This is a genomic window from Flexivirga endophytica, assembly GCF_014640635.1.
Classification (GTDB): Bacteria; Actinomycetota; Actinomycetes; order Actinomycetales; family Dermatophilaceae; genus Flexivirga; species Flexivirga endophytica.
In genome coordinates this window covers 511,614-568,237 of the sequence record NZ_BMHI01000005.1, presented here as the reverse complement: position 1 = coordinate 568,237, position 56,624 = coordinate 511,614, and the positions used below count along the sequence as shown (strand labels likewise).

Annotated in this window: 52 protein-coding genes, 1 tRNA gene, 1 other RNA gene and 1 riboswitch (2 of these 55 cut by a window edge); of the genes, 20 read left to right on the top strand and 34 right to left on the bottom strand. The window is 68.6% G+C overall.

The window, feature by feature from the left end:
• The 3 genes in view from IEX71_RS18000 to ppgK are tightly spaced (at most 42 nt apart) and all read left to right on the top strand, a layout consistent with a single transcriptional unit that may run on beyond the window.
• On the top strand, positions 1-647 hold the 3' portion of the coding sequence (locus IEX71_RS18000; RefSeq protein ID WP_188838404.1) for an alpha/beta hydrolase. It extends 259 nt beyond the left edge of the window; 647 of the gene's 906 nt are visible here — the last part of the coding sequence; its start codon lies beyond the left edge, outside the window; it ends in the stop codon at positions 645-647.
• 38 nt (positions 648-685) lie between these two features.
• Positions 686-1,549, top strand: a complete 864-nt coding sequence (gene map / locus IEX71_RS17995; protein WP_188838403.1) for a type I methionyl aminopeptidase — start codon at positions 686-688, stop codon at positions 1,547-1,549.
• Positions 1,550-1,591: 42 nt separating this feature from the next.
• A complete protein-coding gene (ppgK, locus tag IEX71_RS17990) occupies positions 1,592-2,356 on the top strand; it encodes a polyphosphate--glucose phosphotransferase (protein ID WP_188838402.1) in 765 nt (254 codons plus the stop codon).
• Positions 2,357-2,371: 15 nt separating this feature from the next.
• Here the strand turns inward: ppgK and IEX71_RS17985 are convergent, their stop codons facing one another.
• The 3 genes from IEX71_RS17985 to IEX71_RS17975 are packed head-to-tail and all read right to left on the bottom strand — an operon-like array spanning position 2,372 to position 4,418.
• Entirely contained in the window at positions 2,372-3,508 is a 1,137-nt protein-coding gene (locus IEX71_RS17985; protein ID WP_229749839.1) for a lipid II:glycine glycyltransferase FemX, read from the bottom strand.
• 25 nt (positions 3,509-3,533) lie between these two features.
• Positions 3,534-3,710, bottom strand: a complete 177-nt coding sequence (locus tag IEX71_RS17980) for a hypothetical protein (protein WP_188838530.1) — start codon at positions 3,708-3,710, stop codon at positions 3,534-3,536.
• A 54-nt stretch (positions 3,711-3,764) separates the two neighbouring features.
• Complete coding sequence (locus IEX71_RS17975) at positions 3,765-4,418, bottom strand: MBL fold metallo-hydrolase (RefSeq protein WP_188838401.1); 654 nt, start codon at positions 4,416-4,418, stop codon at positions 3,765-3,767.
• Positions 4,419-4,466: 48 nt separating this feature from the next.
• On the opposite strand from IEX71_RS17975, the gene IEX71_RS17970 reads away from it, so the two are divergent.
• Positions 4,467-5,924, top strand: a complete 1,458-nt coding sequence (locus tag IEX71_RS17970) for a GuaB1 family IMP dehydrogenase-related protein (protein ID WP_188838400.1) — start codon at positions 4,467-4,469, stop codon at positions 5,922-5,924.
• Between the two features lie 73 nt (positions 5,925-5,997).
• Here IEX71_RS17970 and IEX71_RS17965 read toward each other — a convergent pair whose 3' ends face one another.
• The 7 genes from IEX71_RS17965 to IEX71_RS17935 all read right to left on the bottom strand — a co-directional run bounded on the left by IEX71_RS17965 (position 5,998) and on the right by IEX71_RS17935 (position 12,230).
• Positions 5,998-6,786 (bottom strand): PI-PLC domain-containing protein, encoded by a 789-nt coding sequence (locus IEX71_RS17965; RefSeq protein WP_188838399.1) that lies wholly within the window; start codon positions 6,784-6,786, stop codon positions 5,998-6,000.
• Between the two features lie 26 nt (positions 6,787-6,812).
• Positions 6,813-7,451, bottom strand: a complete 639-nt coding sequence (locus IEX71_RS17960; RefSeq protein ID WP_188838398.1) for an Ltp family lipoprotein — start codon at positions 7,449-7,451, stop codon at positions 6,813-6,815.
• Between the two features lie 393 nt (positions 7,452-7,844).
• Complete coding sequence (gene mmuM / locus IEX71_RS17955) at positions 7,845-8,753, bottom strand: homocysteine S-methyltransferase (RefSeq protein WP_188838397.1); 909 nt, start codon at positions 8,751-8,753, stop codon at positions 7,845-7,847.
• A gap of 35 nt (positions 8,754-8,788) precedes the next feature.
• Positions 8,789-9,162: RNase P RNA component class A (rnpB, locus tag IEX71_RS17950), an RNA gene on the bottom strand.
• A 99-nt stretch (positions 9,163-9,261) separates the two neighbouring features.
• Positions 9,262-10,209, bottom strand: a complete 948-nt coding sequence (locus IEX71_RS17945) for a type IV toxin-antitoxin system AbiEi family antitoxin domain-containing protein (protein ID WP_188838396.1) — start codon at positions 10,207-10,209, stop codon at positions 9,262-9,264.
• 129 nt (positions 10,210-10,338) lie between these two features.
• Positions 10,339-10,782, bottom strand: coding sequence for a histidine phosphatase family protein (locus tag IEX71_RS17940; RefSeq protein WP_188838395.1), 444 nt, complete (start codon positions 10,780-10,782; stop codon positions 10,339-10,341).
• A gap of 8 nt (positions 10,783-10,790) precedes the next feature.
• Positions 10,791-12,230 carry an RNB domain-containing ribonuclease gene (locus IEX71_RS17935; RefSeq protein ID WP_188838394.1) on the bottom strand — a complete coding sequence of 480 codons (1,440 nt, stop codon included), beginning with the start codon at positions 12,228-12,230 and terminating at the stop codon, positions 10,791-10,793.
• Positions 12,231-12,308: 78 nt separating this feature from the next.
• On the opposite strand from IEX71_RS17935, the gene IEX71_RS22580 reads away from it, so the two are divergent.
• Together IEX71_RS22580 and IEX71_RS17930 are read left to right on the top strand one after the other, a co-directional pair.
• Complete coding sequence (locus IEX71_RS22580) at positions 12,309-13,055, top strand: YaaA family protein (RefSeq protein ID WP_229749838.1); 747 nt, start codon at positions 12,309-12,311, stop codon at positions 13,053-13,055.
• Positions 13,052-14,128, top strand: coding sequence for an SLC13 family permease (locus tag IEX71_RS17930; protein WP_229749837.1), 1,077 nt, complete (start codon positions 13,052-13,054; stop codon positions 14,126-14,128). The genes IEX71_RS22580 and IEX71_RS17930 overlap by 4 nt, the downstream gene beginning before the upstream one ends.
• A gap of 23 nt (positions 14,129-14,151) precedes the next feature.
• Here the strand turns inward: IEX71_RS17930 and thiD are convergent, their stop codons facing one another.
• The 15 genes from thiD to IEX71_RS17855 all read right to left on the bottom strand — a co-directional run bounded on the left by thiD (position 14,152) and on the right by IEX71_RS17855 (position 25,422).
• Positions 14,152-14,997, bottom strand: coding sequence for a bifunctional hydroxymethylpyrimidine kinase/phosphomethylpyrimidine kinase (thiD, locus tag IEX71_RS17925; RefSeq protein ID WP_188838392.1), 846 nt, complete (start codon positions 14,995-14,997; stop codon positions 14,152-14,154).
• Positions 14,997-15,641 carry a thiamine phosphate synthase gene (gene thiE, locus IEX71_RS17920; RefSeq protein ID WP_188838391.1) on the bottom strand — a complete coding sequence of 215 codons (645 nt, stop codon included), beginning with the start codon at positions 15,639-15,641 and terminating at the stop codon, positions 14,997-14,999. Before thiE ends, thiD begins: the two co-directional genes overlap by 1 nt.
• Positions 15,638-16,444, bottom strand: coding sequence for a hydroxyethylthiazole kinase (gene thiM / locus IEX71_RS17915; protein WP_229749836.1), 807 nt, complete (start codon positions 16,442-16,444; stop codon positions 15,638-15,640). The genes thiE and thiM overlap by 4 nt, the downstream gene beginning before the upstream one ends.
• A complete protein-coding gene (locus tag IEX71_RS17910; RefSeq protein ID WP_188838389.1) occupies positions 16,441-17,115 on the bottom strand; it encodes a TenA family protein in 675 nt (224 codons plus the stop codon). Before IEX71_RS17910 ends, thiM begins: the two co-directional genes overlap by 4 nt.
• Positions 17,111-17,223, bottom strand: a riboswitch (TPP riboswitch). Its footprint overlaps the gene before it by 5 nt.
• 47 nt (positions 17,224-17,270) lie before the next feature.
• The gene (locus tag IEX71_RS17905; RefSeq protein ID WP_188838388.1) at positions 17,271-18,461 is read right to left on the bottom strand and encodes an O-succinylhomoserine sulfhydrylase; all 1,191 of its coding nucleotides are present in this window, start codon (positions 18,459-18,461) and stop codon (positions 17,271-17,273) included.
• A 130-nt stretch (positions 18,462-18,591) separates the two neighbouring features.
• Positions 18,592-19,728: a bifunctional RNase H/acid phosphatase gene (locus IEX71_RS17900; RefSeq protein ID WP_188838387.1), complete on the bottom strand. Its 1,137-nt coding sequence runs from the start codon at positions 19,726-19,728 to the stop codon at positions 18,592-18,594.
• 4 nt (positions 19,729-19,732) lie between these two features.
• Positions 19,733-20,473 carry a zinc ribbon domain-containing protein gene (locus IEX71_RS17895; RefSeq protein WP_188838386.1) on the bottom strand — a complete coding sequence of 247 codons (741 nt, stop codon included), beginning with the start codon at positions 20,471-20,473 and terminating at the stop codon, positions 19,733-19,735.
• On the bottom strand, positions 20,470-21,324 hold the full coding sequence (locus IEX71_RS17890; RefSeq protein WP_188838385.1) for a Nif3-like dinuclear metal center hexameric protein: 855 nt from the start codon (positions 21,322-21,324) through the stop codon (positions 20,470-20,472). Before IEX71_RS17890 ends, IEX71_RS17895 begins: the two co-directional genes overlap by 4 nt.
• Positions 21,325-21,683: 359 nt before the next feature.
• A tRNA-Val gene (locus tag IEX71_RS17885) sits at positions 21,684-21,756 on the bottom strand.
• Positions 21,757-21,874: 118 nt separating this feature from the next.
• Entirely contained in the window at positions 21,875-22,345 is a 471-nt protein-coding gene (locus tag IEX71_RS17880) for a peroxiredoxin (protein ID WP_188838384.1), read from the bottom strand.
• Positions 22,342-22,764, bottom strand: coding sequence for a DUF3052 domain-containing protein (locus IEX71_RS17875; protein WP_188838383.1), 423 nt, complete (start codon positions 22,762-22,764; stop codon positions 22,342-22,344). The genes IEX71_RS17880 and IEX71_RS17875 overlap by 4 nt, the downstream gene beginning before the upstream one ends.
• Before the next feature lie 79 nt (positions 22,765-22,843).
• A complete protein-coding gene (gene pucL / locus IEX71_RS17870) occupies positions 22,844-23,743 on the bottom strand; it encodes a factor-independent urate hydroxylase (protein WP_188838382.1) in 900 nt (299 codons plus the stop codon).
• 6 nt (positions 23,744-23,749) lie between these two features.
• Complete coding sequence (gene uraH, locus IEX71_RS17865; protein WP_188838381.1) at positions 23,750-24,088, bottom strand: hydroxyisourate hydrolase; 339 nt, start codon at positions 24,086-24,088, stop codon at positions 23,750-23,752.
• Complete coding sequence (uraD, locus tag IEX71_RS17860; protein WP_188838380.1) at positions 24,085-24,609, bottom strand: 2-oxo-4-hydroxy-4-carboxy-5-ureidoimidazoline decarboxylase; 525 nt, start codon at positions 24,607-24,609, stop codon at positions 24,085-24,087. Before uraD ends, uraH begins: the two co-directional genes overlap by 4 nt.
• Positions 24,610-24,666: 57 nt before the next feature.
• Entirely contained in the window at positions 24,667-25,422 is a 756-nt protein-coding gene (locus IEX71_RS17855) for an IclR family transcriptional regulator (protein WP_188838379.1), read from the bottom strand.
• Between the two features lie 89 nt (positions 25,423-25,511).
• Between IEX71_RS17855 and IEX71_RS17850 the strand changes: the two genes are divergently transcribed.
• From IEX71_RS17850 to aceE, 3 genes are all read left to right on the top strand, one after another.
• On the top strand, positions 25,512-26,849 hold the full coding sequence (locus tag IEX71_RS17850) for a DUF6986 family protein (protein WP_229749835.1): 1,338 nt from the start codon (positions 25,512-25,514) through the stop codon (positions 26,847-26,849).
• Positions 26,850-26,876: 27 nt separating this feature from the next.
• Positions 26,877-27,695 carry a bifunctional allantoicase/(S)-ureidoglycine aminohydrolase gene (locus IEX71_RS17845; RefSeq protein WP_188838377.1) on the top strand — a complete coding sequence of 273 codons (819 nt, stop codon included), beginning with the start codon at positions 26,877-26,879 and terminating at the stop codon, positions 27,693-27,695.
• 237 nt (positions 27,696-27,932) lie between these two features.
• On the top strand, positions 27,933-30,692 hold the full coding sequence (gene aceE / locus IEX71_RS17840) for a pyruvate dehydrogenase (acetyl-transferring), homodimeric type (RefSeq protein WP_188838376.1): 2,760 nt from the start codon (positions 27,933-27,935) through the stop codon (positions 30,690-30,692).
• Between the two features lie 70 nt (positions 30,693-30,762).
• Here aceE and IEX71_RS17835 read toward each other — a convergent pair whose 3' ends face one another.
• Positions 30,763-31,818 carry a glycerophosphodiester phosphodiesterase family protein gene (locus tag IEX71_RS17835; RefSeq protein ID WP_188838375.1) on the bottom strand — a complete coding sequence of 352 codons (1,056 nt, stop codon included), beginning with the start codon at positions 31,816-31,818 and terminating at the stop codon, positions 30,763-30,765.
• Between the two features lie 375 nt (positions 31,819-32,193).
• On the opposite strand from IEX71_RS17835, the gene IEX71_RS17830 reads away from it, so the two are divergent.
• Entirely contained in the window at positions 32,194-32,841 is a 648-nt protein-coding gene (locus tag IEX71_RS17830; protein ID WP_188838374.1) for an AfsR/SARP family transcriptional regulator, read from the top strand.
• A gap of 462 nt (positions 32,842-33,303) precedes the next feature.
• Here IEX71_RS17830 and IEX71_RS17825 read toward each other — a convergent pair whose 3' ends face one another.
• From IEX71_RS17825 to IEX71_RS17795, 7 genes are all read right to left on the bottom strand, one after another.
• Positions 33,304-33,549 carry a hypothetical protein gene (locus IEX71_RS17825; RefSeq protein WP_188838373.1) on the bottom strand — a complete coding sequence of 82 codons (246 nt, stop codon included), beginning with the start codon at positions 33,547-33,549 and terminating at the stop codon, positions 33,304-33,306.
• A gap of 63 nt (positions 33,550-33,612) precedes the next feature.
• Positions 33,613-34,728 carry a glycoside hydrolase family 71/99 protein gene (locus tag IEX71_RS17820; protein ID WP_188838372.1) on the bottom strand — a complete coding sequence of 372 codons (1,116 nt, stop codon included), beginning with the start codon at positions 34,726-34,728 and terminating at the stop codon, positions 33,613-33,615.
• Positions 34,725-36,290: a hypothetical protein gene (locus tag IEX71_RS17815; RefSeq protein WP_188838371.1), complete on the bottom strand. Its 1,566-nt coding sequence runs from the start codon at positions 36,288-36,290 to the stop codon at positions 34,725-34,727. Before IEX71_RS17815 ends, IEX71_RS17820 begins: the two co-directional genes overlap by 4 nt.
• The gene (locus IEX71_RS17810) at positions 36,287-37,645 is read right to left on the bottom strand and encodes an alkaline phosphatase family protein (protein ID WP_188838370.1); all 1,359 of its coding nucleotides are present in this window, start codon (positions 37,643-37,645) and stop codon (positions 36,287-36,289) included. The genes IEX71_RS17815 and IEX71_RS17810 overlap by 4 nt, the downstream gene beginning before the upstream one ends.
• Positions 37,642-39,222 (bottom strand): ArnT family glycosyltransferase, encoded by a 1,581-nt coding sequence (locus IEX71_RS17805; RefSeq protein WP_188838369.1) that lies wholly within the window; start codon positions 39,220-39,222, stop codon positions 37,642-37,644. Before IEX71_RS17805 ends, IEX71_RS17810 begins: the two co-directional genes overlap by 4 nt.
• Positions 39,219-41,327 (bottom strand): metallophosphoesterase family protein, encoded by a 2,109-nt coding sequence (locus IEX71_RS17800; protein ID WP_188838368.1) that lies wholly within the window; start codon positions 41,325-41,327, stop codon positions 39,219-39,221. The genes IEX71_RS17805 and IEX71_RS17800 overlap by 4 nt, the downstream gene beginning before the upstream one ends.
• 21 nt (positions 41,328-41,348) lie before the next feature.
• Positions 41,349-43,856 (bottom strand): glycosyltransferase, encoded by a 2,508-nt coding sequence (locus tag IEX71_RS17795; RefSeq protein WP_188838367.1) that lies wholly within the window; start codon positions 43,854-43,856, stop codon positions 41,349-41,351.
• Between the two features lie 394 nt (positions 43,857-44,250).
• On the opposite strand from IEX71_RS17795, the gene manA reads away from it, so the two are divergent.
• The 7 genes from manA to fabF all read left to right on the top strand — a co-directional run bounded on the left by manA (position 44,251) and on the right by fabF (position 52,301).
• The gene (gene manA, locus IEX71_RS17790; protein ID WP_188838366.1) at positions 44,251-45,465 is read left to right on the top strand and encodes a mannose-6-phosphate isomerase, class I; all 1,215 of its coding nucleotides are present in this window, start codon (positions 44,251-44,253) and stop codon (positions 45,463-45,465) included.
• A complete protein-coding gene (locus IEX71_RS17785) occupies positions 45,462-46,901 on the top strand; it encodes a phosphomannomutase/phosphoglucomutase (protein WP_188838365.1) in 1,440 nt (479 codons plus the stop codon). Before manA ends, IEX71_RS17785 begins: the two co-directional genes overlap by 4 nt.
• A gap of 107 nt (positions 46,902-47,008) precedes the next feature.
• Positions 47,009-48,136, top strand: coding sequence for a PucR family transcriptional regulator (locus IEX71_RS17780; protein ID WP_188838364.1), 1,128 nt, complete (start codon positions 47,009-47,011; stop codon positions 48,134-48,136).
• Between the two features lie 112 nt (positions 48,137-48,248).
• Positions 48,249-49,175: an ACP S-malonyltransferase gene (locus IEX71_RS17775; RefSeq protein ID WP_188838363.1), complete on the top strand. Its 927-nt coding sequence runs from the start codon at positions 48,249-48,251 to the stop codon at positions 49,173-49,175.
• Positions 49,176-49,229: 54 nt separating this feature from the next.
• The gene (locus IEX71_RS17770) at positions 49,230-50,309 is read left to right on the top strand and encodes a beta-ketoacyl-ACP synthase III (RefSeq protein WP_188838362.1); all 1,080 of its coding nucleotides are present in this window, start codon (positions 49,230-49,232) and stop codon (positions 50,307-50,309) included.
• Between the two features lie 113 nt (positions 50,310-50,422).
• Positions 50,423-50,671, top strand: coding sequence for an acyl carrier protein (locus IEX71_RS17765; RefSeq protein ID WP_188838361.1), 249 nt, complete (start codon positions 50,423-50,425; stop codon positions 50,669-50,671).
• Between the two features lie 385 nt (positions 50,672-51,056).
• Positions 51,057-52,301, top strand: a complete 1,245-nt coding sequence (gene fabF / locus IEX71_RS17760) for a beta-ketoacyl-ACP synthase II (RefSeq protein WP_188838360.1) — start codon at positions 51,057-51,059, stop codon at positions 52,299-52,301.
• Positions 52,302-52,407: 106 nt separating this feature from the next.
• Here fabF and IEX71_RS17755 read toward each other — a convergent pair whose 3' ends face one another.
• On the bottom strand, positions 52,408-52,923 hold the full coding sequence (locus IEX71_RS17755) for a DUF3145 domain-containing protein (RefSeq protein ID WP_188838359.1): 516 nt from the start codon (positions 52,921-52,923) through the stop codon (positions 52,408-52,410).
• A 324-nt stretch (positions 52,924-53,247) separates the two neighbouring features.
• Between IEX71_RS17755 and IEX71_RS17750 the strand changes: the two genes are divergently transcribed.
• From IEX71_RS17750 to IEX71_RS17740, 3 genes are all read left to right on the top strand, one after another.
• On the top strand, positions 53,248-54,417 hold the full coding sequence (locus IEX71_RS17750) for a sugar ABC transporter substrate-binding protein (protein ID WP_188838358.1): 1,170 nt from the start codon (positions 53,248-53,250) through the stop codon (positions 54,415-54,417).
• A 172-nt stretch (positions 54,418-54,589) separates the two neighbouring features.
• Positions 54,590-55,375 (top strand): ATP-binding cassette domain-containing protein, encoded by a 786-nt coding sequence (locus tag IEX71_RS17745; protein WP_188838357.1) that lies wholly within the window; start codon positions 54,590-54,592, stop codon positions 55,373-55,375.
• Positions 55,372-56,624, top strand: partial view of a sugar ABC transporter permease gene (locus IEX71_RS17740; protein ID WP_188838356.1) — the 5' portion only. It continues 115 nt past the right edge of the window; only the first 1,253 of its 1,368 coding nucleotides appear in the window; its start codon is at positions 55,372-55,374; its stop codon lies off the right edge, out of view. The genes IEX71_RS17745 and IEX71_RS17740 overlap by 4 nt, the downstream gene beginning before the upstream one ends.

The window sequence follows — 56,624 nt, the reverse complement described above, 5'->3', positions numbered from 1 at the left end:
ACTGGGAGGCGGCAATCGGATTCGCCGCGGACCTGCCGGAGGTGGACCCGGCAAGGATCGCGGCGTGGGGCTTCTCGACTTCGGCCGGCCATGTCGTCCGTCTTGCCGGCCGACGCCGCGGGCTCGCCGCGGTCATTGCACAGTCACCGAACGTCGACGGGCCTACTGCCACCCGCAACGCCGCGCGTTACCAGCGACCCGTCGCGATGTTGCGAATGACCGGCCGTGGTTTGGTCGACGTGATCGCCGGCCTTGTCGGACGGCCGGCCCGCCTCATCCCGCTGGGCGGGGCTCCCGGCGAGGTGGCGGTGCTGACCACACCGGACGGTGTGCTCGCCGACACCGCACTCAATCCGGGAGGCTCGCACCCGGACTGGCTGCAGGCCGTCGCGGCGCGGTCGACCTTCGGTGTGATGGCTTTCCGCCCGGGCCGCGAGGCCGCACGCATCACGTGCCCTGCGCTCTTCGTGGTGTGCGACGACGACCGCTCGGTCCTACCGGGACCCGGTCTGCGCGCCGCGGCGGACGCGCCATCCGGCGAGCTCGTCCGGCTGCGAGGCGGGCACTACGCACCGTTCCTCGACGAGCACGACGTCGCCGTGCGGACCGAGGTCGAGTTCCTGCAGCGCCACCTGTGCACGGAGTGACGGCTCCTCGCGATCGGTCTCGTCCTTAGACTGCACGCATGTCGATCAGCAGCGCCCAGGTGCAACCCGGCAAGGTGGGTCCGAGCAGGCCGGTCCCGGCGACCATCGCGCGCCCGGAGTATGTCGGGAAACCGGCCCCGGCACCGTTCACCGGATCCGAGGTGCACGACCAGGAGCTCATCGAGCGCATCCGGGCCGCAGCCCGCATCGCCGCGCAGGCGCTGCAGGCGACGGGCGCCGCCGTCCGACCAGGTGTCACGACCGACGAGATCGACCGGGTGGGGCACGAATTCATGCTCGATCACGGTGCCTACCCGTCCACCCTCGGCTACCGCGGCTTCCCCAAGTCGTTGTGCACGAGCGTCAACGAGATCGTCTGTCACGGCATACCCGACGACCGGCCGCTGCAGGACGGCGACATCGTCAAGGTCGACATCACGGCATACAAGGACGGTGCCCACGGCGACAACTGCGCGACGTTCCTGGTCGGCGACGTTGACGAGGAGTCGCGCCTACTGGTGGAACGCACCGAGCAGGCGATGCTGCGCGGGATCAAGGCCGCGATGCCCGGACGTGCGGTCAATGTGATCGGCCGGGTGATCGAGAAGTACGCCAAGCGATTCGGGTACGGCGTGGTGCGTGACTACACCGGCCACGGAGTCGGGCCCGTCTTCCACTCCGGGCTGGTCATCCCGCACTACGACGCGGCACCGGCATACAACGACGTGATCGAGCCGGGTATGACGTTCACCGTCGAACCGATGCTCAACCTGGGCACCGCGGAGTGGACGATGTGGGACGACGAGTGGACGGTCGCGACGAAGGACCTGCGGCGATCCGCGCAGTTCGAGCACACGATCCTGATCACGGACAGCGGTCCCGAGATCCTGACGCTGCCTTAAGGTCTTGGTAATCACAGCATTCGCGAAGGAGTCTGCACGATCATGAGCAAGAGCTACCCACTTGGCATCGACGTCGGGGGCACCGGCATCAAGGGCGCGCCCGTCGATCTCGACAAGGGGGCCTTCGCCAAGGACCGGGAGCGCATCGACACCCCCAAGGAGTCGACTCCCGACGCCGTCGCCGATGTCATCGAGCAGATCGCGGACAAGTTCGCCGACGAGACCGACGGCCAACCCATCGGCATCACGCTGCCCTGCGTCGTGACCCATGGCGTCGTGAGAACCGCTGCGAACATTGACAGTTCATGGATCGGCACCAATGTCGAAGAGCTGCTGAGCAAGCGACTCGGCCGTCCGGTGACGGTCGTCAACGATGCCGACGCTGCCGGCGTCGGCGAGTTGCACTTCGGCGCGGCACGCAACACCGACGGCACGGTCCTGGTGTCGACGCTCGGCACCGGCATCGGCTCCGCACTGCTCATCGACGGCGAGCTGCTGCCCAACTCCGAGCTCGGTCACCTGGAGATCGACGGACACGACGCCGAGACCAAGGCCGCCGAGAGCGCACACGTCCTGGAGGACCTGTCCTGGGAGAAGTGGGCCGAGCGGCTGCAGCGCTACTACAGCCACATCGAGGATCTGCTGTGGCCGGATCTCATCGTGGTCGGCGGCGGCATCTCCAAGAAGGCCGACAAGTTCCTGCCGTTGCTGCACCTGCGGGCACCGATCGTCGCCGCACAACTGCGTAACGCCGCCGGCATCGTCGGTGTGGCGTGGCTGGCCGACCGCGCCGCCCGGACCAAGTAGCCGGCCGACGGTTGATCAGCTGTCGCTCGACTGGCCCGCTCGGAGGCCGGCGAGCGCGTTCTTCGGGTCGCGCAGCGTCGCCTTCGCAGCGGGTAACCCGCGCTTGAGCGCGTGGCGCACCTTCGGCAGCGCGGTCGCGAACGCCGGATAGAGCGGCGACAGCTGCTTGTCCCACGTGCCGATCAGCAGGTCCTCGTGCTTGCTGAACTGCCGCTTGAAATCGGAGATGCCGTCGTTGAGCAAACCGTTGAAGTCGTAGCGTGAAACACCTTGTGCCTTCACGTGTTTCATCGCATGGAACTTCAGGCCGTAGTTGAGACGCAGCTTCATTCCACGTGGAGAGACTCCGCCATACAGTTCGAACGCGGTGGTGTCGGAGACGACGAGCCAGACGAACGCGGCGACCTCGTCGCCCTCCCATGAGGCGATCAATTGTGAGCGCTCGCCCATCAGGTCGCGGATGGCGTGGTGGTAACTGTCGTCGTGGACCGCAAAGCCGGCGCGCCTGCCGGTCTCCTTGTTGATCGCGAGCACCTGCTCGAGGTCGGCCTCGCTGGTCACCTCGCCGAACCGCACGCCGTCGGCACGGAACGACTTGCGGACGTTCTGCCGAGTGCTGGAGTTGAATGCCTTGAGAATGTCGTCCTCGTCGGGCGTCACGTCGACGACGAGGGTGCGCGGGATGAGGCCGGTGTTGGCGCTACGGCGGAAGCCCACCCGCGCGACCGCGGCGAGCCATCCCGACGGTGCCGACTGCTCGATCGCGGCGATCTCCTCGTCGGTGACGCCCTTGGGCAGTGGCGACTGCGGGTCGGCCCAGTCCGGCTCGATGCTCAGCGCGACCGGCTTGCGGGTCTGCTTGACGTGGTCCGCGATCGCCGCCAGGACGTCCGCCCGGGCGGCTTCCTCGGCGACCGGTCCGCGCGGCACGTAGGCCAGGGACCGAAAGGGCGGTGGCAACCTGCGGTAGAGCACCTGTGCGGCGCCCACCTGCTCGCCGTGCGCGTCCTGCACCAGGAGCCGGTCAGCGGTCCACGCGTAGCGCGACTTGACCTCTCCCCAGCCCCACAGTTGCAGCGGGTGTCCCCCGCCGGACAGAACGGCGCGGTCCCAGGTGTCACGGTCATGGCAGGTGGTCACTCGCAGGTTCACGGGCACCAAGCTACCGGCGGGCGGCTCAACGACGGCGGGCGGCTTTGCGGATCTTGCCCGGAACGTCGGCGTCCACGTCATACCCGCGCTTGGACATCCGCTGCGCGTGCCCGGCTTTGCGGAGTCGCTCGAGGGTCACCGGGCATTTCTTGCAGCGCAGTGAGTCCTTGCAGCACTTCTTCTTCGCAGTCACGACGGGCACGAGATCGATAGTAGGTGAGCCTTACCTATTTCGAAGAATCGGTCCGCGCTTCGGTCAGAGCGTCAGCGTTCCGGCGCCGTGCAGATCGTGCACGGGCACGCCATCCTCCTTGCCGTAGCCGCCGATGTGCCGCAGGTAGATGTCACGGCCGGGCTCGGTCAACAGCGCGTCATGGATCGGCAGCACCGCCACGGGTGCGATACGCCGGACGAACTCGACCGTCTCCTTGACCGCGCACCACGGGGCGTTGACCGGCACGCCGAGCAGGTCGACGTCTCCGGGGACCTCGGCGTCCAGAGCGTCGCCAGGATGGAAGAAGGCGGGCTCGCCGGGTGCGGTCAGGTAGAGCCCGACGTTGCTGATCCGCGGGATGTATTCGGTGATGACGGCGTGCTGCGATCCGGCCGGCGTGATCGTCAGGCCACCGATGGTGAAGACCTCGCCCGGCTGTGTGCGGGTGACCGGAATCTCTTCGCGCGCAAGGATTTCGGCGGTGTCGGGGTCGGTGTGCAGGCTGGCACCGGGGTTACGTTGCAGCAGGGCCGGCAGTTGCTCCGGGTCCAGGTGGTCGGCGTGCTGGTGGGTCACCAGGATCGCGTCGAGGTCGGTGATGTCGCTGAAGGCCGAGAAGTTGCCCGGGTCGATCATGACGCGGCTGCCGGCGGCCTCGATCAGCACGCAGGAATGTCCGAGAAGAGTGAGCTCCATGTAGCCACGGTATGACGCAGCCGGCCGACCCACGTAGCATGGCCGAACGTGAAGTTCCTCGGAGATCGCCCGCCATACGACCTGACCTACAACGACGTCTTCATGGCGCCCTCACGTTCTTCGGTGAGCAGCCGCCTCGACGTCGACCTCACGACACCGGACGGGGTCGGCACGACCATCCCGCTCGTCGTGGCCAACATGACCGCGATCTCGGGTCGTCGGATGGCTGAGACGGTCGCCCGCCGCGGCGCGATCGCTGTGCTTCCGCAGGACATCCCGGAACGCGCGATGCGCGAGACCGTGGCCTACGTCAAATCCCGCCACACCGTCTACGAGACCGCGGTGACCGTGCACGCGGACGAGCCGGTGAGCAACGTCCTCGCCCTGATCGGCAAGCGCGCGCACCGCACCGCCGTGGTCATCGACGACCAGCGCGCTCCGATCGGCCTGGTGACCGAGCGGCAGTCGCGACAGGTCGACCGCTTCGCGACGGTCGGCGAGGTGATGACGCGCGAGTTGTTCACCGTCAAGGACGGCGATGATCTCAGCTCGGTCTTCGACGCGCTCACCGATCACCACTTCGAGCTCGCGCCCGTCGTCCAGGACGACGCTCTCGCCGGCGTGCTGACCCGGCAGGGCATCCTGCGCTCGACGATCTACCAGCCCGCTCTCGATGGCAAGGGGCAGTTGCGCATCGGCGTCGCGATCGGGATCAACGGCGATGTGCGCTCCAAGGCCGCGGCGGCGTTGTACGCCGGGGCCGACGTGCTCGTGGTCGACACGGCGCACGGCCATCAGGACAAGATGATCGACGCGCTCGGTGTCGTGCGCGCGGTCCGCGACGAGATCGAGGGCGAGCTCGGCACGCGCGTGCCGATCGCAGCAGGCAACGTCGTGACGCCGGACGGCGCGCGGGACCTGGCGACCGCCGGTGCGGACATCATCAAGGTGGGCGTCGGTCCCGGCGCCATGTGCACGACGCGGATGATGACCGGTGTGGGCCGTCCGCAGTTCACTGCAGTGCTCGAATGCGCCTCTGCTGCAACCGATCTCGGTGCTTCGGTGTGGGCAGACGGAGGTGTCAAGTACCCGCGCGACGTCGCGCTGGCGCTGGCCGCCGGTGCCGGCTCGGTGATGATCGGCTCGTGGTTCGCCGGCACCTGGGAGAGCCCCGGCGACCTCAACACCGACGCCGACGGTCGCCTCTTCAAGGAGTCGTTCGGTATGGCGAGCGCCCGCGCCGTCAGCGGCCGGACGCAGGCACGCGGTGCCTTCGACCGGGCGCGCTCGGCGCTCTTCGAGGAGGGCATCTCCTCGTCCCGGATGTTCCTGGATCCGGCACGTCCCGGGGTCGAGGATCTGATCGACTCGATCATCGCGGGTGTGCGGTCCAGCTTCACCTACGCCGGCGCGCGCAACATCGAGGAGTTCCGTGAGCGGGCACTCGTCGGTGTCCAGAGCGCCAGTGGGTATGACGAAGGGCGTCCGCGCGAGACCTCCTGGTGAGCCTGTCCCTGCCGAACGACGGCTTCTTCGCCGACTGACGGTGCGATCGCGCCGTCGCTCGGCGAGAGAGCCGTCATTCGGCGGCTGATTGCCGCGCGCGGCCCAGCAGGAACGCCCGCAGACCGCGCAGGTCGTCGGTGTCGATCAGGTCCACACCGGCGTCCAGCAGGGTCGACCAGACGGTGTCGCGTGCCCGGCCGCGGCGGTCCGGCGTGTCCCAGAACCTGACGCGCTGACCGCGGGAATGCGCATCCGCGACGAAGTTCTCGAGCAGGTCGCCTTCACCGGTCGGCATCGGTCCTCTCCCCCGCCAGGAGAAGAGCTCCGGCCAGCAGTCACTGCGCAGTGGCATCACCTCGGCCGGTATGTCGCCACCCGTGGCCCGCACCCGTCCGTCCGCACCCGTCCAACGTCGCGGGGCGTCATACGGGATGCTCGAGAGGTTGCCGCTGACGACGACCGTCACCGGACCGGGCACGAACTCTGCGTCCCGCCAGTGACTGACGACCCCTTCGTATGGCGCGAGCGCTTCCTCGATCACCGGTCGTGATCGCTGAGCGTCGCTCTTGACGTCCAGCATCAAGACGATGGGTTGATCGAAATCCTCGTAGACACAACCCTTTTCGTGGACCAGCGTCGTGATGGGATCGAGGTAGAGCCGTTGCAGGGTCCGCCACGGCCGCGGGATCGTGTGTCCGACCAGGACCTTGCCGCGCACCGCCCAGACGTCGACCTCGATGCTGGTGAACCCCGCCGCGAGCGCGTCCCACAACGGTCGACGGTGCCGCGAGTCGGCGTGGGCGTGTGCGTTCGGTAGTGCCGTCGCGGCCGGTTGCCGTAGGTCGGCGGCACGGGTCGTCATACCTCCATCATGACCGAGTCACGGTGTCAGCAGGCGCCCGCGTGCTGGGCGCCATACGTGGCTTGCGCGCGGGTGTACTTGGAGCCGTAGGCAGAGCTCAGTTGGTCGATCAGTCCGCTACAGGAGAAGCCCCCCGACTGCAGATATTCCTTGGCCGACTTCACCGCTTGCGCGTTCCAGTCCTCGTGCAGGCTGTCGACGGCGACCGTCGCGTCGTGGACGGAGTACTTGTCGGCATACGACGAGGAGAGTTGATCGATGAGACCCTGCCGGGAGAACCCCATGACGCTCAAGTAGTTCTGCGCCGACGAGACGGCGTTCTGTTGCTGGTTGGTCAGTCCCGATGTCGCGGGCTGCGCGGCCTTCGTGCTGGTCGCCTTCGGCGCCGCAGCCTTCGGCGGGGCGGCCGCCTTCGGTGCGGCCGCCGCCTGGGTGACCTTGTGGGTGACCACCTTGGTGACCGTGGTGGCCTTGCCCGGCACGCGGGCGGTGACCGTCCTCGTGGCGGTGACGGTGTCCGTCGCTGTCGAGGTGGCGGTGGAGGTCGTCGTCTTCGTCGTAGTGACGGTGGACTTCGCCCCCGCTGCGTCTCCCGACGACGAACAGCCTGCGAGCGTGAGTGTGGCGGCGGCGAGCGCGACGACCGCGGCATTGGACCTGAGCATGGTGGACTCCCCTGGTGGTGACGGACGCCCGCGAGTCCGCTGACGAACGCGAGCGCTCCCAGGCATACTCGCGCCGGGCGCGGACCGCAGCATCGAGCCGGGTAAATGCACGAGCCCTGGTCGGCACGCAATAAAGGCGACACGTCAGTGACGGTGCCCGCGGCGTCGCTGTCGCGTGTCCGGCGGGCCGTCGGGGTCGATATGGCGCGTGACCTGACCCGGACTGCGCGGGCACCGGCACAGCCGACAGCCGAGCGCCGTGTTCACATGCATGCCCGCGATGTGCCCGCACCGGTCACAGACGTCCGGCGCTTGCGCGTGATTGCGGAAGAGCCCCATGACCGGAGACTACGGAGGCCTCCTGGGTCCCACCTCGGAGATTTCCGCGTGCTGTCAGGGACCGGACACGCGCTGGGCGACCGCTGCGATCTGCGCGGGTCCGACGCCACAGCAACCGCCGATGTATGTCGCACCGGCGGCCACCCACTCGTCGACCAGAGCGGGGTCGAGCTGCTCACCGGCCGACCAGGTCTTGGTGGCGCTGTCCCAGTCGCCGCCCCGGTTGGGGTAGGCGACCGCCGGCAGGCCCGTCGCCGCGACCGCTGTGCGCAACGCCGGCAACACGTCCCGTGCAGCGCAGCAGTTCGCACCCGCCGCGACCAGCGGTGTGCAGTCGGCGAGCACGGCATACGCGTCGGTGAGCGGTTGCCCGGCGCACGTGCTGTCACCTCGCACCGAGTAGCTGAACCAGGCCGGCATACCGAGCTCGCCGAGGAGGTCCACCAGCACGACAGCCTCGTCCACGTCCGGGATGGTCTCGACCGCGAACAGATCGGGTCCCGCCGCGGCCAGCAGCTCCAGTCGTGGACCGTGGAAGTCGCGCAGCTCGGCGGCCGACACGCCGTAGCGGCCGCGGTACTCCGAACCGTCCGCCAGCACCGCGCCATACGGCCCGATGGACGCGGCCACCAGCAATCCGGGCCGGCTGTCGGCGAATTCGTCGCGCACTTCGGCGGCCAGCCGGACGCCTTGCGCGATCAGCCGCTCCGCCCGCTCGCGTTCGATGCCTGCCGCGACGAACCCGGCGACGCTCGCCTGGTAGGTCGCGGCGGTCGCCACCTGGGCTCCGGCCCGGAAGTAGTCGCGGTGCGCCTGCCGGATGAGCTCCGGCTGCTCGGCGAGCAGTCGCGCCGTCCACAGCCCGCCGGTCAGGTCGGCGCCGCGCAACTCCAGCGCGGTCGACAGGCCACCGTCGAGCACGACGGGATCAGCGGGCGCTGCGGGAAGACCTTGGGAGGACATGCGGATCCTTTCGCACGGTCGCACGAAGTGTGCAGCGGATGAGCCGGCCTGTAAGCCGGATTTTGTATGGCGCCCGCCGCAAGCGGCGGACACGTGGCGATCATCCATCTAGGACCACCGTTGCCGGTGGCCTCCAGCGATCTACCCGCGTGCTCGGGCGGGCCGCCCTCGGACACACGCTGTCTGATCTTGCTCCAGGTGGGGTTTACCGAGCCACGCCAGTCACCTGGCGTGCTGGTGGTCTCTTACACCACCGTTTCACCCTTACCGCCGGCGAACCGGCGGCGGTCTGCTTTCTGTGGCACTGTCCCGCGGGTCACCCCGGGTGGCTGTTGGCCACCACCTTGCCCTTCGGAGTCCGGACTTTCCTCGCCCCGATCGCTCGGGCCGCGACCGCCCGGCCGACTCATCCGCCGCACATCCTATCCGTGCCACGCTGCCGCCGATGCCAGGTGGGAGCTATAGCTCCCGTTCGGCATCGGCCGAAATAGATCAGGGCCGAAATGGATCACGGCCGGGCCACGGCGTCATACGTCCGGCGAACCTGCTGCATGAATCGCTCCTGCGCGATGCGAAAGCCGATGACGGGTATCCGCAGCACTCGCTCCCCCTCCGCTACTCGCTCGTTCTGACGTAGCGCGTCCTCGACCGGGTTGAGTGCCAGCGCGTGCTGCCCGCCGTCGATCTCGACCACGAGGCCGACCTCATCCCACGAAATGTCGAGGTAGACGCGCCCACCAGGCCCCGATCGCACCGCCTGGTGGGTCGGCCTCGGAAGCCCGTAACGCCGTGTTCCCCGTGTGAAGTCCAACTCTCCGAGTGAGTGCGCTCCATCGGTGACATCGGCGATCACATCGTTCAGGAACCGTCTCCGTGGTGAGCGTCGTATGCCGCGCCAGGTGAGCTGCAACCGCGCCGGAAGGATCAGCCGTTGCTGGACCGGCAAGCAGACGAGCAGAGCCGCCTGGCGGTCGCTCACTGCCCACTGTGCGGCGCGAATCGTCGCTGGTTCCAGGGCGATCCGTGGAATGCCGGCACCCCATATCGGTGGCGGCTCGTCCACCCGATGCTGACGCACTCCTTCAAGCGGATGATGCCTGTTGCGTGCCGGCAACGTGACCTCGATCGTCCGAGCAGTGAACCCGGTCATGCCGGCCGACTCCAGCGCACTCGCACCGTCGAGGCGGGCACCGGCGCCACTCTCCCAGACGGCCCACCAGTGCCACGCCTCCCGGCTCAGGACTGCGTCGATCGCGACGGTATGTCGCCCGGCCCGAATCCACCTGCCGGCGGCGATCTCGTCTCGTATGGCGTTCCGCCCGACGCCATACCGAGCCAGCTCCCGACGGTGCACGACCCCACCGTGGTCAGCAGCCAATCGTGTCGCGAGTGCCCGCCGGCCGGCACCGACCGGGCACGACGGGGTGACCGCGCGTGCTGCGTCCTTGCCTGCCATCACCGGATCTTGGCCGATTCCGCGCTTGCGTCGCTGGGCGCCTGTGGACAACCGAATGCCGAGCCGTTCGCCAATGCCAAGTGGGAGCTATAGCTCCCCTCTGGCATGGGCGGCGCGCTCAACCACTGCTCACCGCAGGTCGACCTGCACCAGCCACGCCGTCAGCACCATGCCGTGCGTCGCCACCACCAGGACGTCGCCGGCCAGCGAATCGAGGCCGGCGGCGAAGCGGGCAGCCGCTTCCGGCGGAGTCTCCCAATCTTTGTGACTAGCGTCGAGTGCACCCCTGACCCACGCCCGTCGCACCACCCGAAAGTCATCCGAGATCGGTTCGACGGATCGACGAACTTCTCCGAACCGCGCATCCACGATGAACTCCACGTCGGTCGCCGCGCGCAACGTCGAGATCGCCTTGCGTTCGTCGCTCGCAGCGAACGTCGCCTGGCGGGGCAACTGCTTTCGCAACTGCGCCGCAGCCACGACACCGTCGTTGGTCAAACCCCAATCTGCAGGCGCACGAGTCGGATCCACCTGCGGAGCTGCGTGCCGGACCAGGACCACCCTCCTCGGCATACGAGTGCCTAAACCAACTCGAACCGCACCCGGTGCTCCTCGATGTTGGCCTCACTGAGCTTGACCCGCACCTCGGCGCCCGGCTCCGCACTGCCCTCGGCCTTCGCCGTGACAGCGAGGTCCACGAGCTGCACGGTGATGCCCTTCTCGTCGGTGTCCACGACGTATGCCGCGAACGTCTCGCCCACCCGGGGCGCCAGGACAGCCGCCTCGACCGCGTCGGTGCAGCCGTGCTCGGCCTGACTGGCCTTCTGATCGGTACGGCTCATGATGTCCGGCAATGTGGGCAGTGCCTCGCGCACCCAGTCGGGCACCTGCCCGCCCTGGCTGACGGCCTCACAGACCACGAGGCCGAAGCGGTCGACCAGCCGTCGCAGCGGCGCCGTCACATGTGCGTATGGCGCCGCGACCGCCGCCTGGATCCTGTCCTCCGGCTCCTGACCGTCGAACGGCGTGTAGCCGGCGCCGCGGAAGAGGCTGGTGGCGTCGTGGATCAGCGCGAGGTGTTTGGGGTTCGACCGGTCGAGCCCGCGGATGAAGTCGCCGTACTGCTGGTCGGCCGGCCACTCCACACCCAGCGCGGTGGCCTGCCGCCGGAACCGGTCGATCGCCTTCTGCTCGGGCGCCGGCATGGTGCGCAGGATCCCGACCTTCGCCTGCAGCATCAGGTCGGCGGCAGCCATACCGGTGAGCAGGGAGATCTGCGCGTTCCACTCCTCCGACGGCAGCTGCGGCCGGAACGTGAGCTGGTAGGTGCCGTCGTCGCCCTTGCTGACCTCCTGCTCGGGCATCGGCAGGTTGGCCCCACCGCGCTTGGCCTCCAACGCGATCCGCAGCTCGCCGATCTCCTTGAGCAGCGCAAGCCCCTCGGGCGCGGAGCCGCCGTCGATCTGCTGTTGCACGTGCTCGTAGTCCAGCCGGGCCGTGCTCCTGACCTTCGCCCGGTAGACCTCACTCGACGTCGCCTCCGCCAGCGACGAGAGCTTGATGTCCCAGACGAACGCCGAGCGCACCTCGTCCGCGAGCAGGCTGACCGCGTCCTCGCTGAGCACCTTCGGGTGCAGCGGCACGCGCGCGTCGGGCAGGTAGATCGTCTGCCCGCGTTGCCGTGTCTCGTCGTCGAGTGCGCCGCCGGGCCGCACGTATGCCGGAACGTCCGCGATGGCGTAGCGCACGCGGTAACCGTCGCCGTCCCGCTCCAGGCACATCGCCTGGTCCAGGTCCATCGAGCCGGGCGGGTCGATGGTGAAGTACGGCACCGCGGTCTCGTCCCGATCGGGCAACGCCACCGATGTGGCCGCCTGCTCCGCTTCGGCCTTCGCCTCCTGCGGATAGTCCAGCGTCAGGTCCAGTTGTTCGCGCAGGGCGGCGAACGCCCGCTCCAGCGGACCGGCGTCTGCTCCTGCCTTCGGGTCGGCCTTCGGGGCGATCAGGTGCGGTAGGTTCATGCCGCCCACCATAGGGAACGCCGACCACGGATACGGTCCGATCGACGCGCCGCTTCCGGCAGGCCGTAGCCTTTTCGCGTGCTGATCCTGCTGCCGCCGTCCGAGACCAAGACCCCGCGAAAGCGCGGGAAGGCGCTCGATCTCAGCCGCGTGGACCTACCCGAGCTGACCGCTGCCCGCGACAAGTTGCTGGATGTCCTCGCCGACGTGAGCGCTCGCCCGGATGCACTGGACGTCCTCGGCGTCGGCCAGAGTCTCGCCGCCGACGTGGCCCGCAACCTGACCCTGCGGACCGCGCCCGCGCAGCAGGTCTCCGCCCTCTACACCGGTGTCCTGTATGACGCGCTCGACCTGCCCAGCCTGGAGTCTGCCGCGCTGCGTCGCGCGCGCCGCTGGATCGTGGTGCAGTCGGCGCTCTTCGGCGCGCTGCGGCTGGCCGACAAGGTCCCGGCATACCGGCTTTCGATGGGCACCAACCTGCCCGGTGTCGGACCGCTCGCGGCCTACTGGCGGGGCGAGCTGACCGCGCCGATGACGGAACTCGCGGGCAACGGTGTCGTGGTCGACTGTCGCTCGAGCACCTACGCCGCGGCATGGACTCCGACCGGCGCGACGGCGAAGCGCTGGGTGCGCATCCACGTGCCGGGCGCCACACACAACGCCAAGCACACCCGCGGACTGGTGACCCGGCACCTGGCCGAGGCCGGTGTCTCACCCCGCACTCCGGCCGCGCTGCGCGATGTCGTCGCGGGCGCGTTCACGGCCGAGTTGCACGAGCCGCGCCGGCCCGGCACACCCTGGGAGCTGTCCGTGAGCACCGCGTGACCGAGTTGGTCGATCGCGTCGGGCCGGTCCTGGCGTTCCTTGTCTGCATCACCGTGGTCGCCGAAATCGCAGATCACGCAGGCGTTTTCGACGTCGCCGGCCACTGGGCCGCGCGTATGGCGAGAGGCCGCACCGTCGTCCTGTGGCTCGTCGTCGTGGTCCTTTCATGTGCCGCGACGACCGTCCTCAGCCTCGACACCACTGCGGTTCTGCTCACGCCCGTCGTCATCACGACGGCCCGACAGGCGCAGCTGCCACCACTGCCCTTCGCGTTCACCACGGTCTGGCTGGCCAACACGGCGTCGCTGCTGCTGCCGGTCTCCAACCTGAGCAATCTGCTGGCGTTGCACCAGTTCGAGCAGTGGGGCGGCCTCTCGGCATACCTGCGAGTGGCCTGGGCGCCCGCGCTCGTCGCCATGGCCGCCACCGTCGTCGTCATCGCGGTCCTGCACCATCGCCAGCTCGGCGGGCACTACCGGGTGCCGCCGATGCCGCGGCCGCACGACGGGGTGCTGCTGCGTGTTGCAGCCGCGGTCTGCCTGCTACTCGGGCCGCTCTTCGTCACCGGTGTCACTCCCGCCATACCTGCTGCCGGTGGTGCGCTCATCCTGTTGCTGACGTTGGCTGTTCGCGAGCGGGACGCCCTGCGCAAGATCGCCGTTCCGTGGCAGATGGTCCTCGGTGTCGCAGCGCTCTTCGCCGTCGTGGGCTTCCTGCGGGCGCACGGCCTGGAGGAGTGGATCGCCCGGGTGATGGGTTCCGGCGAGTCGACCTTCGCCCTGCTGCGGGTGTCCGGACTCGGCTGCGTCGGCGGCAACCTGATCAACAACCTGCCCGCCTACCTCGCGGCCGAGTCCGCCGCGGACGGCTCCGCACATCGGCTGATGGCGTTGCTGATCGGGGTCAACGCCGGACCGATCGTCACGGTGTGGGGCTCACTCGCAACGTTGCTGTGGATGGCTCGGTGCCGACGCGCAGGGCTGCGGATCCCGCTGCGGCGCTTCACGATCGAAAGCTTCGCGGTCGCGGTCGTGACCGTGGTGGCCGCGACCCTCGTCCTCGGTCAGGTGTGACGATTCTTCGGGGTCCCCGTGAATTATTCGTGGGAGCGCAGCGGCGGAGAAACTTCGTGGAGTTTCCCCCAGGCGTTCCAGAAGTGGTGGACGGGGCCGTTGCCGTGTCCGATCGACAGGTCGTCGGCCGCTCGCAGTGCACCGGTCAGGTAGGTCTTGGCCTCGCGGACCGCGTCGACCCACGAGTCGCGCTGTGGGCGCAACGCAGCGATCGCCGAGGACAGGGTGCAGCCGGTCCCGTGGGTGTTCCGGGTGGCCACCCGCGGCGCGTCCAGCTCGGTGATCCGCCCGTCGACGAGCAACAGGTCAGTGCTGTCCGGCCCGTCGAGGTGCCCACCCTTGAGCAGCACCCCGTGCGTCAGCTCGGCGAGCGCTCGGACTTGTCGGTCCATGTCGCAGACACTTGTCGCCTCCGGCACTCCCAGCAGGTCGGCCGCTTCGGGCATGTTCGGAGTGATGAGGTCGGCCAGCGGGACCAGTTCGTCGCGCAGGGCGGCGACGGCCTCTGCGGGCAGCAGCCGGTGTCCGCTGGTGGCGACCATGACCGGGTCGAGAACGACCGGACCCAGCTGCCGCTCGCGCAGCACCTCGGCCACGGCCCGCGTGACCTCGGCGGTGCCGAGCATGCCGATCTTGACGGCATCGACGTGCACGTCGTCCAACAGGTTGCGGAGTTGCCCCGCGACGGTCGCACCGTCCAGTTGGTGGATCGCGGCGACACCCCGGGTGTTCTGGGTGACGACCGCGGTCACCACCACCGTGCCGAACGCACCGAGGGCGGAGAACGTCTTCAGGTCCGCGCTGATGCCGGCTCCCCCGCTGGGGTCCGTGCCTGCGATGGTCAGCACGGTCGGGACGTACGGCGCCATCACAACTCCTCCGCTGCCAGTAGGGCTCGTGCCGCGGCCGCCGGATCCGGGGCGGCACACACGGCCGACACCACGGCGACACCGGCAGCTCCCGCGGCGCGCAGCGGTGCGACGTGGATGTCCTTGATCCCGCCGATGGCGACCGCGGGCAGCTCACAACCGTCCAGCACCTCGCGAACACCGTCGATGCCGAGCGGTGCGGCGGCCTTCGGCTTCGTGGGGGTCGCGAACACCGGCCCGATCCCGAGGTAGTCCACGGTGCCGTCCGGCCACTCCGCCACGGCCTCGATCTCGTCGATGCAGGAGACCGAGTGGCCGATGATCAGTTGCGTCCCGGCGACCCGGCGGGCATCGACCGGGTGCAGATCGGACTGCCCGAGATGCACCCCGTCGGCACCGACCGCGAGTGCGACGTCGAGCCGGTCGTCCACGACGAACGGCACGCCTGCAGCCGTCGTGATGTCCCTGAGTTCCCTTGCGATGTCGAGTAGTTCACGAGTCGTCGCCTCGTGGTCCCGCAGCTGCACGATCGTCACACCGCCTGCCAGTGCCGGACGGACCGTCTCCGCGACACCGCGCTCACCGCACAGCGCGCGGTCGGTGACCAGATAGAGCCGCAGCGATTCCGCGTCCAGCCGGATCATCGGGTCAGCCGCGCCAACTGCTCGGAGCCGAGTGCATGGAGCGCATCCAGGATCTCGACGGCGAACGTCCCCGGGCCGGACGCGCGCTCGATCGCGACCTCGGCCGCGATCGTCCACACAGCAGTAGCGGCGAACGCGGCATCCGCGGGAGACGCGCAGGCGGTGAACGCGGCAGTGATGGCGCCCAGTGCGCAACCCACCCCGGTCACCTTGGTCATCATCGGTGTGCCGTTGGAGACGGTGCGAACGTCGTCGGCAGTGATGATGTGATCGACCGGTCCACTGACGGCGACCGCGCCACCGGTGCGCGCGCACAGGGAGCGCGCCGGCTCCAGGGCCGCCTCCACACCTGCCGTGCTGTCCACGCCGCGTCCGCCTCCGTCGAGTCCGGCCAGGCTGATCACCTCGGACGCATTGCCGCGTATGACGGTCGGACGCAGCGGGACCAGTTCGGTGGCGACACGGTCACGCAGCGGCAGCCCGCCAACCGCGACCGGGTCGAGCACCCACGGGGTTCCGGCAGCGCCGGCCGCCTGGGCAGTGGCCACCATGGTCTCCCCCACCGCCGGGTTGATGGTGCCGACGTTGATGAGCACGGCGTCCGCGATGCCCGCGAAAACCGTTGCCTCCTCGAGGTTGTCGACCATCGCCGGGGCCGCGCCCAGGGCAAGCAGGGCGTTCGCGGTGAACCCGGTCACCACCGAGTTGGTGATGCACTGGACCAGCGGCCCGCGCCGGCGCAGCTCCGCGAGCAGCTCGCTGACATCGCTGCCGTCCAGCACGTCCGTCACGGTGTCGCTCACCACGGCCACCTCTCTCCGCGCACCGCGGCGTCCCAGAACATCCACTCATAACGGGTCGCGATCTCGAGGTGCTCGACCATGTCCGCCACCTGTCGCTCGGACAGTCCACCGACGGTTTCGTCGACGACCTGCAGCATCTCGGCGACGCTCCGCGCGAAATCGGGAGCGGCATACGACTCGATCCAGCGCGCATAGACCGGATCGCTCGAGCCGGACTCCGCAAGCGCGACACCGACCTGCTGATAGATCCAGTAACACGGGAGCACCGCGGCCAGACCCTCGTGGAACGGTCGCTGGGCGCACACCGACAGCAGGTAGCTCGTATAGGCAGTGGTGGCAGGTGATTTCGGAGTGCTGTGCAGCAACTGCGGGTCGAGTCCGGCCTGCTCCAGGAGGGCCGGGTGCAGACCGAGCTCGGTCGCGATCGCGGATCCGGCATGCGCGGCCAGCGTGCCCGCCGCACCGGACGGAGCCTTGGCCGCGAGCAGTGCCAGCGCTCGCGCATATTCACCCAGGTAGAGCGTGTCCTGTATGACGAAGTAGCCGAACGCCTCCCGCCGCAAGCTGCCGGCTGAAAGGCCCCGCAGGAAGTCGTGCGCCAGGACGCGCTTGAGACCTTCCTCCATCGGTGCTCCGAGCACGGGCCACCAGGTGTATGACGTCGTCGACATCGAAGATGCCCCTTCCTCCGCCGGCATTGTCCGGCTCAGGTTGTGGCGGTCGGCGACGGTTCGGTCGCCCTCTCAGCCCGGTCCTTCCGAGCTCCCGCGGGTTGTCGAGACCAACCGTAACGCTTCGTGAGCCACCTCACCACGAAGGGGTGAGGTCAGCTCAGCGCCTGCGTGATGTCTCGCACCAGGTCATCGGCGTCCTCGAGCCCGACGGAGACCCGCAGCACACCGTCGGTGATGCCGACAGCCGCACGTGCCTCGGCGCCCATCCGCCGGTGCGTCGTCGTCGCGGGGTGAGTGATCAGGGACTTGGAATCACCGAGGTTGTTCGAGATGTCAACGATCTCAAGGGCGTTCATGAACGTGAAGGCGTCCTGCTTGCCGCCGTCCAGCTCGAACGTCACGACCGTGCCACCGCCGCTCATCTGACGCTGCGCCAGGTCGAACTGCTCGTGTGACTCCAGGAACGGATACCAGACGCGGCGGATCGCCGGGTGGTCCTGCAGGGTGCGCGCGACCTGCAGCGCGGACCGGGCCTGGGCCTCGACCCGCAGGCGCATGGTCTCCAGTCCCTTCAGCAACACCCAGGCGTTGAACGCCGACATCGAAGGACCGGTGTGCCGCAGGAGGTTCTCGACCGGGCCGTGGATGTAGTCGTCCGGCCCGAGGATCGCGCCGCCGAGCACCCTGCCCTGGCCGTCGATGTGCTTGGTCGCCGAGTAGACCACGATGTCCGCGCCGTGCTCGAGGGGCTGGGAGAAGATCGGGGTCCCGAAGACGTTGTCGACCACGACCTTCGCCCCGGCGGCGTGCGCGTGCTCGGTGACGAAGTCGATGTCGACGAGTTCCTGCATCGGGTTGCTCGGCGTCTCGAAGAAGACCGCGGTGGTCGGCTCCGCCAGCGCGGCCTTCCACTGCTCGTTGTCGGGCCCGTCGACGAAGACCGTCTCCACGCCCCAGCGCGGCAGGATCTCGTCGAGGATCACGAAACACGAGCCGAACAGCCCGCGCGCGGCGACGACCCGATCCCCTGACCCGAGGAGTGCGGCCAGTGCCGTGAACACGGCACCCATGCCGGACCCGGTGGCGTAGCAGGCCTCGGCGCCTTCCAGTTGGCGCAGCCGCTCCTCGAACATCGCAACGGTCGGGTTCCCGTAGCGGCTGTAGACGAATCGGTCGACGTCGCCGGTGAACGCCGCCTCGGCGTCCTCCGCCGTCTGATAGACGAAACCGGAGGTCAGGAAGAGCGCCTCGGACGTCTCCTCGAAGCCGCTGCGCTGCAGGCCGCCCCGCACCGCGACGGTGTCGGGTGACCAGTTGTCGTCATCACGCGCAGCACCACTCACGCCCGGTAGCTTCCCACAGCCGACCGAGCCTGCTGCCGCCCCGTCCAGCAGTCCGACGCCGCGTGACGACGCTGGTCTTGGGAGGAGTCGCGCGAAACGGCCAGTGGAGACGACGACCAAGACAAACGGCTCACCGCAGGTGGTGGGTGTCGTTGGTGTAGGCGACACTGGCGCTGCCATCGGCATAGACATCGATCTCGGTGAGCGATGCAGGATCCGCGGCCAGCAGCCACGCGTGCCCGAAGCTCAACCCGAGCAACGACCGCAACACGACCAGGATCGGCATCCGGTGGGTGGCGATGACGACGGTGCCGCCCCGCGCGATCGCGCGCTCCCGTGCGGCATCCACCCGCTCGACGAGCTCCGCGTGGGTCTCGCCGCCTTCGACCCGGAAATCGTCCTCGACCCGCATTCTGGCCGGGTCACCCGGATAACGCTCGCCGATCTCGACGAAGCTCAGGCCGTCCCAGACACCGAAACACTGCTCGTCCCAGTCTGCGTCGATCTCCGGCTGCACGCCCAATACGCGGGCCGCCGCGGCGCCGGTCTGGCGGGCTCGAGCCAGCGAGGACGTCACGACGGACACCGGCCCGGTGACGAGTTCGGCGAGGGCCGCACCCGCCTTCTCCGCCTGGTCCAGCCCCTCGGCATTCAGCTGCGGGTCGGCACCGCCACGGCCGTCCAGCCGGCCACCGACGGTGAAATCCGTGACGCCGTGCCGCAACAGGATCAGCCGGGTCTGGACGGTGCGCTTCGGCAACGACGGTCGCGACTCCTGGGTCGTCGGCTCGGTCTGCCCCGAGTCCGCGCCGGCCGCCTCGTCACGCCACAGGTCGCGCTCGACGTCCTTGCCGTCCATGCCGTCGTTGGACAGCTTGTCGGCGGCCTTGTTCTGGGCCCGCGGGATCCAGGTCCACTCGACCGAGCCACCGGCCGCGCGGATCCGGCGCAGCACCTCCTGGGCCTCACCGGCCAGTCGGCGCATGTCCTCGTGCTTGATCTTCCAGCGACCGGCCATCTGCTCGACGACCAGCCGCGAGTCCATCCGCACGACGATGTCCGCTCCGGCATCGATCGCCTCGGCGGCCAGCAGGCCCGCGATCAGGCCCTGGTATTCGGCGACGTTGTTGCTCGCCTTCCCCAGCGGCGCGGCGCGTTCGGCCAGCAGGGAGCGGTCGTGCGCGTCGCGCACGAGGGCGCCATACCCGGCGACGCCGGGGTTGCCACGAGAACCGCCGTCGGCCTCGACGATGAGAGAACGACCCACGGCTCTACAGGCCGGACTCGGCGGTGCGGACCAGGATCCGGCGGCACTCCTCGCAGCGCACCACCTCGTCCTCGGCCGCAGCGCGGATGCGGCCCAGGTCGGCCTGACCGAGCTCCAAACCGCAACCGCTGCAACGCTTCTGCTGCAGTGCTGCCGCCGCGACGCCGCCCATCTGGTCGCGCAGCTTCTCGTAGAGCGCCAGCAACTCGGCGCCGACGCCCGGCGCGACATTGGACCGGTCCCGCTCGATGCTCTCGCGCTCGGACACGATCTCCGCGAGCGCGCGCTCCTGCTCGGTCCGCAGCTGCTCGACGCGCTGTTGCGCCTCCTGCTGGGCCGACTCCTTGGCGGTCAGGTCGGACTGCAGGCTCTCGGCGCGCTCCATCACCTCGAGCTCGACCTCCTCCAGCTCGGTCTGGCGACGGCCGAGCGTCTCCAGCTCGTGCTGCAGGTTCTGCAGCTCCTTCGACGTGCCGCTGCCGCTCTCCAGCCGCTTGCGGTCACGATCGGCGCGGTCGCGGACCAGCTGCACATCGGCGTCGGCTTTGCTGACGGCACGTTCGTTGTCCTGCAGCGCGGTGCGGGCGATCACCACGTCCTCGGAGAGGGTGCTGGCTTGCGCCGTCGCTTCCGCCAGCTGCGCCTGCACCGGCAACGTGCGCTCCCGATGCTTCAGCTGGTCCAGGCGGGTGTCGAGCTTCTGCAGGTCCAGCAGTCGCCACTGCCGGGTGAGATCAGCCTTCACAGGGCGTCACTGCTCCTTCTGGGTTCGGTCGGGACGAGGAAGTCCCACGGGTCGGTGCGCAACTGCGACACGGAGGTCTGTACGTCATACCCCTGCGCAGCAAGGGCTTCGCGCAATCGGTCGGCGCTGTCGGCCAGCCACAGCGACTCGGTCGCCCAGTGCCCGGCATCGATCAGGTATGGCGCTCCCCCACGCGCCTCCTCGCGGGCCTCCAGCGCCGGGTGGTGGCGCAGGTCGGCGGTGACGTAGACGTCGGCCCCACCTGCGCGAACGGCGTCAAAACGGTCGTCCCCGGCACCACCCTGGACCGCGACACGGCGGATGACGGCCGCGGGGTCACCGCTCACCCGCAGTCCGACGGGGGCGGCCGGCAGCTTATCGGCCAGTGCCCCCGAGAACTCGCCCAGGGTGGTCGGCTCGGCCAGGTCACCGATCCGGCCGATCGGCTGGCCGCCCTCCTCGTCCAACGGCTGCGCGTCGGTGGGCAGTCCGCAGGCTGCGGCGAGGGCGTCGTTGACTCCGGGGCTCGCGACGTCGGCGTTGGTGTGCGCGCAGTAGAGCGCGATGTCGGCGACCACGAGAGTGGTGACCGCGGCGCCCTTCGCGGTGGTGGTCGCGACGGAGTGCACACCCCGCAGCAGTAGCGGATGGTGGGTGACCAGCAGGTCGGCGCCGGCGTCGCGCGCGTCCTCGATCACGGCGAGCGTCGGATCGACCGCGAAGTGGATGTGGTCGATCTCCTGCGCTGCGTCACCGGTGACCAGACCGACGCTGTCCCAACCCGCGGCGGTCTGTGGCGGGTAGAACCCGTCGAGCACCCGGACGGCATCCGCGAGGGTGGGACTGGTCACGTCGTGCCTCTCTGTTCGATGCGGATGTTCAGTTCATCGTGCTGCCAGGCTATTCGCCGACCGGTGTCGCTCGTTAACCGTCGTCGAGCCCGCCGGCGCCGACTGCCGGTGTCTTTGACCTGTGTACCCACACGCGGCCGCCGGCCGTGAAATTCCTCGGGGTGCGTCAAGACGTCGGGCCGAAGACCGCCAAAGGCACAGTCACTCGAAGGCTTCGGCGTCGGACGCGAGGTACGAGCGTCGACGACAAACTCTACGTGAGGTCATGATCGCGGCCGAAGGCCGCCAAAAACACAGCTCACTTTGGCTTTTGGCGTGGTACTCGCGAGGAACGAGCGAGACCACGCCAAAAACCAAAGTGGGCCCGGCCGGGCTCGAACCGACGACAACCGCGGTGTAAACGCGGTGCTCTACCAACTGAGCTACAGGCCCCCGTGCGTTGTTGCGGATGCACGAGCGATACCGCGACAGGCCGCGGTGCCCCGTCATTGTGCCAGCAGGGGTCGGCCGGACAAACTCCACGTGCGGACACGCTCCGGCGCAGGAAACCTCACAGCGCGGCGAGCGCGTCCCGGTAGCCCTCGAAGTCACGTGCCTCGCCTGGTCCGTTGACCTGCGACCAGCGGATCGTGCCCTCGCCGTCGACGAGGAAGGTCCCGCGGATCGCCATACCGGCTTCGCCGTTGAAGACGCCGTATGCCGAGGCGACCTCGCCGTGCGGCCAGAAGTCGGACAGCAGGTCGAAGTCGTAGTGCTCGGCCTCCGACCAGGCGCGCAGCGTGAACATCGGGTCGCACGAGATCGCCAGGACCTCGGCCCGGCCATCACCGGTGAAGCCGGCGATGTCGTCACGTATGCCGCACAGCTCGCCGGTGCAGATGCCCGACCACGCGAACGGGTAGAAGACCAGCAGCACCGGCTTGTCGGCGACCCGCTCACGCAGGGACACCGACTCGCCGTGCTGGTTCTGCAACGTGAAGTCGGGTGCCATGTCACCGACCGCAGCACGCGTGTCCGTCATCGCTGCTTGGCCACGCCGCCCTGGACGAGCTTCGTCGCGATCCACTCGTCACCGGCGCGTGTGGACGTGCCGGCGTTGAGACCGGCCGTCTGCGCGGCCTCGGCGATGTCGCTGGCGTCCACGTGGTCCGGGTGACCGGCGCCGGGCACCAGCAGGACGACGAAGCCCTTGTCGGCGAGGTTGGTCAGCGCATCGACGCAATCGTCGATCAGGTCGCCGTCGCCGTCCCTCCACCACAGGAGGACGGCGTCGACCACTCCGTCGTAGTCCTCGTCCTCCAAACCGGATCCGGTGAGCTCCTCGATCTGCTCACGAACGGCGTCATCGACGTCGTCGTCCCAACCGAGTTCTTGTACCACCTGGTCTTTTTCGAAGCCGAGTTTCTCGGCCAGTGCGGATTTCTGGGCCCCAATTGCCATGGGCGTAGTTCACTAGGAACTGCGCCGGTTTGCAACCGGGCGACGTGATCGCCGCCCGGTTGCACCGGCGCGGAACCTGCTACCAGGCCTGGCCGGGGTCGTATGCCGAGGACATGTCGACATCCTCCGACCGCTTGATCGTGGCCTCGATGAGCCCGTAGGGCCGGTCGGCGGCGTGATGCACCTCACAGTTGTTCTCGACGCCGAACGGGCTCAGGTCGACCACGAAGTGGTGCTTGTTCGGACAGCTGAAGCGGACCTCGGCGATGCTCGGGACCGCGTCGAGCACTGCGGTGCCCATCTCCCAGAGCGTGTGCTGGAGCGCATAGCTGTAAGCCGCCGCGAAGCTTCCGGTGATCGCGTCGAGCACCTCGTCGAATGCCTTGCCCCAGTCGATGCCTGTGCCGATATCCGCGCCGTCGTGCGCCCACTGCGCCGTGACGGCGGTCGCCATGATCCGGTCGTTCGTCGGCTGCAGGGTGGTGTATTTGTCCTGGTAGAAGCCGTGGAACTCCGAGTCCGTGGTCTTCAGGACCGTGAGCTCCTTCAGCCCGCTGACGACGCTGGTGTCGTCAGCGGTGCGGGTGACAGTGGCGGTGCGGACGTAGTCACCGTTCTTGACGAAGGCGTGCGCATGGCCGTGCGAGCGGACCCACGGGACCGCATCCACCGTGATGCGGGCGGCGCTGACCTGCGGCACCTCGATGAAGTGGTCCGCGAGCGCGACGGCGAAGGACTCCGGCTCGCGGACCGCGTCGCCGGCTTCCTTGGCGAAGGCGTTGACGGTGTTCTTGCACGCGTCGGTGGTGAGCACTTTGGCCTGGTCGCCGGAGGTGTGCGCGTCGTCGAAATCGCCGGTCAGCGACACAGAGACGTTGTAGTCGACCAGCTCGTGCGGGGCATCCGGGTCGTCCCGGAAGACGCGCACGACGTGCACTTCCGCCTTGCCGTACTGGTTGTGTCCGAGGACATAGGACATGAGAAATCAGCTCCCTCTATAGGTGGAGAACGCGAACGGACTCAGTAGCAACGGCACGTGATAGTGCCGGTCTTCGTCTATGACGAAGGTGATCGCCACCTCGGGATAGAAGGCCCGGACCCCGGCACGCTCGAAGAAGCTGCCGGTGGCGAAGACGATGCGGTAGGTGCCGTGCTGGAGCCCGTCGGGCACCAGTCCGGCCACCCGGCCGTCATCGTCCGTGGTGCCGGATCCGATGGACGCGCCATCGCTTCCGGCACCGGCTTGGGAGAACACCGTGACCCGGACGCCGGCGGCCGGCTGTCCGTTGACGGCGTCCAGAACATGGGTGGAGAGACTGCTCATGAACTGAAGGCTCCTTCCAGGCGGAGCCGGGTGATCTGCCGCAATTGCTCGCGAACTTCACGCTCCTCCGCGGCATCGTCGTTGTCGAGGCGGCGGCGCAACTCGGCGAGGATCTCGGCGGGGGCCCGGCCGGCGGCCCGGATCAGGAAAACGCGGTCGAAGCGTGCTTCGTAGTCCTGGTTGCCCTGCACGATCTGCGCGGTGACCTGCTCGTCGGCCGACTGCATCGCGGACTGCTCGGAGCGCGACAGCTGCGCTGCCGTGTCCTCACCGCGCATCCGCTCGCCGATCCGTGGATGGCCGGACAGGGCTGCGGCGACCTCGGACTCGGGCAGCGCGGGAAAGACCGCGTCCGATGCGGCGAGCAGCGCGGCGAGGGCGCCATACGGGCGACGATCGGCCAGCGTCCGTGCCCACTCCTGGCTGCCGCACAACGGCAGCAGCGTGCGCACCGCATCCTCGACCGGCGCCGTGTCGAACACCTCCAACGCATTTCGTAGCGTGGAATTTTGATTCCGCATACAGAAATACTGCGACAGGGTCGATGCGCTGTCAAGAGTTCCCGGCGGACGCGTCGCTCATCCGGCCAGCTGGACCGCGAGTTCGCCGGCGACCTCCCGCATCACGGGTATGGCGCGCTCCTGCAGAGCGTCGGTCATCCGCGCCGCCGGCCCGGAGATGGACAACGCCAGCCGGGACACCCCACCGACGACAGGCAGCGCCAGGCAGATGACGCCGTCCTCCATCTCGCCGTATTCGTGAGCCACGCCCTCTTCGCGCACGCGGGCCAGGTGCTCGATGAACTCGTCGGGGTCGGTGATCGTCGCTTCGGTCACCTTCGGCATGCCGACCCGGTCGAGGATGCCGCGGACCGCGTCGTCGTCGAGCTGTGCCAGCAGCGCCTTGCCGGCCGCCCGGCAGTGCGGGTGGACGTGCTGGCCAAGCTGGGTGAACATCCGCATCGCGCGCGGGGACGGCGCCTGTCCGACATACACGAGCATGTCGCCGTCGAGGGCCGCCAGATTGGCGCTCTCCCCCAACCGGCGCACCACGTCGGCCAGCTTCGAGCTGCTGCGCGAGCCGAACGCGTCCAGCGCCGCATTGCCCAGTGGGATCAGTCGAGACCCCAGCGCGTAGCGACGGTCGGGCAGCTGCCGAAGGTAGTTGCGGTCCACCAGCGTGCGCACCAGTCGGTGGATGGTCGGCATCGGCAGTCCCGAGGCCGCGCTCATCTCGACCAGGGCCATCTCACCGCCGCTCTGGTCGATCAGCTCGAGTATGTCGAGCGCACGCCCGACGGACTGCACGCCACCGGGGCGGGTCTGCTGTGTCATGACGACTCCTCTACAGTCCTGTCATTCGCCAACATGGAATTTACACTCCATAATACGGAATAATGGAACTGGGACCGAGAGGAGCCACCGTGCCCGACTTCCGCACCGTACTCACCAATCGCCTCGACGACGCCCTGGCCGACGCCGATGCCGACCTCAGCAGGCGTTACCCAGGATCTCCGACCGGACGTTTCCCGGTCCACACCGTCTACCTGCCCGCCGATCGCTGCACCGCTGGTGATGTCCGCCAGTTCGCCGCCACGGCCCGTGACCTGCTCGCGACCTACGCCCCGGATGCCGACGAACTCGCCCGTGCCACAGGCGAATCCGTCGATGACGTCGCTGCCGTCTACGACCGGTTGGTCGCCAAGCTCGAGCAGGACCCGATCGAGGATCTGCGCGCCGACTTCGAGGACGGCTACGGCGTCCGCCCCGACGAGACCGAGGACAAGCACCTCGCCGGAGTGCTGTCGGCCTTCCGCGAGCTCGCGGCGAGCGACGAGTTGCCCACCTGGCACGGTGTGCGATTCAAGTCTTTCGAGGCACCGACCCGTGCTCGCGGCGTGCGGACGCTCGTCGACCATCTCAGCGGTATGGCGCAGGCCGGCCTCCTCGAGGGCAATGTCCTGACGTTGCCCAAGGTGACGAGCGTCGACCAGGTCGCAGCGATGCACACTGCGTGCGGCGCCCTGGAGCAGGAGCTCCAATTGCCCTCCGGCAGTGTGACTTTCGAGATTCAGGTCGAGACCCCGCAGGCGATCCTGGCCGCCGACGGCACCGCCGCCGCGGCGCGGATGGTGCACGCGGCCCCCGGCCGGGTGAGCGCGTTGGTCTACGGCACGTTCGACTACAGCGCCGGTGTCGGGATCGCTGCGGCATACCAGGCACTGGACCACCCGGCCGCCGATCACGCGAAGGCCGTGATGCAGGTCGCCGCTGCGCAGACCGGCACGCGGATCTGCGACGGCTCGACCAATGTCGTGGCCTTCGGCGACCGCGCATCGGCGCACGCGACGTGGCAGCTGCACAGCGGCCTCGTGACCCGTTCGTTGATCCGCGGCATCTACCAGGGCTGGGACATGCACCCCGGACACCTGGTCTCCCGCTACCTGGCCAACTACCTCTTCTTCCGGCGGGCGCTGCCCACTGCCGCAGCGCGGCTGGCGGCATACGTGCAGCAGACGTCCGGCGGGGATGTCGTCGATTTTGATCCGGGACAGGCGCATGATGCTCACGATGCGTTGGCGTTGCAGGGAGCTCGCGACTCGCAACGCCAACGCAGCGTGAGCATCATGGACGAGCCGGCCACCGCCAAGATGCTCGCCGACGCCCTGCTTCGCGGTGTGCACTGCGGCGCCGTCGGCGCTGATGAAGTCGAATCCAACTGCGGTCTCACGGTTTCCGAGCTGACCGCTCTAACCCGATAGCACAGCCCCAGGACGAGGAGCCCACCGATGACCGAGTACTACACCCCGCGCGGCGGGTTGCCCGCGCAGACCGAGCTGACCACGGATCGCGCGGTCTTCACCGACGCGTATGCCGTGCTCCCCCGCGGCACCATGCGCGACATCACCACCAACCGGCTCCCCTTCTGGGACGAGACGCGGGTGTGGACGATCGCACGTCCGCTGACCGGCTTCGCCGAGACGTTCTCGCAGTACATCGTCGAGGTCGGCCCGGGCGGCGGCTCCGACCGACCGGAGAACAACGCGGAGGCCGAGGCGGTCCTCTTCGTGGTCGACGGCGACCTTCGGCTGGAGCTGGCCGGCGCCGAGCACGCGTTGCGCGCCGGCAGCTACGTCTTCCTCACTCCCGGCGCGCAGTGGACGCTGCACAACGAGTCCGCCGCGACGGCGACCTTCCACTGGATCCGCAAGCGCTACACGCCCGTCGACGGCATCGATGCCCCGGAGTCGTTCGTCACACACGAGTCCGACGTCGAGTTCGGCGCCATGCCGGACACCGACGGCCGCTGGTGCACCCAGCGCTTCACCGACCCCGACGACGTCCGGCACGACATGCACGTCAACATCGTCACGTTCGAGCCCGGCGGTGCGATCCCGTTCCCCGAGACCCACGTGATGGAGCACGGTCTCTACGTCCTGGAGGGCAAGGCGGTCTACCTGCTCAACAAGGACTGGGTCGAGGTGCAGGAGGGCGACTTCATGTGGTTGCGCGCGTTCTGCCCGCAGGCCTGCTACGCCGGCGGCCCGGGCCGGTTCCGCTACCTGCTCTACAAGGACATGCACCGGCACGCGCCGTTGGGTCTCTGAGTCTTTGACCCGACTCCTCGCTACTGACCAGTAGCCGAGACCGCCATCAGCAGCCCGCCCGGCCGGGTAGAAGATGGAATCAACCGGAAACCCCGAGAACAACCATCGCGGTCGCGCACCATGCGGCACGTGCACGGAAGTTGTTCAAGACAAGCACAAGCTCGGGATGTGTCGCCGTTGCAGGGAGCTCGCGACCGCAACAGGGACACAGACCGAGCCGCATGAGAGGAGCCACTCATGGCGCGCGAGGACGCAGGACCGATCCTCAATGGCATACCCAGCCAACTGCCCGACATCGACCCCGAGGAGACCCAGGAGTGGTTGGACTCCCTGGACGGGATGATCGCCGAGGGCGGCCAGACCCGCGCTCGCTACATCATGCTCAAGCTGCTGGAGCGATCCCGTGAGCAGCAGATCGGTGTGCCGTCGCTGACGGCGACCGACTACATCAACACGATCAGCCCGGAGGCCGAGCCCTGGTTCCCGGGTGACGAAGAGGTCGAGCGTCGCTACCGCGCCTGGATGCGCTGGAACGCCGCGATGATGGTCCATCGCGCACAGCGTCCGGGTGTCGGAGTGGGTGGCCACATCTCCACCTATGCGTCGGCCGCCACCCTCTACGAGGTCGGCTTCAACCACTTCTTCCGCGGCAAGGACCACCCCGGTGGTGGCGACCAGGTCTTCATCCAGGGTCACGCCTCCCCCGGCATCTACGCCCGCGCGTTCCTCGAGGGCCGGTTGTCCGAGGACCAGCTCGACGGCTTCCGCCAGGAGCACTCGCACGTCGTGCAGGGTCAGCGGATGGGGCTGCCGTCATACCCCCACCCGCGCAACATGCCCGGCTTCTGGGAGTTCCCGACGGTCTCCATGGGCATCGGCCCGATGAACGCGATCTACCAGGCGCAGTTCAACAAGTACCTCCAGGGACGCGGCCTCAAGGACACCAGTCAGCAGCACGTCTGGGCGTTCCTCGGCGACGGTGAGATGGACGAGCCGGAGTCGCGCGGCCTGCTGCAACTGGCGGCCAACGAAGAGCTCGACAACCTGACGTTCGTCATCAACTGCAACCTGCAGCGGCTCGACGGCCCGGTGCGCGGCAACGGCAAGATCATCCAGGAGCTCGAGAGCTTCTTCCGGGGTGCCGGCTGGAACGTCATCAAGTGCATCTGGGGACGTGGCTGGGACCCACTGCTGGCAGCCGACCGCGACGGCGCGCTCGTCAACCTGATGAACAACACACCCGACGGCGACTACCAGACCTTCCGTGCCAACGACGGCGCCTACGTCCGCGAGCACTTCTTCGGTCGCGACCCGCGCACCCGTGCCCTCGTCAAGGACTGGTCCGACGAGGACGTCTGGTGGAAGCTCAAGCGCGGCGGGCACGACTACCGCAAGGTGTATGCCGCCTACCGCGCCGCGGTCCAGCACAACGGCCAGCCGACGGTGATCCTGGCCAAGACCATCAAGGGCTACAGCCTGGGCACGCACTTCGCCGGGCGCAACGCCACGCACCAGATGAAGAAGCTGACCTTGCAGGACCTGAAGGACTTCCGCGACTCGCTGCGGATCCCGATCAGCGACGCGGTGCTGGAGGACAACCCCTACCTGCCGCCCTACTACCACCCGGGCGAGGACGACCCGTCGATCCAGTACCTCCGCGAGCGCCGCACCAAACTCGGGGGCGCCGTGCCGGACCGACGACGCACCTCCAGTGCGCTGAAACTCCCTGATGACAAGGCGTATTCAGCCGGCAAGAAGGGCTCCGGCAAACAAGAGGTCGCGACGACGATGGCGTTCGTGCGCATCCTCAAGGATGTGATGCGCGACAAGGAGTTCGGCAAGCACGTCGTGCCGATCATTCCGGACGAGGCGCGCACCTTCGGCATGGACTCGTTCTTCCCGACGTCCAAGATCTACAACCCGCACGGCCAGCACTACACCTCGGTCGACGCCGAGCTGATGCTCGCCTACAAGGAAGCCACGAACGGGCAGATCCTGCACCTCGGCATCAACGAGAGCGGCTCGGTCGCGGCCTTCACAGCGGCCGGCACGTCATACGCGACGCACGGTGTGCCGATGGTGCCGATCTACATCTTCTACTCGATGTTCGGCTTCCAGCGGACCGGCGACTTCATCTGGGCGGCCGCCGACCAGATGACGCGCGGGTTCCTGATCGGCGCCACCGCGGGCCGCACCACGCTGACCGGCGAGGGCCTACAGCACGCCGACGGTCACTCGCACATGCTCGCGGCGACGAACCCGGCCGTGGTTGCTTACGATCCGGCCTACGGCTACGAGATCGCGCACATCATGCAGGACGGTCTGCGGCGGATGTTCGGTGACAAGCCGGAGGACGTCTTCTACTACATGACCGTCTACAACGAGCCGATGCAGCAGCCCGTCGAGCCGGACAATGTCGACGTCGACGGCATCCTGCGCGGCATGCACCTGATCGCCGAGGCGGCGGCTGACGACGCGGGGAACGCTCCCCGTGCGCAGCTGCTCGCGTCCGGTGTGGGTGTGCCGTGGGCGCTGGAGGCACAGCAGCTGCTCAACGACGACTGGGGCGTGCTGGCCGATGTGTGGTCGGTGACCTCCTGGAACGAAATGCGCCGCGACGGCGAGGAGTCTGACCGGCTGCGGTTCCTGCACCCCGAGGCGGAGCAGCAGGTGCCGTTCGTGACGCAGCAGCTGCAGGGACGTCCCGGCCCGGTGCTGGCCGTGTCCGACTGGATGCGGTCGGTGCAGGAGCAGATCCGCCCCTGGGTCCCCGGCGACTACGTCGCGCTCGGCGCCGACGGGTTCGGCTTCAGCGACACGCGCGCAGCGGCCCGACGGGTCTTCCACATCGACGGCCCGTCACTCGTGGTGCGCACACTGCAGGAGCTGGCTTCCCGCGGCGAGATCGACCCGCAGGCCGCCCTCGATGCCGCCAAGAAGTACGACCTGCTCAACCCGCAGGCCGGCAGCAGCGGCAACGCCGGCGGAGAGTCCTGACCGGACGACCCACCTGACGCAGTTCGGCCCCTCGGTGACGTGTCACCGAGGGGCCGAACTGCGCCGGTGTTCATTGGAAGATCTCGGACCGTGCGAGAGCGGCCAGGTCGACGTGGTCGGTGATCAACGCGTCGACCCCGGCCTGCAGGAAGATCCGCATCTCGTCCAGGACGTGGCCGAAGTCGGCGTCGCCGCCACTCGACCGGTGTCCGGTCGGCAGGAAGGCGTTCTCGGCGCGGAAGGTCCACACGTGCACCCGGAGGCCGAGAGCATGCGCATCGCGGACCAGCCGGGAGGGACCGCCCAGCGACCCGTCGGCGCGGCGCGGGATCACCTGGTCCTTGGCCGGGCCGATCCCGGTGAGCCAGGGTGCCAGCTTGTCGAGCATGGCCGGTGTCGTCAGGTCGGCATACGTGGTGCCGCTGCCCACTCCCGTGAGGTCTGCGGGACCACCGCTGGCCTCCGTGAGCATGATGGTCGGCGCGCTCAGCCCGTGCTCCTTGCGCAGTCGCAGCAGGCTGCGCGGCTCGAAGGTCTGCACGAAGACAGGCGCGTCCGGGCGGTCGAGATCCGCCTCGCGCAATGCCCGCACGAGAGGTGCCTCGAGGTCCAGGCCGAGGCTGCGATGTAGCTCGGGGCTCTTCAGCTCCGGGCTGAGACCGACGGACCTGCCGAGTTCTGCGGACAGCCGCGCGCGCAGCGCCAGCAACTCATCGAACGTCGCGATGCGCAGCCGGCCCTCGTAGATCGTGTTCGGCTGCCGCAGGCTCGCGAAACGCTCCCTCGCCCACAGGGTCTTCAACTCCGCGACGGTGAAATCACTGACGAACCAACCGGTCTCGGTGTTGCCGTCGACCGCCCGTGTGGCCCGGCGATCGGCGAACTCCGGCCGGTCCGCCACGTCGGTCGTCCGGGACAATTCCAGATCGTGTCGGCAGATCAGCACGTGGTCACGGGACGCCACCAGATCCGGCTCGAGCGAATCGGCACCCATCCGCGCCGCCAGCTCATATGACGCCAGGGTGTGCTCCGGTCGGTAGCCGCACGCTCCGCGGTGTCCGACGACCATCGGACCGGCGCCCGATCGCGCCCGCTCCGTCCGATCCAGCAGGTGGGTGATCGTCATCTGGTGTCCTCGAGATCGCTCCGACGCACGATGCCGAGGTCCACCCCAGCGCAGCGGAGCGACCCCGAAACGCCCGGCAGGCACACAGCACCTGACCACCGGGTGAACGCCTGTCGCAGGCGGGGGTGCACCGTCATTGACGGTGCCTGTGCGGGCCATTCGTCAGCAGCGCACAATTGTGCGGATCACACCCACCAGTGCGAAATATCGAGCCCGCCCAGCGCCTCTCGTTAAACTGGACGATTACATCCGGGGAGGTGTGAAACGAACAACGCACAGAATCCGGTTAGGACTTCTCCTCCCGGAAACCCGAACGAGTGGCACGTCCAACTGATCGGCGGCTACCGGCTGAGCCGGTGCAACCAGACGGTCAGCGTGTCCGGCGCTGCCCAACGGCTGGTCGCCTATCTCGCACTGCACGAGGACTCGCCCCGTCTGGTCGTGGCGGCCGGATTGTGGCCCGAGTCGTCAGACGAGCACGCGCTCTCGAACCTCCGCACCACGACGAGCCGGCTGCGCAAGACCGCCCCCGGGCTGCTCACGCCGATGTCCCAAGCGTTGCGGTTGGCCACCACCGTGCGCGTGGACCTCGTGGACGTGCTCGCAGCGGCTGAGACCGCGTACGAGGCGGAGGATCCGGCGGCGCTGGCCCGGAGGCTGGGTCGCGTCGGAGAACTGCTCCCGGGTTGGTACGACGACTGGGTGCTGTTCGAGCGCGAACAACTGCAGCAGCAGTTGATCAGTGCTTCGGAGACCCTCGCCGAGCGGCTGCTGTCCGCCGGCGACGTCGCTGCAGCCCTGGCAGCGGCCAACGCATCGATTCACCGAGAACCGTTGCGGGAGAGCGCACACCGCTTGCTGGTGCGGATCCATCTGGCCGCCGGCAACCGGGTCGAGGCGTGGCACGCCTATGAACGGTTCCGCAGGCGCAGCATCGCCGAGGTCGGACTGGCCCCGGACAGCAGCTTCCAGGCGCTGGTCGCCGAACTCGCCCGCGAGCGCCAACGTCGCCGCAGATCATGATGTCCGCGGCGTTCGCCATACCCGCCGCTGTCTTCCGGCACTCGGCGGCAGCATGGGACGCGTGTCGTCGTTGGAGCCGGGCGGTTGTTCGGGCCGCTGGGTGCGCGCTAGCCACTCCCCCACGTACGTCATCACCACGTCCGGGCTGGCGAGCACCACGGATTGCCCCACACCCGATGGGTCGGTCGTGGTCACCCGGGCTCGAAACGTCGGTCCGTGCCACACTCGCAGCACCAAGGCCCGGTCCTCGTTCGCCGATCCAGCCATGCCGTGCCCTCACCTCGTAGCTCATACTTCAGCACCGACGAGCCTCGCGACATCGAATGCGATGGCACCGCATCCGGTGGCCACCGGACTCGCAAGATCCAGTAGGACACAGCGGGCGCCGCTGGTGGGTGACGGTTTTACAACCGTTCCGTGACACCCGCTGCGGGCCGTCTCTCGTGGTGGACCCGATCGATCTCAGCCGTGTCGGTGCAAGCTGTCGGACCCCTGCTCCGGCCCGACGGCCACCTGCACGCCGGCACGCAGCAACAGCATCACCACCCGCTCGGGTACTCGCTGGCTACCGGTGCGGTTGCAGCGCGGGCAGGTGAATCGCATCGTGGGGTCGTTTCTGGCGCGTACCGGGATGTCGAGCTGTGCCGTCCCGGCGGCCAACTCGATGTCACCGCACCACTCGCAACTGGTGGTGATGATCTTCGCCATACCTCATCGTCGCGCAACTGCCTGTGAAACGGGAGTCGGCCTATCGATACACCGCCGCAGTGGTCACTGCCGCCGTCGGACGCGCGAGCGGTGTATGACGAGTCCGCCGAGGACGAGGGTCGCGGCAGTCAGCGTGCCTGCCGCCTGCATCCCGGTCCAGGGCGGACTTCGCAGCCGCTCGGTCGAGGTCGCCGGTGACGCGTCGTGCCGGTGCGGCAGATAGCCGGCCAGGGCGTCGAGTTCCTGTCGCCCGTATCGGTGTCCGGGCTCGATGTAGGTGTTCTCCGACCACTCGTTCCAGCTGATCAGACCGACCGCGTCGGGCCGGCTGGCGAAGGAGTCCTGCAGGCTCCGGATCAGCGTCTGCCCCTGGTCTCGAGGGACCGTGCGGGTGTGACCGAGGGTCCGCCCGTCGAAACCGGCGAGCGCCGGTGCCAGCCAGATCCCGTGGTGCTCATGCACCACGGCGGCCAGGGCGTCCAATCGTCCTCGGGTGTACGTCGTGCCCGGGTTGGCCGAGGACCAGTAGTAGGCGTCGCCATCGACATACGGAGCGAGACGCTGGTACTCGGCCGCGCTCTTGGCCGACGCCAGGAGGTCGGCCCGTCCGCCGAGCGCGGTGCGCACCCCACGGACATCGGCGACGGAGTAGTGCTGTGTCCCGGTCCAGATGATGACCGGCCGCCCGAAGCGCCGGGAGTCCAGCTGCGGACCCCACCGGTCCACCAGCTCGACCATGTCGTGGCGAACGGTGGCGACCGGTAGCGGACGTCCCTGGAAGTCCAGCGCTTCGTATACCACCCCGATGTCGAAGTGCCGCGGACCGGCCTCGTCCAACAACATCTGCAGACGCCGGTTGAGCACCGGGGTGCTCTTCCAGGAGGTCAGGAATCCGGACAGGCCTGCGGACTGCGCCTGGGCGATCTGCCGCTGCAGCACCGCGCGGTCGTCGCTGGAGTAGTCGCCGGCAATCGGGTGGTCGACCTTCGCGCGGTTCCAGGACGTGCGGTTGAACCATTGGTAGAAGTACGCGTAGACGGGAACGGTCTCGCGCCCGGCCGGGATGCTCGCGGCGGCTGTTGCTGGTGGGAACGTCAGGAACACGGCCGCGGCCAGCACGACCAAGATGCCACGTGCCCGGGTCGGTGCCGTCGCGCGCACGGTGCGGAGAAATGTCATGTCCGGTCCTCCATGGGCGCTCGACGCTGACGGCGTCTGTTCAGGTGTTTGCCGATGAGCACCATCGCTGCCGCGACGACCAGCAGCGAGGTGCCCAGCACCGCCAGGTCCGCGCGGGTGATCACTCGTAGGTCGGCATCGGTGTTGCGGGAGACGAGCACCGGGTACCGGCCACCGAACGCGGCTTGGACGACATGTACCTGGTAGAGCCCCCGAGGAAGCCCCTCGATCCGCGCGGGCGCCGTGGCGCGGACGCTGTCGCGTCTTCCGGACGGGTACGTGAGCACGGTGCGGGAGGTGATCGGACGACCCAGCAGTGCGTCGTGCACCGTGACGGTCAGCGCGTAGACCGACAGCGTGACCCGTCCCGAGTGCGCGTACGCCGGATCGACCCGCTGCCGCCCCGCGAAGACCGTGTTCCCACCGCCGATCCAGACCCCGGTCACGCTGTAGCGCAGTCGCCTCGCCAGCCACTGATCGTGTACTTTCTGCGGCTCGACGGAGGGCAGGAGGACCGGTTCGCCCAGCTGCGGCCGGCGGATGGTGATCGTCCGCCCGCTCTGGCTCAATTGCATCCGTTGGACCCGTGCCGCGGGGATGGTCTTTCCGTGCGGGTCGACGAACCGGAACGTGACCGGTCGGGAGACGGCGAGCGCCACCAGCAGGTGCCGTTGTCTCGGTACCCGCGGCCCGGTGGTGGTGGCGCCCATCACCCGGACGACTCGCCGCGCCGGGTCTGTGGTGTCGGAGTCAAGGAGTTTCGGTGGCGCGCGCGTCACGTTGAGGTCCGACACCGGGACGGTCACGGTGCCGGCTCGGCTGGTGGTGACGGTCACCGATCCCAGCCCGAGCGTCACCCCGGCCAGCTTCGGCACCGTTCGAATGGTGACCGTGCCGGCCACCGGTGCCAGCGACACGATCCACACCGGGTGATCGAGAGGGTCGAATCGCGGGCCGGTGGTGGTGACCGTCACCGGGTTCGTTGTGATGACCCGGTCAGCGGCCCAGGTCACCCGTTGGGTCACCAGCGAGCCGTGCCGCAGCACAGCTCGGCGGGCGAGGAGCGAGACGGTCTGCCCGGGCTCGGCGGTGTGCACCGTCCCGGTGACTGCGTGCAGGCGTATGGCGCGCACCTGGCCGGGCGACACACCGGATGTACCTGAGGCGACCCGCAGTGACAGAGTCGAGGTCAGCGCCAGCCCGATGGAGAGCCGGCTGACGTGTGAGGTCAGGTGCGGGGCAGGGTGGACGTGCGTCATACGGACGGTGGTGTCGGCATTCAGTCGGGAGCCGGCCAGGGTGACGCGGCGGGCGACGCCGTTCAGATCGGACACTGCGACGTTCGCGGTGCCCGCAGCGCCGGTGGTCACGATGGTCCCCGCGACGTCCAGCCGCACCCCCGGTGTTGCGGGAACCGTCTGCAGCTGGACGGTGCCCGACCTGCCGGGCGCGGCGGCGGACGACATCGGCATCGCCAGTGTCGGCACGAGCAGCATCGAGACCACGGAGACGACGACGGCACGGTGTGCGCGCGACCAGGCCCGCCGGGCGCGGATGATCATGAGCTGTCCTCGACCCGTGGAACGCGTCGGGTGTACCAGAGGGTGGCCGAGACGCCCGCAGCTCCGAGGAGCAGCACTGCCAGATAGCCGACGTACAACACGGCCCGGTCCGGTATGTGCGGAGCCGGACTCGTGGGGGTGACCCCCACCAACGCGGTTCTGGCCGGTGCAGCGCGGAAAGTGAATCGGCTCAACAGGTTCGGTGCGTTGCGGTCGCGGCCGGTCAGCGGCGGCAGCCCCCAGTTCTGCTCGATCAGCTTCAGGACGGCAGCGCTGTCCAGCGTGGTGTGGTCGAGTGTTCCGGCTCGCAGGTAGGGGCTGATCGCCACGGTCGGCACCCGAAGTCCGCGGTCGGCGCCGGCCCGTGCAGCGACCGGTGCGACGTGGTCGTACCACCCGCCGGGGTCGGCATACGTCAGGAACAGCACCGAGTCACGCGCCGCAGAGCTGCCCAGCAGGCCATTGGCGACGTCCCGCACCACTGCCTGTCCGGTGATGGGATTCTGCGGTGGCCGCTCCGTGTGCTGGGTCGTGACGACGAACGCGACCTGCGGCAGCGCGTCGTCGGCCAGGTCCCGGTAGTAGCGACTCAGCGACTCCACGTGTCCACGCAGCGGCTCCCCCAGCCATCGCTGCTCCGCCAGCAGCGGGACCCGGGCGACCTGCCCCTGCACGCGTTCATTTGCCGGGCCAACTGTTCGAATCGTCGAATTTGCCTGGTAGTTCTCGACATACACCTTCCAGGTGACGCTGGCCGCTCGCAGCCGGTCGAAGATCAACGGTGTCTCGCCCCATCCATGTGCCGGAACCGTGGAGACGGCACCCGGCGTGGTTGCAGCCACCGCGAACAGGTCGTTGGCGACGCTGCCACCGGGCACCGCGGCGAACCAGCGGTCGAAGACGACGCCACGATCCGCGAGCCCGTTCAGGATCGGCATCCGGTCAGGTGGGTAGTACCCCATCGCGGCGCGCCCGCTCGAACCGTGCAGTGCCTGTGCTCGCACGAAACCATCCATCCGGCCCCCGGCCACGGACGTGCGTTGACCGGATGCGGTGGCTGGCAGCGCGGCGTGCGGGGATCCGCCGACCGGGTACGGCGCCACGCACGGGGACGACGGGGTCGCGCCGGGCAGGCACACCGCGGGCAGACCGTCAGCGCCCGGACGGGTACCCAGGTAGTTGTCGAACGTGTGCCCCTGCTGCGTCATGACGACCACGTGCTGCAACGGCGTGCGGCTTCGGGCGGCTGCCACCGCGTTACCCGGCGCCACCGGAAGGATGACGACAGCGGCGAGCGAGATCAGCGTCGCCGCCGCGGATCGCGCAACCGTGCGGGTACGGCCATCGCCGGTCATGGCGTCACCCGGTAGATCGTGACGAGCCGTCGTCCGTCCGCAGACCGTTCGGTCAACACCGGTATGCCGTGGAAGCGGCGCACCAATTGCATTGCGCGCTCTGCGAAGTGGGCGGATCTGCGAGCCGAGAACCCGTCCCAGACGATGTACTGGTACTGCCCGCTGCGCAGCGCGTGGTCCGCGTTACGGATCGGGATGTATGACGGGTTGCGGTGCAACGGGTTGGGGCTGACCGACAGGCCGTCGGCGCGCCGCCCACCGTAGAACTGCAGGACGTTCGCCATCGAGGGCCCGATGGTGATCAGCTGGGTTCCGGGTGCGGTGTGACCGGCGATCCAGCGACCCGCTTCCCGGCCGCCGGGAAGTCCACCGGCACCGGCCAGCCCTGATGCCGTCGGCGACACGATCCCCGCGATCGATGGCACGAGCAGCGTCGCGACACACCCGATCGCCAGCAGTCGGCCGCCGACCGCGCGAACACGCCCTGCCCGACCGACCCGGGCCAGCGCGACCGCGGCGAGCACCGCGACCGGCGGCGCCAGGGGCGCGAGGTAGGCGAAACCCTTCGTCGGCCAGATCTCGAAGTAGAGCAGCGGCACCCCGACCCAGCACAGCAGGAGCGTCTCGCGCCAGCTCAACCTGCGGCGGAACAGGACCAGTCCGGCACCGGCCACCGCGATGAGCACCAATCCGATCGAGCCACCGACGACCACCGGGTAAAAGCCCAGTGAGTGGTTCGGAGGCCGGGACAGTTGCCACACCAGGTAGGACTGGCCGCCGCGAGCGCCGCCCGACAGGCTCGTCAGCACCGGGTAGGTCAGGGTGAGGGTCATCGTGAGTGCGCCAGCGGCGATCGGGTAGCGCACGGGGTGCCACAGCCTCGTGGCCAGTGCGATGAAGGCGAACCCGGCGCCGAGCAGGATGACCGCGGGCTCCTTGCACAGGGCCGCCAGGCCGAGCAGCATCCCGGCCGCGGGCAGCAGCCGCCCGTCGCCGCGGCGAGCCGCGGCGGCGAACGTGGTCAGGGATGCCGTGGCGAAGAACGTCATCGGCCCGTCGAGCATGAGCTGGCGACTGATCACCACGTGATACGGCATCACCGCCAGGAACAACGCGGCGAGTGCGCCGACCCGGGCGTCGTAGAGCGTCCTGCCCAGGACGTGGACCAGTGCGATGGTGCCCACGCCGAACGCGGCCGCCACGTAGCGACCGGGTTGGTCCGGTACACCGCTTCGGTACAGCGGCGAAACGAGGATCTGCACCAGCAGGGGATGCGCCCGGACGATGGGGAACAGAGGTGTGAAGTGCGGGTTCCCCGCCAACGAGGCGCCCTGTCCTGCATACACCGCCTCGTCGCTGTTGAGCCCGACCGATCCGAGCCCGACCAGGCGCAACGCTGCACCACTGACGAGGGCGACGACGAGGACGACGGTGCTCGCCCGCGGCCGTCGGTGCAGTTCCTGCCACCGGCGGGTGACCGGTGCCAACCCTCGGCGCAACTGCTCCGCGAGGACCGGGGCCGGCGGACGGGGAACGCGTGCCCGAAGCTGCGCGGCCCGCGCCGCCTGGTCGGTCACCGGACGCCCGGGCGCAGGGCGACAGCGCGCAGATCCGACGACAGCGCATTCGAGGCTGCGACCGCGTTCGGCGCCATCCACGTCGGCGCGAACGACGCGTCGTCGAACGCCACGTCATACGTGCGGCCCGTCTGGGTGTCCCCGATCTGCAACGCGGCGTTCGGGGCCGTGCCGACGTCCGCGGCTGCCGAGGACAGCGACGCGACCGGCGCGCCGTCCAGCCATACCTCCAGCCGTCCAGTCGCTGTGCCCGCCGTCGTGTCGACTGCGCGACGGACCTCGAGCGCGTGCCAACCGGGTGTGACCGTCACGGTGCTGGTCACCGACGATCCGGTGCTGTCGTTGTGTATGCCGAGGTGCCCGCCCGCGGTGACGTACGCGTACGCGAGCGATGCCCCGGACGCGTCCCGCAGGCGCAGCAGGTTGACCTGTGCCTGCTGGGACACGATCGCGAACCACACCTGGCCGTAACCGTCCGCGTACCGACCCGGGAGGGACTTCTTGGCGTAGGTGGCGCCGTTCGTGGTGTTGCCGCGCGCGGCAAGGGAACCGGCGTGGACCAGGTCACTCTCGACGATCAGCCCGGCGGAGCTGCTCCAGGCACCCATGTTCCCGGCCTCGAAATCGTCGGCGAACACCGGTCCGGCCGGCGGTTGCCCGGCGGAGAGCGGGAACTGATAGGTCTGCACGTCGAAGGTGCGCCCCAGCGAGTCGGTCGGCGCGACCGTGACCTGCGTCCCCGAGACGGTCACCTTCAGGAAGTGATAGACCTGCGTCCCCGATGCCGGGCGGGTCGCGGCCCCGCAGGCGGTCCCACTCGATTTGGTCGGCGACCAACCGCGGCCGTAGGCGTCGACAGGACTGCACGGGCCGACGGGCTCCAGAGTGCCTCCACCTCCGCCGGTGACGTAGCTGACCGGCATCCCCGGCGCGCTGGGCAGGTTGCGCTGGTAGAGGTGCGCGTGCCCGTTGAAGACCATCTGGACGCCGTGCGCGCCCAGCACGCCCTCGAGATTGTTCGGACCGCTGAGGTAAGTGTCCGAGGACTGGGTGAGGTTGTCGGCATACAAGGGGTAGTGGAAGAACGCGAACTTGAGCTGGGTGGGGTGTGACGCGAGGTCCGCCAGCAGCCACTGATACTCGGGAGCACCGGGTGCCCAGTGGGCCGCTGCGTCGTTCGCGTATGGCGTGGCGGTGCCCTTGTTGGTGTCGCCCCAGGCGGCATCCAGCACGTAGAAGCGAGCGCCGCCCGCGGTGAAGGCGTACCACTCACTGGCGTAATGGGACGAGAACGTGCCGTTGACACAGCAGTAGACGTCGTCCTGGTAGCGACCGTTCGACCCGGCGACGGCGGAGTCCTGGGTCCACGTGGTCAGGTCCGTGTGCGAGGTGCCCGACAGACCGTGGTTCCCAGCAGCGGTGAAGATCGGGGTGTTCGGGCTCGGGACCGTCCAGAAGCGGGGACCGAAGATCGCACTGGTGCTGGCCCCCGTCTGCTGCAGGTCGCCGTAGTTGACCTGGTTGCCGCTCGGGTACCCGTTGTCACCGACAGTGACCATGAAGCGTGCTCCGCTGGCCGCGACCTGACTCATCACGTTCGCCGCGTCGGGGTTGGTTCCGTCCGCATTGACCATGCCCCAGTCGCCCATCACGTCGAAGGTGAATGGTGAGGTGTCCCCCGGCTGCTGCTGGGTGACGAAGGTCGGTGACGGGTTACCCGCCATGAGGTCCGTACCGTCGAGAAAGACGCGGTAGCAATAGGTTCCGGTCGTCGGCAGGCTGAGGTGGGCGGTCCACTGATACTCGCTGACGGTCCCGACCGTGACCGACTTGCGGCTGGGCACCAGTGTTGTCGCGAGGGTGCAGCCGGCGGTCGTGACCGGGCCGTAGGTCACCGTCGCGTTGGTCGCGGATCGGTCGGTAGCGAAGTTCACGGCCACACCCAGTCCGACGAGGTCGGTCAGGTACGGCGCCCGCGACAGGTGGGCGTTCAGCGGCGAAGCGGCCGGGCTGGCTCCGACCGCGCCCGCCCCGACGAGCGCCAGGACCGCAGCGACAATCACGGTCGTCGCAGCGCGCAGAGCGCGCCGTCGGCCGGTGCCCATCATCTCCTCCGCCTCCTGCTCTCAGCAGTCCGTCAGGGCCGGTATCCGGTCGGCCCAGTCGAAGTCCGAGCTGACCAGCCGTCGAGCCCGCACCCGTCGCATCGCCTGCGTGAGGATGCGGCGCTCCGTGGCGCGCAATTGCTCGTAGTCGGCGCCGTCGATGACCAGTGCCGGTGCGAAGTACCGGAACGGCGGGAACTGATAGGCGTCGTCGGTGTTGTCGATCAACTCGTCGATGAGGGCCTCGGCACCGATCGATTCGAGACCGGCCCGGCCGCGCTCGATGATGAACAGTTCAGCGACCGTGACGGCCGCCTGCTGCCGGCACGGCACCAGCCGCTCCACGCCGTATTTCGGTGGTGGCACAACCAATTGGGTCAGCGCGTTCAGGCACATGATCGGGACGTTCCATTCGCCCATCCGGCAGCCGATGCCTCGTCCCTGCTTGGAGTGCAACCGGCTCTGCAGCCGCAGGCGTCGCCACTCGGCACGGGTCAGGTCGCCTGCCTCGACGGCTCGCAGCGTGTGCTGGCTGATCGTCATCGGCTTTGGAAAGCTCCAGGCGGTCCCGTCGGCGCTGAGGATGGTCATGTCGTCGGACAGGAAGCCACCGCCCCTCTCGCGCAGCAACCGCAGCACGGTGCCGGTCTTGCCGGTGTCGGTGCGCGCCGACAGCATCACGCCCTGCCCGTCCAGGTCCAGGCAGGCCGAGTGCAACAGGACCCGGCCCCGCGCCACCAGCACGAACCGCAGCAACGCTTCGACCACGTTGGTGTACAACACGTGGGGCGACGCGACCAGCATCGGTCCGACGGTGACGTTGATGCGTGGCGACATCTCGATCATGAAGTCCGTGCCGAGGCGTGCCGTGTGCTCCTCGTAGGAGACCGCCGGAGCCGCGTATTGCGTGACTCTCGCCCGGGACCGCACGTGTGGACGCTTCAGGAACCCACCCCTGATTTCTATGTCGAACGGGCCGGTGGCGTCCGGAGTGGCGAAGCAGTCCAGCTCGGACAGCCGGCTGACCGAGCCGACCGTGACCAGACCGTGTATGTCGTAACGCCACCGCAGCCTCCCCTGGGTGACGCGCACCGGCGGCGGACCGGCGGGCCGCAGGTCCACGACCAGATCGGTCGGGCCGTTGCGCACCGCGGCCGATGGCATCGGGTCGGCGTCCGCGACCCGGTCGACGCCAGGTCGCTGAGGTGAGGTGGAGATCGGGCTCTCATGGGTGCGGTTGATGGTGGACATCGTTCTCCCAGTAGCAAATAGGAACAGATCGGAGATGAGGTACCGGACGGCGAACGCGGCCAGCAGGGTCACTGCGTTCGCGGTCAGGTAGTGGAGGCCCGCATGGAAGGAGAGCCACGACAGCAGTGGCAGGCGCAACAGCAGGACGGCATTGTTGATCAGCGCGAAACCGCCCAGACGTAGCCAGAACGGTCGGGACTTGGGACCGCGGAAGACGAGGGTGTCGGTCAGGACGAAGTTCCACGCGGTCGAAAGCTGCGTGGCCGTCACCGCCGCGAGCAACAGTGGTGCTCCGACGATGGTGACCACGGCCCACAACGCGATGGTGTTGACCGCGATCCCGGTGGCGCCGACCGCGGCGAAGCCGCTCAACGCGGCAACCTTCCCGCCATACCGACCCAGACAGCCGGCAACACGCAGACTCATGAGACGACGCGCGAACAGCACGCCCTCGCGCCACGTTGCCTTCGACTGCCCGCTGGTTCGTGACCCGAAGGTGAAGGGCACTTCGGCGATCCGCATCCGGGGAGATCGGGCGATGATCTCCAGCAGGACCTTGAAGCCGCGCGGCTGCAGCCGGTCCAGGTCAAGCGACGCCAGGCGCACCGCGAAGAACCCGCTCATCGGGTCGGTGCACGCGGACATCCGCCGTGGGAAGGCGAGCCTGGTGAGTCGGGTCGCGCCCGCCGACACCGCGACCCGGGCCGCGTCGGCCAATCCGACGGTGCTGCCGCCGTCGAGGTACCGGCTGGCGACCACCAGTTCGGCATCCGCGGCGACGCCGGCACGGACCAGATCCGCTACGACCTCCGGTGGATGTTGCAGGTCGCCGTCCATGACCACCGCCCAGGTGGCGCCCGCTTCGACCGCCGCGGCCAGCCCTGCGGCCACCGCCGAGCCGAGTCCTCCGGCGCGCTCGCCGGGACCGCGACGGATCAGACGAACCGGCATCGTTGCGGTGGCGACGATCTGACGGATCTGCTCGGGAGTGTCGTCCGCGCTGTCGTCGACGAAGACGACCTGCGCGGTCAGATGGGCCAGTCCGCTGCTCAATCGATCGACCAGCGGTGCGACGTTGGCGCTCTCGTTGCGGGTCGGAACTATCACGCACACGTCCGGCACCGTTGGCACATGGAGTTGATGCGGTGGGATTTCCGAGCGGCCGATGGAGCTGACCGAAGCGACGTCCCCGGGGCCGCCACTCGCCGGCCGCTCATTGACCGTCGTAGCGGCCAGGTAGGGCCAGGCCTCACGACCGTCTTCGGACCGATAGTTCATGTCCCCCTCCTCCAGGTGCAACTTGACGCCGATGTCGCACAAGTGAGCCACCAGGCACCTGATCGACGCGTGGCCACGGCATGGGCGCAGCCGTGACCGCTCGGTGCCGATGCCGTTTCGTTACTTCGTCGTTCGTCACCGGATCCGGGCCGCGGAGTGGCCTGCCCCGCTGCGGCCTGACGAGTGATGCGGTCGAGTCACCGCGGAACGGCGCGTATTCGTCGTCTCGGGATGCTTTCCGACGTCTTCACGCAACTGTCACCGGCGAGTCACGCCGCGTACACGGAAACGTCGGGCGCCGGCCATGGGAACAGCGTGAGGACGCGGGCAAGCTGTCGCCGCACGAGACCAGACGCTCGGGCGTGCTCGAAGCCGCCGGGAAGGAGACCGCGCCATGTATCGGCTGGCACCGCAGGTCCGCAACTATCCCTGGGGGTCGCACACCGTGCTCGCACGCCTGACCGGCCGCCCCCATCCCACTCAGCAGCCGGAAGCCGAGCTGTGGATCGGGGCGCACCCGATCGCGTCGGCGACGCTGCTGCTTCCGGGCGTCTCGGCCACCCGGACGTTGGACGGTGTGATCCGGTCCGATCCCGTCGCGGCGATGGGTCCGGCATGCGCATCCCGGTTCGGGCCGCGTTTGCCGTTCCTCCTGAAGGTCCTGGCCGTCGAGGCCCCCTTGTCGATCCAATGCCACCCGAGCACCACACAGGTCCAGAGCGCGCCTTCAACGACCTACCCGGATCTGTGGGGCAAACCGGAGGCCGTGCTCGCGTTGACCCGCTTCGAGGTGTGTGCGGGGCTGCGCCCCTTCCCGCAATTACAGGAGCGGCTGACCTCGCTCCGGATCCCCTTGCTGACGAGCCTGACCCGGCAATCGGCCACCGACCCGGATCCGATGCGGGCACTGCTGGGTCGGCTGTTGCGGCTACCGGACGCGGTGGGCCGGCAGCTGAGTGCCGACACCGTGACCTCCTTGCGCCACGAAGGCAACGACCCGGCAGTGCTTGCCGTGCAGCGGGCGGCACGGCAGCACCCGGACGACATCGGTCTGGTCGTCCTGCTGATGATGCGCTACCGGGTGCTCACTCCTGGGACGTTGATGTATCTCTCGCCAGGTGTCCTGCACGCTTACCTGTCCGGGACCGCCGTCGAGATACAGGCCAACAGCGACAACGTGGTCCGTGCCGGACTGACCGGCAAGCCGACGAATGTCGCCGAGCTGCTGCGCATCGTGGACACCGCACGGCAACCGACGGCACCGGCCCCGATCTGCAGCGGGCGCACCCGGACCTGGCCGGTCCGGTGGCAGACGCATTTCGCGCTGCATCACGTCGGCGGCGGCGCCACCGGTGTGATGCTCCCCGGGCAAGGAACCCCACGGATCGCACTCGCTCTCGGGGCACCCGTCCGGTTGTCCGGTAGCGACCAGAAGCTGCAACTTGCTCCGGGCCAATGCTGCTTCCTGCCGGCTACCGAATCTCCGGTCACCGTCGTCGGTCCGGGCGAGGTCTACCTCGCCCGGCCCGGCGTCATCAAGGGTCGGGCCGCGGCTCGACCGAACACCGTGGTGGGTGCACGACTGAGCGCGACCGGGGCGCGGTCATGAGCGGGCAGCTGGCCGACCTTGTCAAGGCGTACGACGTGCGAGGCATCGTTGGAGAGCAACTGAACGCCGACACCACGTATGCGCTGGGCTCGGCCTTCGCGCAGGTGGTCGCGGTGCCAGAACGCGCGCACCGGGTCGTCGTCGGCCACGACATGCGCCCGAGTTCGCCGGCCCTCGCGGACGGTTTCGCGACCGGCGTCACGGCGCACGGAGTCGTCGTCGACCTGATCGGGCTGTGCTCGACCGACGAGCTCTACTACGCCAGCGGGGCCCTGAACGCTCCCGGGGCGATGTTCACCGCCAGCCACAACCCCGCCGATTACAACGGCATCAAGGTATGCCGAGCAGGCGCCCGTCCCGTCAGCATCGACACCGGCCTCGACCAGATCCGCGTACTCGCCGAGGCCGAACTGGACCACGAGCCCACGCAGCGCACGCCCACCGCCCCCATCGAGCTCGTCGACCTGCTCTGCGAGTACGCGGCCTTCCTGCGTCGCCTCGTCGAACTCACCCGGATCCGACCGCTGACCGTCGTGGTCGATGCCGGGAACGGGATGAGCGGCCTGACCGCCCCGGCCGTGTTCGGCGACATCGCCGGTCTGCCCGCCCCGCGGCTGCGGATCGTTCCGCTGTACTTCGAACTCGACGGGACCTTCCCCAACCACCCGGCGAACCCGTTGGACCCGGCCAATCTGCTCGACCTGCAGGCCGCAGTGGTACACGAACACGCCGACCTCGGGTTGGCGTTCGACGGCGACGCGGACCGGTGTTTCGTCATCGACGAGCGAGGCGTTCCGGTGTCCCCCTCGGCGATCACCGCGCTGATCGCCGCCCGGCAGATCGCCCAGGAGACCGGGTCCGGAACCCCTGCCGACGAGGTGCATGTGGTGCACAACCTGATCTGTTCGCGCGCTGTACCCGACCTGATCGACCACCTCGGCGCCCACCCGATCCGCACTCGGGTCGGCCATTCGTTCATCAAGGCGGAGATGGCTCGGAATAACGCGGTCTTCGGCGGGGAGCACTCCGGGCACTACTACTTCCGCGACTTCTGGTTCGCCGACACCGGGATGCTCGCGGCGCTGCATGTGATCGCCGCTCTCGGCGGCCAACCCGATCCGCTGTCGCGTCTGGTGGAGCAGTACTCGCCGTACGCCGCGTCCGGTGAGATCAACTCGCGGGTGAGCGACGCCGACGAAGTCACGCAGCGCATCCGGTCCTGGGCGAGCCGCATCCCCCATGTCAGCCAGGACAGCCTCGACGGGCTGACCGTGTGCCACGACGGCGCGTCGATGTGGTGGCTGAACGTCCGCTCCAGCAACACCGAACCGTTGCTGCGGCTCAATGTCGAAGCCGCTGATCAACGCACGATGTTCCGCGTGCGGGACGCCGTCCTCGCGCTCATCCGGGAAGCCGCGCCCGTCCGCTGCGGATGAGCCGTCTCCCGCTGTACGGGCCAGTAGCATCCGGCAGCGGAGCACACTGTGGCGTCATAGCGACGGCGGTGAGACGCACTGTGACGTCATACAAATACGCTGTGGGTATGGCGACCACGACCGCCCGCCGGCTCGAGCGCAGCGCGGACCAGTTGTCCACCGCGGCGATCGCCCGGTTGGAGAGCAGCTACGAGTGGTACCGCCGGCTGCCCGCCGACGAACGCTCATGGGTCGGGCTGGTCGCCCAGGCCGGCATCAACGCCTTCATCACCTGGTACCGCGATCCGCAGGCCAGTCCCCCGATGCCGATCGATGTCTTCGCGACCGCTCCGCGTGAGCTGACCCGCTCGATCGCGCTCCAGCAGACGCTGCAGATGGTCCGCACCGCGATCGACGTCGTCGAGGAGCGTGTGCCGCAACTCGCGGCGGCCGGCGACGAGCACCAGCTGCGCGAGGCAGTGCTGACCTACTCGCGCGAGATCGCGTTCGCCGCAGCGCATGTCTATGCGCAGGCCGCCGAGTCACGCGGTGCCTGGGACGCCCGCCTCGAGGCGCTGGTGGTCGACGCCGTGATGCGGGCCGAGGCCGACGAAGCGCTTCGTTCACGGGTGGCCGCGCTCGGCTGGGACGAGGTCCGCGGGGTCATCGTGATCGCCGGCGCCGCACCGCCCGGGCCGGGCACCGGCACGCTGGACACGTTGCGCCGCAACGCGATCCACGAGGGCCTGGTCGCGCTCGGGTCGGTCCAGCGCAACCTGCTGATCGCCATCCTCGGCGGCGTCGACGACGGGCTCGCGGTCGCTGCCCGCTTCCAACACCTGTGGGGCGAGGGCGCCGTCGTCGTCGGCCCCCAGGTCCCCCATCTGTATGCCGCAGGCCGCAGCGCCCGCGCAGCAATGTCGGGCGTCGCCTCCGCGCCGGCGTGGCCGCAGGCGCCCCGTCCGTGCCCGGCCAGCGAGCTGCTCCCGGAACGAGCGCTGACCGGTGACACGCGCGCCCGGCGTGCCTTGGTGGACAAGGTGACCCGCCCCCTGCGGGAGCGGTCCGCGCTGCGCGACACGGTGGCCGCCTACCTCGACGAGGGCAGCCTGGAGTCGACCGCGCGGGTGCTGTTCGTGCACCCCAACACGGTGCGCTACCGCCTGGGGCGGATCGCCGAACTGACCGGCTTCGACCTGACCGATCAGCGGGACGCCTTCACCGTGCGGCTCGCCCTCGCGCTGTCCCGGATCTGAACCAGCTGTCAGAGCCAGACACCACTATTTGTAGGTTCTCTCCAAAACCTGGGTAACAGCTTCGTCGGAATCGGTGACGACATTCCGTCGCCGGATCCGCCAGAGTGGACCTGTGCTAGCGATCGTCTGCCCTGGACAGGGCTCGCAGACCCCCGGCTTCCTGGAGCCCTGGACGGAGGTCCCCGGGTTCACCGACCACCTGCGGACCCTCTCGCAGGTCGCCGACACGGACCTGGTCGCCCACGGCACCACGTCCGACGCGGAGACCATCAAGGACACCGCAGTCGCCCAGCCGCTCATCGTGGCCGCCGGACTCGCCACCCTGCGCGTGCTGCTGGACGGGGCGCCCGTGGCGGACCGGGCCGGCGTGCTCGCCGGCCACTCGGTCGGTGAGATCACCGCCGCCGCTGCAGCCGGAGTCCTCAGCGAGGCCGACGCGATGCGCTTCGTCCGCGAACGCGGGCTCGGTATGGCGCGCGCCGCCGCAGCAACCCCGACCGGCATGGCCGCAGTGCTCGGTGGTGCCGAGGAGGACGTGGTGGCCGCGCTGGAGACGCACGGCTTGACCCCGGCCAACCGCAACGGCGCCGGCCAGATCGTCGCGGCCGGGACCCTGGAACAACTGGCCGCGCTGCAGGAGACACCGCCGGCGAAGGCTCGCGTCATACCGCTGCAGGTGGCGGGGGCGTTCCACACCGAGCACATGGCGCCGGCGGTCGAGGCACTGCGCGCCGAGGCGGGCCAGCTGACCACCCAGGACCCGACGGTGCGGCTGCTGTCCAACCGGGACGGCGCAGCCGTCACCGATGGCAAGGACTTCCTCGACCGGCTGGTGAGCCAGGTCGCCGGTCCGGTCCGTTGGGACACGACGATGCAGACCATGCTCGACCTCGGCGTCACCGGCCTGATCGAGGTGTGCCCCGCGGGCACCCTGGTCGGTCTGGCCAAACGCGGTATGCGCGGAGTGGCGACCGTGGCGCTGAAGACCCCCGACGACCTCGACAAGGCACGTGAACTGATCGGGGAGCACGCCGGCTGATCCACGAGCACGCCACCACTGACATCACCCGGCACGTCCCAAGGGAGCTGATCCATGACCGTCCAGCCGAAGCACACCGGCACCATCACCACGACGCCCGGCAATCGCCACTCGCGCATCCTCGGCGTCGGCGGCTACCGTCCCGAGCGCGTGGTCACCAATGAAGAGGTGTGCACCTGGATCGACTCCTCGGACCAATGGATCCAGGAGCGCTCCGGCATCAAGACGCGGCGCTTCGCCCGCGAGGACGAGTCCGTGGTCGACATGGCCGAGCAGGCGGCGCTGCCCGCCCTCGAGATGGCCGGCATCACCGCCGGGCAGGTCGACGCCATCGTGATGGCGACGATCAGCCACCCGTTCCAGACACCTGCCGCCGCACCGTTGCTCGCGACGCGCCTCGGCACCGGCAACGTGCCGGCGTTCGACATCTCGGCGGCCTGCGCGGGCTATTGCTACGCGATCTCGGTCGCGAGCGACATGGTGCGCGCCGGCAGCGCCGACAACGTCCTGGTCATCGGTGTCGAGAAGCTGTCGCAGTGGACCTATCGCCACGACCGCGGCACGTCGTTCATCCTGGCCGACGGCGCCGGAGCCGCAGTGGTCGGTCCCTCGGACGTCCCGCGCATCGGCCCGACCGTCTGGGGCTCGGAGGGCGACAAGTGGTCGACCATCCAGCAGCGCGTCGGCTGGGACGACATCCGCCGCATCTGGGAACACGTCGAAGCCACCGGCGAGGAGCCCGACTACAGCACGTTCGAGGTCGCCAACATCGCCGAGGCATCGACCATGCAGATGGCGGGCCAGTCTGTCTTCCGCTGGGCCGTCTGGGGTATGGCGCCGATCGCGCAAGAGGCCCTCGACAAGGCCGGCATCACCGCGGCCGACCTCGACGCGTTCATCCCGCATCAGGCCAACATGCGGATCATCGACGCAATGATCAAGCAGCTGAAACTGCCCGCGGACATCCCGGTCGCCCGCGACATCGCCGAAACCGGCAACACCTCCGCGGCCTCGATCCCGCTGGCCACCGAGCGCATGCTGCGTGAGGGCGAGGTGCCGCACGGTGGCCTGGCGCTCGAGATCGGTTTCGGGGCCGGCCTGGTGTATGCCGCGCAGGTCGTCGAACTGCCCTAGCGGTAACCCCAGCACGCACTAGAGTCGATCGAACACTTCCCGTGGCCCGGCGGGTAATCCAGGTCAGCCCGAAGGTGAAAACCACCATCAGCAACGTAATAAGGAGCAAAAACATGGCGCAGAGCGAGCAGGAGATCCTGCAGGGTCTTGCCGACATCGTCAACGAGGAGACCGGCGTCGAGGCATCCGAGGTGCAGCTGGACAAGTCGTTCACCGAGGACCTCGACATCGACTCGCTGTCCATGATGACGATCGTCGTCAACGCCGAGGAGAAGTTCGGCGTCCGCATCCCCGACGACGACGTCAAGAACCTCTCGACCGTCGGCGACGCCGTCAACTACATCCAGAAGGCGCAGGCCTGAACCTGGCCTCGTTCCTCGGCCGAGTTCAGCCCTGACTGTGTCCCTGGGCCTTCGGCCGTGTCCTGAACCTGGACTTGTTCCTCGGCCGAGTTCAGCCCTGACTGTGTCCCTGGGCCTTCGGCCGTGTCCTGAACCTGGACTTGTTCCTCGGCCGAGCTCAGCCCTGACTGTGTCCTTGGGCCTTCGGCCGTGTCCTGAACCTGGACTTGTTCCTCGGCCGAGTTCAGCCCTGACTGTGTCCTTGGGCCTTCGGCCGTGTCCTGAACCTTCGAGAGCCAGGCGTCGTTCCTCGGTCCAGCGGTGACCCGATGACTGATCTCATCGGGTCACCGCGGCACCCGGAACCCGCCATACCTTCTCCACCTCGTCAAGGAGCCTGAAGTACATGAGCGCACACAAGCGCGTCGTCATCACCGGCCTCGGCGCCACCACGCCGGTCGGCGGCACGGCCCCGGAGACCTGGGACGCCCTGCTGGCCGGCGAGTCCGGCGCCCGACCCCTCCCGCCGGAGTGGCTGGAACGTTACGAATTGCCCGTCACCTTCGCCGCGAGCCTGAAGCAGGACCCGAGCGAGGTGCTCCCGAAGGTCGAGATCCGCCGGGCCGACCCGTTCGCCCAGTACGCCATGATCGCCTCGCGCGAGGCATGGAAGGACGCCGGCGAGCCGGACGTCGAGCCCGAGCGCCTCCTCGCCGCGATCGGCACCGGGATCGGCGGCGTGCACACGTTGCTGGCCCAGTACGACGTCCTGAAGGAGAAGGGCCCCCGCCGCGTCTACCCGCTGACGGTGCCGATGCTGATGCCCAACGCGGCGTCCGGCAACGTCTCCCTGGAGTTCAAGGCCCGCGCCGGTGCGCACACCGCCGTCTCGGCATGCGCCTCGGGTGCGGAGTCGATGGGGATGGCCGCCAACATGATCCGCGAGGGCCGCGCCGACGTGGCGATCGCAGGCGGCACCGAGGCAGCCATCCACCCGCTGCCGATCGCCGGTTTCGCGGCCGCACACGCCCTGTCCCGACGCAACGACGACCCGACGGGCGCCTCGCGACCGTGGGCCGTCGACCGCGACGGCTTCCTGCTGGGCGAGGGCGCCGGGGTCGTGATCCTGGAGTCCTACGAGCACGCGACGGCACGCGGCGCGAAGATCTACGCCGAGTTCGCGGGCCTCGGTATGTCGGCCGACGCCTACCACATCACTGCCGGTGACCCGGAGGGCGCGAGCCAGGCCCGGGCGATGAACGAAGCGATCGCGGAGGCCGGACTCCAGCCGTCCGACATCTCGCACGTCAACGCCCACGCGACCTCGACGCCGATCGGGGACGCAGCCGAGATCGTGTCTCTCAAGCGCGCTTTCGGCGACCACGTCGAGAACGTCGCGCTCACCGGCACCAAGTCGATGACGGGCCACCTGCTCGGCGCTGCCGGCGCGATCGAGGCCGTCATCCTGGCGCAGACGGTGCACCAGCGGATGATCCCGCGCACCATCAACGTGCAGCAGGTCGACCCGGAGATCGACCTCGACCTGGTCATCGACGACAACCGCGCGCTCCCCGAGGGCGATGTCGCGGCGATGAGCAACGCCTTCGGTTTCGGCGGTCACAACATCGCGATCGTGCTCAAGTCGGTCTGATCGAGCGACATACCAACGCATTGAGCGGCGTACGCGACCGGGCTGGTCGGGTACGCCGCTCAACCAGTTCCCCTGTCGTTCGATCAGGGGTTCCGGGAATGTCAGGTCAGGAGACCCGGTGCAACCAGCGCACCGGCGCACCCTCTCCGGCGTAGCGGAACGGCTCAAGCTCCTGGTCCCAGGCAGTGCCAAGCAACTCGGCCATCTCCTCCCGGAACAGCTCCGGGTCACCCTTGCTGGCAGCGAGCGCGGCGCGCAGCCGGTCCTCGGCGACGACCGCGTCCCCCGACGCAGCGGTCCAGGTGTGATGTATGCCGAGCGTCGGCGTGTGCGACCAGCGCGAGCCGTCGCACCCAGGACTGGGCTCTTCGGTGACTTCGTAGCGCACGTCGATCCAGCCGCGTAGCGCGCTCGCCAGTTTGGCGCCGGTGCCCGGCTCACCCATCCAGGACAGCTCGGTGCGCACCGTCCCCGAAGCGACGGGCTGTTTGATCCATTCGATGGGGGCGGCTGCGCCGAGCACACTTTCCAGCGCCCAGCCGATGTGCGGGCAGAGCGCAGCAGGGGTGGAGTGAACGAACACCACCCCACGGGTCACGGCACGCGCGTTAGCGGCAGACATCCGGGCCTCCTGACAATTTGCGAGGGACGTCTTCCCCAACGACCTCGCGCGCAGCGGTCCGGCACAGGTGCCGTGGATGTGCCATGTGTGGTTGTGAGCGTCATTCTGCCTCATCTGCCTCAAGAGCACCACTCACCCGCGCGTCGGGTTCCGGCAGCGCGATGTAACGGCTGAGTCACGATCCGAGAAGCACCCGGTTGAATCCGCAAAATGTGTCCCGCATCACCCGCCGATCGGATATGTTGCCGGGCACAACATATTCAGACCTCCAGCGGTTCGAGCTCGGACGAAACCGACTCTGCCCGTTGGCCGAAAGGTGGAACCATGCGCAAAGGTGCGCTCAGCACGGTGTGTGCAGCGGCAGGCATCATCGCTCTGGCCGGCTGCGGCAGTAGCAGCAGCGGCGGCTCTGGCGGCGGCAGCTCCGCCGGCGCCGGAGGTGCCTCTACCCCCGCCGCAGCAGCCAGCAGCGGCGGCGGCTCGTCCGCGGCATCCGGCGGCAAGATCGACGGCAAGGGTGCCAAGGTCGGCATCATCCTGCCGGACCGTCAGTCGTCCAACCGGTGGATCTCCTCCGACCCCGAGGCGCTGAAGGCGCGCTGCGAGGCCGACAATCTCAAGTGCGACATCCAGAACGCCAACAACTCGGCGCAGCAGATGACGACCATCGCGACCAAGATGATGAACGACGGCGTCAAGGTCCTCGCGCTGGTCAACCTCGACTCCGCCTCCGCGGCCCAGATCGAGAAGACTGCCAAGTCCAAGGGCATCTACACGATCGACTACGACCGTCTGACCCTGGGCGGATCCGCCAGCCTCTACGTCTCGTTCGACAACGTGAAGGTCGGCGAGCTGCAGGGCCAGACCCTGACCCAGTGCTCGCAGGTCAAGGGCAAGTCGGCGGTGCAGTATGTCGACCTCAACGGTTCTCAGACCGACAACAACGCCACCCTCTTCAAGCAGGGCTACGACTCAGTGCTGAAGAAGCAGACGGGCTGGAAGAAGCTGTCCGACCAGTCGGTCCCCGACTGGGACAACCAGAAGGCCGGCATCATCTTCACCTCGATGCTGCAGAAGAGCCCGAAGCTCAACGCCGTCATGGTCGCCAACGACGGTATGGCGGGATCGGTCGTCACCGCACTGAAGAAGCAGGGTCTGGACGGCAAGGTGGCCGTCTCCGGGCAGGACGCCACCGTCGAGGGCCTGCAGCGGATCATGGACGGCACGCAGTGCTTCACGATCTACAAGCCGTCCAAGAAGGAAGCGTTCCCGGCCATCGACGCGGCGGCTCAGCTGGCCAACGGTCAGGCGCCGAAGACGGCCCAGAAGATCAAGGACACCAAGACGGGTCGGATGGTCCCGGCGATCCTGGCCACCCCGATCGCCATCACCAAGGCGAACGTCGCCGAGCCGATCAACGACGGCTACACGCCGAAGAAGACGACCTGCAAGGGCGCCTACGCGGCCAAGTGCACGGCCGCAGGCGTCAAGTAACACTCTCGATCCATCGCAACCGCAAGGGGTCGGACGGACCGTCGTCCGGCCGGCCCCTTGCCTGTGCAAGTGCGGCGCGGGCCAAGGGGCCCGGACAGTCGCTGCGCGCCTGACCAGCACCCTTTGCGCACACCCGTACCTGCCTCCTTTTGGATTCACTGCTAGGAGATTCATGTCAGACCAGCCGATCCTGCAACTGCGTGGGATCAACAAGAGTTTCGGCGCAGTCCACGTTTTGCATGACGTCGACTTCGCCGCGTACGCCGGAAAGGTGACCGCCCTCGTTGGCGACAACGGCGCCGGGAAGTCGACGCTCGTCAAGTGCATCGGTGGCACCTACACGATCGATTCGGGCACCTACGAGTTCCTGGGCAAGCCGGAGCACGTGTCCGCACCGCGTGACGCGTCCGCCCTTGGCGTCGAGATCGTCTACCAGGACCTCGCGCTCTGCGAGAACCTCGACGTCGTCCAGAACATGTTCCTCGGCCGTGAACGCATGCGCGGGATCGTGCTCGACGAGGAGTCGATGGAGATCGCAGCTGCCGACACGCTGAAGTCGTTGTCGGTGCGCACCCTGAAGTCGGTCCGCCAGCGGGTGTCGAGCCTGTCCGGTGGCCAGCGGCAGACGGTCGCGATCGCCAAGGCCGCGTTGTGGAAGTCGAAGGTCGTCATCCTCGACGAGCCGACCGCTGCCCTCGGTGTCGCCCAGACCGCCCAGGTGCTCGATCTCGTACGGCGGCTCGCCGACCAGGGCACCGCGGTGATCCTCATCTCGCACAACATGCTGGACGTGCTCCAGGTCGCCGACAAGATCTCGGTGCTCTACCTCGGACAGCTGGCCGCCACGGTCGACCGCGCCGACGTCAACCAGACCCAGGTCGTCGAACTCATCACCACCGGCCGCAGCGGAGACCTCGGTCTCCAGCCCGCCGCAGCCACGACAGGAGCGTCCTCATGACCCCGCACCTGACCAAGTCGGCGACGGGAGCCGAGGTCGACGCCGCCGTCGAGGAGACGGCCGAGGCCGCGACCACGGTGCCGACCGGCAAGAGCCTCAGTGGCTACCTGCACAACTACTGGCAGCGCATCCGGGGCGGAGACATGGGCTCCCTGCCCGCCGTCGCAGCGCTGGTCGTGCTGTTCCTCGTCTTCTCGATCGTCGAGGACGGGTTCCTGTCCAAGAGCAACTTCGCCAGCCTGATCACCCAGGCCGCTCCGGGCATCCTGCTCGCGATGGGCCTGGTATTCGTCCTGCTGCTCGCGGAGATCGACCTGTCCGCAGGCACCACTTCGGGAGTCAGCGGCGCAGTGGTCGCCGTACTCCTCATCCACAACTGGCCGTGGCCGCTCGCCGTCCTCGTCGCACTGCTCGTCGGTGCGCTGATCGGTCTGCTGATCGGCTGGATGCGCACCTTCCTGCGGGTGCCGTCGTTCGTCTCGACACTGGCGCTCTTCCTCGGCCTGCAGGGAGTCGTGCAGATCGTCGTCAACAGCGCCAACACCCAGGGCAACCTGTCGTTGCAGAGCGACGCCCTCGTCGCGCTGGAGAACAGCAACATGCCGCGCTGGGCCGGCTGGGCGATGGCGATCCTGGTCATCGTCGGCTACGCCGCGCAGAAGCTGATGGCGGTCAACGCCCGGCGTCGCAGGAACCTGCCGACCGAACCGGTCCTGGTCACTGCGGCGAAGGTGGGCGCCATCGCGGTGCTCGCGGTCGTCTTCACCGTCGTGCTCAACCTGAACCGCTCCCCCAACGCCGCGGGTGGCACCAAGATCGTGGAGAAGAACGGCCAGCTGGTGACCGAGAAGGTCGCCGGTGCCTACCTCGGTGGTGTGCCGTGGGTCGTTCCCGTGATCCTCGTGCTCGTCGTGGTCCTCGGGTTCGTGCTGAGCCGCACCCGCTACGGCCGGCACATCTACGCGGTCGGCGGCAGCGACGAGGCCGCTCGCCGCGCCGGCATCCGGGTGGACTCGGTCCGCATCTCGGTCTTCGTCATCTGCTCGGTGCTGGCCGGCGTCTCGGGCATCGTGCTCGCGTCGCAGACCGCGGTGAACGCCTCGCAGGGCGGCGGCAACACGTTGCTGCTCGCCGTCGGCGCGGCCGTGGTCGGTGGCACCAGCCTCTTCGGTGGCAAGGGCAAGATCACCGACGCCGTCGTCGGTGGCGCGGTCGTGGCCGTGATCATCAACGGTATGGCGGACCTGCT

What these genes read in the sequence shown, in the direction of transcription:
- thiE (WP_188838391.1), bottom strand. Translation starts at nt 15,641, where the DNA reads ATGATCCGGCTGGACGCGGAATCGCTGCGGCTCTATCTGGTCACCGAC.
- mmuM (WP_188838397.1), bottom strand. Translation starts at nt 8,753, where the DNA reads ATGTCCTCCCAAGGTCTTCCCGCAGCGCCCGCTGATCCCGTCGTGCTC.
- thiD (WP_188838392.1), bottom strand. Translation starts at nt 14,997, where the DNA reads ATGGCGCCGTACGTCCCGACCGTGCTGACCATCGCAGGCACGGACCCC.
- IEX71_RS17780 (WP_188838364.1), top strand. Translation starts at nt 47,009, where the DNA reads ATGGCGACCACGACCGCCCGCCGGCTCGAGCGCAGCGCGGACCAGTTG.
- manA (WP_188838366.1), top strand. Translation starts at nt 44,251, where the DNA reads ATGTATCGGCTGGCACCGCAGGTCCGCAACTATCCCTGGGGGTCGCAC.
- IEX71_RS17820 (WP_188838372.1), bottom strand. Translation starts at nt 34,728, where the DNA reads ATGACATTTCTCCGCACCGTGCGCGCGACGGCACCGACCCGGGCACGT.
- map (WP_188838403.1), top strand. Translation starts at nt 686, where the DNA reads ATGTCGATCAGCAGCGCCCAGGTGCAACCCGGCAAGGTGGGTCCGAGC.
- IEX71_RS17910 (WP_188838389.1), bottom strand. Translation starts at nt 17,115, where the DNA reads ATGTCGACGACGTCATACACCTGGTGGCCCGTGCTCGGAGCACCGATG.
- IEX71_RS17965 (WP_188838399.1), bottom strand. Translation starts at nt 6,786, where the DNA reads ATGACGACCCGTGCCGCCGACCTACGGCAACCGGCCGCGACGGCACTA.
- IEX71_RS17960 (WP_188838398.1), bottom strand. Translation starts at nt 7,451, where the DNA reads ATGCTCAGGTCCAATGCCGCGGTCGTCGCGCTCGCCGCCGCCACACTC.
- uraH (WP_188838381.1), bottom strand. Translation starts at nt 24,088, where the DNA reads ATGAGCAGTCTCTCCACCCATGTTCTGGACGCCGTCAACGGACAGCCG.
- IEX71_RS17845 (WP_188838377.1), top strand. Translation starts at nt 26,877, where the DNA reads ATGACCGAGTACTACACCCCGCGCGGCGGGTTGCCCGCGCAGACCGAG.
- IEX71_RS17770 (WP_188838362.1), top strand. Translation starts at nt 49,230, where the DNA reads ATGACCGTCCAGCCGAAGCACACCGGCACCATCACCACGACGCCCGGC.
- IEX71_RS17745 (WP_188838357.1), top strand. Translation starts at nt 54,590, where the DNA reads ATGTCAGACCAGCCGATCCTGCAACTGCGTGGGATCAACAAGAGTTTC.
- IEX71_RS17810 (WP_188838370.1), bottom strand. Translation starts at nt 37,645, where the DNA reads ATGACCGGCGATGGCCGTACCCGCACGGTTGCGCGATCCGCGGCGGCG.
- IEX71_RS17975 (WP_188838401.1), bottom strand. Translation starts at nt 4,418, where the DNA reads ATGGAGCTCACTCTTCTCGGACATTCCTGCGTGCTGATCGAGGCCGCC.
- IEX71_RS17940 (WP_188838395.1), bottom strand. Translation starts at nt 10,782, where the DNA reads ATGCCGAGGAGGGTGGTCCTGGTCCGGCACGCAGCTCCGCAGGTGGAT.
- pucL (WP_188838382.1), bottom strand. Translation starts at nt 23,743, where the DNA reads ATGTCCTATGTCCTCGGACACAACCAGTACGGCAAGGCGGAAGTGCAC.
- IEX71_RS17855 (WP_188838379.1), bottom strand. Translation starts at nt 25,422, where the DNA reads ATGACACAGCAGACCCGCCCCGGTGGCGTGCAGTCCGTCGGGCGTGCG.
- IEX71_RS17945 (WP_188838396.1), bottom strand. Translation starts at nt 10,209, where the DNA reads ATGGCAGGCAAGGACGCAGCACGCGCGGTCACCCCGTCGTGCCCGGTC.
- ppgK (WP_188838402.1), top strand. Translation starts at nt 1,592, where the DNA reads ATGAGCAAGAGCTACCCACTTGGCATCGACGTCGGGGGCACCGGCATC.
- IEX71_RS17755 (WP_188838359.1), bottom strand. Translation starts at nt 52,923, where the DNA reads ATGTCTGCCGCTAACGCGCGTGCCGTGACCCGTGGGGTGGTGTTCGTT.
- IEX71_RS17825 (WP_188838373.1), bottom strand. Translation starts at nt 33,549, where the DNA reads ATGGCGAAGATCATCACCACCAGTTGCGAGTGGTGCGGTGACATCGAG.
- IEX71_RS17815 (WP_188838371.1), bottom strand. Translation starts at nt 36,290, where the DNA reads ATGATCATCCGCGCCCGGCGGGCCTGGTCGCGCGCACACCGTGCCGTC.
- IEX71_RS17765 (WP_188838361.1), top strand. Translation starts at nt 50,423, where the DNA reads ATGGCGCAGAGCGAGCAGGAGATCCTGCAGGGTCTTGCCGACATCGTC.
- IEX71_RS17795 (WP_188838367.1), bottom strand. Translation starts at nt 43,856, where the DNA reads ATGAACTATCGGTCCGAAGACGGTCGTGAGGCCTGGCCCTACCTGGCC.
- IEX71_RS17750 (WP_188838358.1), top strand. Translation starts at nt 53,248, where the DNA reads ATGCGCAAAGGTGCGCTCAGCACGGTGTGTGCAGCGGCAGGCATCATC.
- IEX71_RS17785 (WP_188838365.1), top strand. Translation starts at nt 45,462, where the DNA reads ATGAGCGGGCAGCTGGCCGACCTTGTCAAGGCGTACGACGTGCGAGGC.
- IEX71_RS17835 (WP_188838375.1), bottom strand. Translation starts at nt 31,818, where the DNA reads ATGACGATCACCCACCTGCTGGATCGGACGGAGCGGGCGCGATCGGGC.
- uraD (WP_188838380.1), bottom strand. Translation starts at nt 24,609, where the DNA reads ATGCGGAATCAAAATTCCACGCTACGAAATGCGTTGGAGGTGTTCGAC.
- IEX71_RS17800 (WP_188838368.1), bottom strand. Translation starts at nt 41,327, where the DNA reads ATGGGCACCGGCCGACGGCGCGCTCTGCGCGCTGCGACGACCGTGATT.
- aceE (WP_188838376.1), top strand. Translation starts at nt 27,933, where the DNA reads ATGGCGCGCGAGGACGCAGGACCGATCCTCAATGGCATACCCAGCCAA.
- IEX71_RS17935 (WP_188838394.1), bottom strand. Translation starts at nt 12,230, where the DNA reads ATGAACCTACCGCACCTGATCGCCCCGAAGGCCGACCCGAAGGCAGGA.
- IEX71_RS17880 (WP_188838384.1), bottom strand. Translation starts at nt 22,345, where the DNA reads ATGACGGACACGCGTGCTGCGGTCGGTGACATGGCACCCGACTTCACG.
- IEX71_RS17875 (WP_188838383.1), bottom strand. Translation starts at nt 22,764, where the DNA reads ATGGCAATTGGGGCCCAGAAATCCGCACTGGCCGAGAAACTCGGCTTC.
- fabF (WP_188838360.1), top strand. Translation starts at nt 51,057, where the DNA reads ATGAGCGCACACAAGCGCGTCGTCATCACCGGCCTCGGCGCCACCACG.